At 54.5% G+C, this 49,501-nt stretch carries 40 protein-coding genes, 1 rRNA gene and 2 pseudogenes; 28 read left to right on the top strand and 15 right to left on the bottom strand.

Translation table 11 applies throughout. The annotated features are described in order from the left end of the window. The 9 genes from NF78_RS27800 to NF78_RS27765 form a co-directional block, all read left to right on the top strand. On the top strand, window positions 1–751 hold a 751-nt coding region (locus NF78_RS27800), incomplete at its 5' end, for a WD40 repeat domain-containing protein (protein WP_035995031.1). Window positions 752–1,177: 426 nt separating this feature from the next. After that, window positions 1,178–2,305, top strand: a complete 1,128-nt coding sequence (locus NF78_RS27795; RefSeq protein ID WP_035995028.1) for a hypothetical protein — start codon at window positions 1,178–1,180, stop codon at window positions 2,303–2,305. A 101-nt stretch (window positions 2,306–2,406) separates the two neighbouring features. Next, the gene (locus NF78_RS31705) at window positions 2,407–2,679 is read left to right on the top strand and encodes a hypothetical protein (protein ID WP_156120018.1); all 273 of its coding nucleotides are present in this window, start codon (window positions 2,407–2,409) and stop codon (window positions 2,677–2,679) included. 346 nt (window positions 2,680–3,025) lie between these two features. Continuing rightward, complete coding sequence (locus NF78_RS27790) at window positions 3,026–5,146, top strand: hypothetical protein (protein ID WP_156120017.1); 2,121 nt, start codon at window positions 3,026–3,028, stop codon at window positions 5,144–5,146. Window positions 5,147–5,514: 368 nt separating this feature from the next. After that, window positions 5,515–6,594 carry a MarR family transcriptional regulator gene (locus NF78_RS28715; RefSeq protein WP_052051090.1) on the top strand — a complete coding sequence of 360 codons (1,080 nt, stop codon included), beginning with the start codon at window positions 5,515–5,517 and terminating at the stop codon, window positions 6,592–6,594. Between the two features lie 33 nt (window positions 6,595–6,627). Further along, on the top strand, window positions 6,628–6,831 hold the full coding sequence (locus NF78_RS27780; protein WP_156120016.1) for a hypothetical protein: 204 nt from the start codon (window positions 6,628–6,630) through the stop codon (window positions 6,829–6,831). 244 nt (window positions 6,832–7,075) lie between these two features. After that, window positions 7,076–7,615 (top strand): tyrosine-type recombinase/integrase, encoded by a 540-nt coding sequence (locus NF78_RS27775; protein ID WP_035995019.1) that lies wholly within the window; start codon window positions 7,076–7,078, stop codon window positions 7,613–7,615. 1,014 nt (window positions 7,616–8,629) lie between these two features. Continuing rightward, entirely contained in the window at window positions 8,630–10,573 is a 1,944-nt protein-coding gene (locus tag NF78_RS27770; protein ID WP_035995017.1) for a beta-ketoacyl-ACP synthase III, read from the top strand. Window positions 10,574–10,645: 72 nt separating this feature from the next. Next, on the top strand, window positions 10,646–11,551 hold the full coding sequence (locus NF78_RS27765; protein ID WP_035995014.1) for a DUF6999 family protein: 906 nt from the start codon (window positions 10,646–10,648) through the stop codon (window positions 11,549–11,551). A 125-nt stretch (window positions 11,552–11,676) separates the two neighbouring features. On the opposite strand, the gene rrf is transcribed toward NF78_RS27765, so the two are convergent. Further along, window positions 11,677–11,793, bottom strand: a 5S ribosomal RNA gene (rrf, locus tag NF78_RS27760). A 201-nt stretch (window positions 11,794–11,994) separates the two neighbouring features. Between rrf and NF78_RS31700 the strand changes: the two genes are divergently transcribed. Both NF78_RS31700 and NF78_RS27750 read left to right on the top strand, forming a co-directional pair. Then, a complete protein-coding gene (locus NF78_RS31700) occupies window positions 11,995–12,141 on the top strand; it encodes a hypothetical protein (protein WP_156120015.1) in 147 nt (48 codons plus the stop codon). Next, on the top strand, window positions 12,142–12,762 hold the full coding sequence (locus NF78_RS27750; protein WP_035995006.1) for an exopolysaccharide biosynthesis protein: 621 nt from the start codon (window positions 12,142–12,144) through the stop codon (window positions 12,760–12,762). Here NF78_RS27750 and NF78_RS27745 read toward each other — a convergent pair. Both NF78_RS27745 and NF78_RS27740 read right to left on the bottom strand, forming a co-directional pair. Further along, window positions 12,759–12,974: a hypothetical protein gene (locus NF78_RS27745; RefSeq protein ID WP_035995011.1), complete on the bottom strand. Its 216-nt coding sequence runs from the start codon at window positions 12,972–12,974 to the stop codon at window positions 12,759–12,761. The two genes, NF78_RS27750 and NF78_RS27745, sit on opposite strands and share 4 nt — an antisense overlap. Next, window positions 12,967–13,329: a hypothetical protein gene (locus NF78_RS27740; RefSeq protein ID WP_156120014.1), complete on the bottom strand. Its 363-nt coding sequence runs from the start codon at window positions 13,327–13,329 to the stop codon at window positions 12,967–12,969. The genes NF78_RS27745 and NF78_RS27740 overlap by 8 nt, the downstream gene beginning before the upstream one ends. On the opposite strand from NF78_RS27740, the pseudogene NF78_RS33600 reads away from it, so the two are divergent. Both NF78_RS33600 and NF78_RS27735 read left to right on the top strand, forming a co-directional pair. Further along, window positions 13,273–13,473: pseudogene (locus tag NF78_RS33600) on the top strand (relaxase domain-containing protein); the annotation flags it as partial. The gene NF78_RS27740 and the pseudogene NF78_RS33600 overlap by 57 nt on opposite strands. A gap of 24 nt (window positions 13,474–13,497) precedes the next feature. Next, a complete protein-coding gene (locus tag NF78_RS27735; RefSeq protein WP_197065024.1) occupies window positions 13,498–15,069 on the top strand; it encodes an AAA family ATPase in 1,572 nt (523 codons plus the stop codon). Window positions 15,070–15,100: 31 nt separating this feature from the next. Here the strand turns inward: NF78_RS27735 and NF78_RS27730 are convergent, their stop codons facing one another. Both NF78_RS27730 and NF78_RS27725 read right to left on the bottom strand, forming a co-directional pair. Then, window positions 15,101–15,289, bottom strand: coding sequence for a hypothetical protein (locus NF78_RS27730; protein WP_035984366.1), 189 nt, complete (start codon window positions 15,287–15,289; stop codon window positions 15,101–15,103). A gap of 45 nt (window positions 15,290–15,334) precedes the next feature. Further along, window positions 15,335–15,604, bottom strand: a complete 270-nt coding sequence (locus NF78_RS27725; RefSeq protein WP_035984364.1) for an EAL domain-containing protein — start codon at window positions 15,602–15,604, stop codon at window positions 15,335–15,337. A 68-nt stretch (window positions 15,605–15,672) separates the two neighbouring features. Here NF78_RS27725 and NF78_RS32710 point away from each other — a divergent pair. Next, window positions 15,673–15,954, top strand: a pseudogene (locus NF78_RS32710) (transposase); the annotation flags it as partial. A 1,088-nt stretch (window positions 15,955–17,042) separates the two neighbouring features. Continuing rightward, window positions 17,043–17,549, top strand: a complete 507-nt coding sequence (locus NF78_RS27715) for a 2'-5' RNA ligase family protein (RefSeq protein ID WP_035995009.1) — start codon at window positions 17,043–17,045, stop codon at window positions 17,547–17,549. A 443-nt stretch (window positions 17,550–17,992) separates the two neighbouring features. Here the strand turns inward: NF78_RS27715 and NF78_RS27710 are convergent, their stop codons facing one another. Together NF78_RS27710 and NF78_RS27705 are read right to left on the bottom strand one after the other, a co-directional pair. Next, on the bottom strand, window positions 17,993–18,613 hold the full coding sequence (locus tag NF78_RS27710; protein WP_035995006.1) for an exopolysaccharide biosynthesis protein: 621 nt from the start codon (window positions 18,611–18,613) through the stop codon (window positions 17,993–17,995). Next, window positions 18,614–21,472: a cation-translocating P-type ATPase gene (locus tag NF78_RS27705; protein WP_052051087.1), complete on the bottom strand. Its 2,859-nt coding sequence runs from the start codon at window positions 21,470–21,472 to the stop codon at window positions 18,614–18,616. It lies immediately after the preceding gene. 93 nt (window positions 21,473–21,565) lie between these two features. Here NF78_RS27705 and NF78_RS27700 point away from each other — a divergent pair, with 93 nt between their 5' ends. Then, window positions 21,566–22,657 carry an ATP-binding protein gene (locus NF78_RS27700; protein WP_035995003.1) on the top strand — a complete coding sequence of 364 codons (1,092 nt, stop codon included), beginning with the start codon at window positions 21,566–21,568 and terminating at the stop codon, window positions 22,655–22,657. 306 nt (window positions 22,658–22,963) lie between these two features. Here the strand turns inward: NF78_RS27700 and NF78_RS27695 are convergent, their stop codons facing one another. Together NF78_RS27695 and NF78_RS27690 are read right to left on the bottom strand one after the other, a co-directional pair. After that, window positions 22,964–24,352 carry a restriction endonuclease subunit S gene (locus tag NF78_RS27695; RefSeq protein ID WP_072016300.1) on the bottom strand — a complete coding sequence of 463 codons (1,389 nt, stop codon included), beginning with the start codon at window positions 24,350–24,352 and terminating at the stop codon, window positions 22,964–22,966. A gap of 214 nt (window positions 24,353–24,566) precedes the next feature. Next, window positions 24,567–24,965: a class I SAM-dependent DNA methyltransferase gene (locus NF78_RS27690; protein ID WP_035995000.1), complete on the bottom strand. Its 399-nt coding sequence runs from the start codon at window positions 24,963–24,965 to the stop codon at window positions 24,567–24,569. A gap of 494 nt (window positions 24,966–25,459) precedes the next feature. Here NF78_RS27690 and NF78_RS27685 point away from each other — a divergent pair, with 494 nt between their 5' ends. Continuing rightward, a complete protein-coding gene (locus NF78_RS27685; RefSeq protein ID WP_156120019.1) occupies window positions 25,460–27,094 on the top strand; it encodes an IS481 family transposase in 1,635 nt (544 codons plus the stop codon). After that, complete coding sequence (locus NF78_RS27680) at window positions 27,084–28,052, top strand: ExeA family protein (protein ID WP_035994994.1); 969 nt, start codon at window positions 27,084–27,086, stop codon at window positions 28,050–28,052. Before NF78_RS27685 ends, NF78_RS27680 begins: the two co-directional genes overlap by 11 nt. Window positions 28,053–28,111: 59 nt before the next feature. On the opposite strand, the gene NF78_RS28710 is transcribed toward NF78_RS27680, so the two are convergent. Together NF78_RS28710 and NF78_RS27670 are read right to left on the bottom strand one after the other, a co-directional pair. Then, a complete protein-coding gene (locus NF78_RS28710) occupies window positions 28,112–28,918 on the bottom strand; it encodes a helix-turn-helix domain-containing protein (protein ID WP_156120013.1) in 807 nt (268 codons plus the stop codon). Between the two features lie 753 nt (window positions 28,919–29,671). Next, a complete protein-coding gene (locus NF78_RS27670; RefSeq protein ID WP_263970727.1) occupies window positions 29,672–30,004 on the bottom strand; it encodes a glutathione S-transferase C-terminal domain-containing protein in 333 nt (110 codons plus the stop codon). Window positions 30,005–30,788: 784 nt separating this feature from the next. Here NF78_RS27670 and mobF point away from each other — a divergent pair. Next, complete coding sequence (mobF, locus tag NF78_RS27665) at window positions 30,789–31,694, top strand: MobF family relaxase (protein WP_035984435.1); 906 nt, start codon at window positions 30,789–30,791, stop codon at window positions 31,692–31,694. 32 nt (window positions 31,695–31,726) lie between these two features. On the opposite strand, the gene NF78_RS27660 is transcribed toward mobF, so the two are convergent. Next, window positions 31,727–32,452: an N-6 DNA methylase gene (locus tag NF78_RS27660; protein WP_263970726.1), complete on the bottom strand. Its 726-nt coding sequence runs from the start codon at window positions 32,450–32,452 to the stop codon at window positions 31,727–31,729. Between the two features lie 287 nt (window positions 32,453–32,739). On the opposite strand from NF78_RS27660, the gene NF78_RS27655 reads away from it, so the two are divergent. After that, a complete protein-coding gene (locus NF78_RS27655) occupies window positions 32,740–33,033 on the top strand; it encodes a GIY-YIG nuclease family protein (RefSeq protein ID WP_035994991.1) in 294 nt (97 codons plus the stop codon). A 329-nt stretch (window positions 33,034–33,362) separates the two neighbouring features. Here NF78_RS27655 and hsdR read toward each other — a convergent pair whose 3' ends face one another. After that, on the bottom strand, window positions 33,363–36,722 hold the full coding sequence (gene hsdR / locus NF78_RS27650) for a type I restriction-modification system endonuclease (RefSeq protein WP_035994989.1): 3,360 nt from the start codon (window positions 36,720–36,722) through the stop codon (window positions 33,363–33,365). Between the two features lie 243 nt (window positions 36,723–36,965). Between hsdR and NF78_RS30180 the strand changes: the two genes are divergently transcribed. From NF78_RS30180 to NF78_RS27635, 4 genes are all read left to right on the top strand, one after another. Next, window positions 36,966–37,142, top strand: coding sequence for a DUF4278 domain-containing protein (locus NF78_RS30180; protein WP_081973046.1), 177 nt, complete (start codon window positions 36,966–36,968; stop codon window positions 37,140–37,142). A gap of 550 nt (window positions 37,143–37,692) precedes the next feature. Then, the gene (locus NF78_RS27645) at window positions 37,693–38,289 is read left to right on the top strand and encodes a ParA family protein (RefSeq protein WP_035994986.1); all 597 of its coding nucleotides are present in this window, start codon (window positions 37,693–37,695) and stop codon (window positions 38,287–38,289) included. Further along, window positions 38,282–38,575 carry a hypothetical protein gene (locus tag NF78_RS27640; RefSeq protein ID WP_156120012.1) on the top strand — a complete coding sequence of 98 codons (294 nt, stop codon included), beginning with the start codon at window positions 38,282–38,284 and terminating at the stop codon, window positions 38,573–38,575. Before NF78_RS27645 ends, NF78_RS27640 begins: the two co-directional genes overlap by 8 nt. Before the next feature lie 253 nt (window positions 38,576–38,828). After that, the gene (locus tag NF78_RS27635; protein ID WP_035994984.1) at window positions 38,829–39,887 is read left to right on the top strand and encodes a PDDEXK nuclease domain-containing protein; all 1,059 of its coding nucleotides are present in this window, start codon (window positions 38,829–38,831) and stop codon (window positions 39,885–39,887) included. A 1-nt stretch (window position 39,888) separates the two neighbouring features. On the opposite strand, the gene NF78_RS27630 is transcribed toward NF78_RS27635, so the two are convergent. Next, the gene (locus NF78_RS27630; RefSeq protein WP_052051084.1) at window positions 39,889–41,526 is read right to left on the bottom strand and encodes a hypothetical protein; all 1,638 of its coding nucleotides are present in this window, start codon (window positions 41,524–41,526) and stop codon (window positions 39,889–39,891) included. 768 nt (window positions 41,527–42,294) lie between these two features. Between NF78_RS27630 and NF78_RS27625 the strand changes: the two genes are divergently transcribed. Next, window positions 42,295–43,395, top strand: a complete 1,101-nt coding sequence (locus tag NF78_RS27625; protein WP_035994981.1) for a hypothetical protein — start codon at window positions 42,295–42,297, stop codon at window positions 43,393–43,395. Window positions 43,396–43,465: 70 nt separating this feature from the next. Here NF78_RS27625 and NF78_RS27620 read toward each other — a convergent pair whose 3' ends face one another. After that, a complete protein-coding gene (locus NF78_RS27620; RefSeq protein WP_035994977.1) occupies window positions 43,466–43,939 on the bottom strand; it encodes a hypothetical protein in 474 nt (157 codons plus the stop codon). 809 nt (window positions 43,940–44,748) lie between these two features. Between NF78_RS27620 and NF78_RS27615 the strand changes: the two genes are divergently transcribed. The 3 genes from NF78_RS27615 to NF78_RS28705 form a co-directional block, all read left to right on the top strand. Next, window positions 44,749–46,209, top strand: coding sequence for a SulP family inorganic anion transporter (locus NF78_RS27615; RefSeq protein ID WP_225885448.1), 1,461 nt, complete (start codon window positions 44,749–44,751; stop codon window positions 46,207–46,209). Between the two features lie 7 nt (window positions 46,210–46,216). Further along, the gene (locus NF78_RS27610) at window positions 46,217–47,080 is read left to right on the top strand and encodes a universal stress protein (protein ID WP_035994974.1); all 864 of its coding nucleotides are present in this window, start codon (window positions 46,217–46,219) and stop codon (window positions 47,078–47,080) included. Between the two features lie 144 nt (window positions 47,081–47,224). Further along, a partial coding sequence (locus NF78_RS28705) for a TIR domain-containing protein (protein ID WP_156120011.1) occupies window positions 47,225–49,501 on the top strand: 2,277 nt, incomplete at its 3' end.

Raw genomic sequence — 49,501 nt, 5'->3', positions numbered from 1 at the left:
CGCCAGTGTCGACGGCACGGCCAAGCTCTGGACTCGCGACGGCACCCTGATTGCCTCCCTCGACGGCCACAGCGATCCGGTTGTGGCCGTGCAGTTCAGCCCCGATGGCCATACCCTGGCCACCGCCAGTTGCGACGGCACGGCCAAGCTCTGGACTCGCGACGGCACCCTGATCACCTCCCTCGACGGCCACAGCGATGCGGTTGTAGCCGTGCAGTTCAGCCCCGACGGCCGTACCCTGGCCACCGCCAGTGAAGACGGCACGGCCAAGCTCTGGACTCGCGACGGCACCCTGATTACCTCCCTCGACGGCCACAGCAGGCCGGTTAATGCCGTGCAGTTCAGCCCCGACGGCCGTACTCTGGCCACCGCCAGTTGGGACGGCACGGCCAAGCTCTGGACTCGCGACGGCACCCTGATTACCTCCCTCGACGGCCACAGCGATGCGGTTGTAGCCGTGCAGTTCAGCCCCGACGGCAGTACTCTGGCCACCGCCAGTGTCGACGGCACGGCCAAGCTCTGGACTCGCGACGGCACCCTGATTACCTCCCTCGACGGCCACAGCGGGCCAGTTTGGGCCGTGCAGTTCAGCCCCGATGGCAGTACCCTGGCCACCGCCAGTCACGACGGCACCGCCAAGCTCTGGCCCTGGGATTTAGAAACCTTGGTGGATCATGTTTGCCAGGAGGTGCGGGGTTATTTGAAAAGCAGCCCCTCTGTGGCAGAGGAGGATAGGAAGCTTTGCGATTGAGTGAATAATGATTTTGAGCTTCGAAATCAGTTGACTAGTTGCCCGCGCCGCAACCATGCCGTAGCTGCCTCTCCTGCCGAAGCCCACCCCCCACAAGGCATCCAAGTCAATTGAGAGGTTTAGCTTCGACTTTTAGGTAGAACGGCGAAATCAGGCTTTGCGACAACTGGCACAAGCCAGAACAGGCCAAAATCAGTCCATTTTTCAGTGCTACTGGCACAGAGCATATTTGCTTATGAACATGGGGCATGAGGGCAGCCTCTCCACATCGCCACGGGAGTATGGCGCGTCAGGGAGATTCGATCACACGGGTATGACCGAATCACTCAAGTTCAACATGGTGCCGTTCACCGTCAAATACCCTAGAATAAGTTGAATATTCTGCTTTCTGCCGATTGAAAATCCAACTTCAGGTCATGCCATTTGATGAAGAAGAAAACGTTTTCAATCCCTCCAGAGAAATCTTTAGAAGAACTAGATGTTATCGACGTCCAGTCCCGACTGGACATCATGTTCACCAAGCCCGAGAACCAGACTTACAAGGACAACTCCTTGAGGTCGGCGGAGTACTTCCAGGAGATACCGCTAGTCCTAGTCAGCGAGGCGCTGTTCAAGAGCTCTTGCATACTGGAGGATTACCGCTACGAGCTTCGAAAGCGGCCTGATACCCGACAACAGATTCATCAATGGCTACAGAAATCGAAAGAGGAAGACGAACGGCTCCATATCGAACGAAAGTATATTCCCTTTCGCGAACTCTATTTACCGAAAACAGAGGAAGGAGAGAACTTCTACCGGATAGCCTATGAATACGGCAAGATTCCAAGAGATTGCGAAGTCAACTTGCCTCAAACACCTGAGATGGCTTGTTGGCTAAAAACTTTATCCTGCTTCTACCAAGCCCAATCTATCGCCTTAGCCCATCGTCTCCACGGGGTCATACCAGATCCACTCAACTACCCCGACGGTCACTTTGCAGAGATATTACCTGAACCCACACGAAACAACATTTTTGTCTGTACGAATGTGACGATGGCCTGGTTCCAATTACTAAAAGCGGGTTGGACATGTCTAAAGAACTGCATACCCACTTCTATCACCACTGTGGAGCAGCTATTTTTAGAAGTAAAAAAATGCGATTTCGAGTTGGATTGTAAGCATGGCTCTGTCAGTCGTTATGCTCTCCCAATATCTAAGGACGACCAACGCTATTCTTTATCTAACTATCGGCGTATTTTCTGCAATAAGCCCTGGGATACTACCGGCAGACGTAGCAATCTTCCCTTTAAAGAAGAAACTGAAAAATTTCGAGCTGCATTAGAACGGAGCGGTCTTTCAGGCCATGTTCGCTTAGTTCTGATGGATCATCGCCATCAACTTAAAACTAGTTTTACTCAATACTACAAGAGCTTTAATTCTAAGGCTCAAGATGTTTATATTGATGATTTCTATTGGCACAGAGGAAAGCCTTTCAAACAAGAAAAGACTTGCAAACCTATACAATCAACGGCTGTTCAACACCCTTTTGGCTATTTTGAGTGGATCTGGGCATAACTTAAGTTCACATAATCCAAAAAAATAGACTTCATAAACCCAACTAGTTAAGACTAAGCCAGGCTTCAGATTGAAGCCTGGCTTTTATTTAGGTGACATTGATGCCGAAGCGCAAATCGTTTCAAATTAAGCCGATCCGAAAAGGGCAGCAATCAAGACGTGGTGTACCCGAGCTATACGATGAAATCAAAGAGCCTGTTAGCTATGGAATAACTAAGACAGCCCGGCGAGGTATTAAGTCTCAGGCAGAATCACTAGGTGTTTCCGCTTCTCAATTTATTGAAAATATTGGTCGAGGTGAACTCAAAGTCATATCACCACCCCCTTCAGCTCTTATACAAGAGCCAATTTTGATGGAAACTGGGCGGGAATAGAATAAATAGTATTGGGTGATTGTCAATAATCACCCAATACCAATACATTAGGTTTTATTGAATAGCCCAATTATATTGAATAACACAAATTTATATATTGACGTGCGCACTCTTATTTAAGTCTCAATCGATTGAACAGCAATAGTTTCAAAAATAAAAGGTAAAGCCATGAAGATAAGCACTGCATCGTCAATATAGCGTTCATTGGCTTTGTTTTTTAATATAAAAAGGATTATATTTGTTTTCACATAACTTCAGTAAACACATCATCAAATAACTCATTAGCTCTTAATAAAGAGTCAATCAAACAACATTCTCAATTCCTAATTTATCCAAGGAGTTAATAATGGCATCAAGCAATGGAAATCCAAAGACTTTATTCGAGGCGATTGAATTATATTTTGCTGAGATTGATCTCATTTATTCACCAGAACAAGCTCAACGAATCAAAAATGAGCTGTACACCGCACTAAGGCGATATTCGCTAACAGAAATAGGGTTGCAGCTTTCAGCCTCATCAAAACGAATGACAAAGGCGGAGATTGAAGCTGCTGATATGTTATTGAGGCAACAGCCTTTGCGCATCCTACTCAATCTCAACGCCCTGACCGAACTTGCATTTGACAACCAAAGTGTGTCGACTGCAGTCCGCAATACTTTCGGTGCTCGAATTCGGAAATTTATCAAAAGCTGCCAACAACAGACATGGTTCCCTAGATATAACGGGAATGAACCGTCTCGAATTGCTCATGAATGTGCAGATCCTATTCCATTCAAATATGGACAAACTAAGGAAACAATTCTCATGCCGCAAAAATGCGGCCCTATGCCTAAATATGCACTTAAGGAAAAAGATATTTCGGCACGTCTTCAACATGAATTGGATCAGTTTTCCCTATTCTGTAGCAGCCCCCTCTATATACATCGAATAGGCTCTATTATTGATCAATCCACAACTGACGGCATAATCTACACAGCTCGCCTCATATTAGGATGGTTGTCTACCTATTACAATCCTTTGCTTCCTCTGGATCAGTTAAGTCTAGCTATCTTAGTTCCTAAAATTACAGATGAAGAGTTGGAAGGCTTATCAAGCAAGCAGCAAAAGCATTTGTGGCGTGAGCAAAAGAATAATTTCAAGCGTTGGGTGCTAGCTTATTTTGAGTTTTTATCCGATGAAATGCGCGCTTTTAGCCCTAGGACCCGAGCATCAAGGCTCGCTCACATCAGGAAAATCATTCAGTTCCAATACGCGTCAGAAGTTGAAGATGAAGAGGAATATAACCAAATTCCTCTTATGGCAGCGCTTAGAGATCTACAGCGTGAGGTTCGTATACAGACCGAAGTTTGGAATAATAGCCGGATTTACGTGGCCGACCAAACCAAAAAGTGGCCAGATGTTCCGCATGGAAAATCAGCACTTATGGTGCTTAAGGAAGGATTATTTAAACATCTGCTTCGTCGTTGTCGTCCCCGAAGTTCATCTGGAGTTTTTCACACAGCATTTGCGCAAGCTAAGTTCTATGCCACCTTGCTGATGTGGACGGAGGTACTCTTAGAACCACCGCGACGGCAGGAAGAAATTCGTACGCGTCGCATTGCTCTAGCATGCCCTGCTCAAAGGCCTGAAAGTGTTCCACCAGATGGATTGTGGCATCCATTGCCTCCAGATGAAGCTCGAGAATATCGGCAAGATGGGTTAATTGTTGACAACTATTTGTATCGAACCTATGAATATAAGGGGCAGCATTACCCAGAAGGAATATGGGTTAAGCAAATCGCCAAGTACAAGACAAAAAAGTACTATGGTCCTCAAAACATCATTATCCATAACCGACTATTGGGAGACGGCCTAACTCTCTACGATTATCTAGAGCAATATCTTTACGGCACTTGGTATGTCGGTAATCTCTTTACCGCCAAGCCTTACACAGGCTGGAATCAGAATCTGCAAGGCACGCATGGCCGATGGCTGACTAAAGGCCGAGCTGAGTTCGAAAGCCCAGTCTATTGGGGAAGTGGCCAGGTTGCGGGAGATTGGCCTTGGGGCATCCTTTTTCCTGTCCCAGACACAGGAAAGCAGCATACTAGTACTACTCTAAGCAACTTGTTTGCAACTAGTAGCCACACTTGGATTGGCAAGCGTGTTACTCCCCATATGCTGCGCCATATTTGGGCTACGTGGGCGTTCCAAGTCAACTTGACCGATGCTCAGATTCACTCGCTAGCTTATGCAATGGGGACGTCCTATAAGATGCTGCGCCAGTGGTATGAGCGCTCTACTCCAGAGGATAAGCGCAAAGCTATTGAGGAAGTCATTGATGACATGTTCGTAGATTTCCTCGCACAGCTTGAGGACGAATCTGGGGAGGCTCTTAGCCCAGAGGTGAGGCGAGTTATGGTGTTAGCTCATCAGTTGAATCCTCAAGATAAAAAGCGGCTCACGACCTGGCTACGTTCAGGTTAAAGGAGCACTCTCGACTTACTCTTGAGGTTGCCATTGTCCCAAGGCAACCTCAAGAGTAAGTCCTCTTTTAGTGCCTTGGGAGCATTCATGAATCTATACCGTTGAGCAGTTATCTAGCCTAGCAACGCTTGCGCTTTCTTTGCTTGAGTGTCGCAGTCATAAGAACTGCAACACTCAAGCTACGACCAGGTTAAGGGCAGATCGTTAACAAAACTTTAGTTATTCCAAAAAAATTGCTCTCTATCTATCTATTTGGCTAAATAAGAGCCAATGCCACAGGCAGCAAGGTTTATCTGAAAAAGGCTTTCTAGATCCTCGTTATCAATACAGGAAATAAAGTCCGAAAGTAGCAATTTAGCCTTCAAAACATGCTGACACAAAAAATCGGAAATCAGGGGGTTTCTAAAAAGCCCACGCTGTTACACTACCGTTTGACTTTAGAAGAATGGCTTAGGGCCTGTTGTGAGTTGAAGCCCAGCGAAAAGAACGTACTCTACTACCTGCGAACGCTCGATCCGTTTGGCGAGAGAGATTTAGACATAGGCGTAAGGGAGATGGCAAGGGAGCTGAGGATGAACCCTAGTACCGTCAGCCGCGCCCTGAAGGAGCTTGATCGCAAAGAGTGGATCGATATGGAGATTACCAGCGCCAGGGTGAAGCTCCATTCTCAGCAGGCTAACTGTGGAGAAGTGTTGTCTTCAGGCAACAGTGTTGCGCTTACGCAACAGGCTAACTGTGAAAAAGTGTTGTCTCTAGGCAACAGTGTTGCGCCGGGGCAACAAGTGTTGTCTCCACGCAACGATCTTGATCGCCACGCAACACCTGGGGCCGAAAATGGAGAGCCTGTGGAAATCGCTAATCCCTTGTCAAGTAAGGGGTTCAGCAATTTTGAGTTTTCCACAGAATGTACCAGTTCTGTTTTAAATACTTTAAAAAAAGAACAGATTGGTACTGCATACAGCAATTCTGTGGAAACTAACAGGGAGGGTATTGGTAAATTGCTTGAGAAAATTGAGGCTGCTGGGATCCGGACAAACCCTGCAATTGAAAAGACTCTCGCAAGCATCTACCAGTCAAACCCCGACAAAGCCGCCGAGCGGGTTAGAAACGCAATCTCTGCATTCTTGGAGCAGAGGACATCTATCCACAAACCGCAAGCCTTCCTAAATGCAGCACTCAAGAGAGGCTTTACTTCCAACGAGGCTAAACACAGGACAACGCAAAACAGCCAAAACAGATCTGAAGAGCCAAATGTTCCGCCGCCGGTCCTTGACCTCAGCGATTTGCTGGTGGCCATCGACATCGAGTGCAGCCGCCTGGGCATTACTCCCGACGAGGCCACACAGCGCCTAGGAGACGCCTTCGGCTGGGAGTCGCGCCCTTTTGAGGACCTTACTAGTAAGGAGGACCTGGAACTGCTGCACACTGCGATGGTTGGATGGAGCTAGAACCATACCGATGGATCGCAAGCTTTACCCGCCTTGATGTGGGATGCGATCGCATCCCACATCAAGGCCCAGGTCAACTGGTGCTGTGAGTTCTGTGATCGCACCTACATTCGCCCTATGGAATCGGTCGTGGAGTTTTGCGATCGCATTCGCACGATGGACAACCCCGACGAGTGCCCCGTGGTGGCTGACTTCAGATCCTTCCCCCGGCGCTGGTTAATGACGGTGGCTCCCTGAACCACATTTCCAAAGACTGCGATCACCACAAACTGAAAGCCCTTCACTCTTTAGGATCCAAAATCCAACAGCATTCTATTCTCAACAACAGGGGTTCATTATCAACAAGCCCCGCTGTTTTGATGTCTTTCTGTCCTAAACCGCTGAAACCCTTGTTATTCCCACAAACTATACTTGCTTAAATTACAAAAAGAGCAAGTTTTGTTTTCAAGGGTTAATTTGGATCCAGTTCTGAGGTGACTCCGTGCCAAAGCAAAATCGCCACGACCAGGCGGAGATTTGGTCAGCTGATCAGTTTGAGCAGGTGATGGGGGAGCTGAGCCCAAAAATGCGATCGCTGTTCTCGATCTGTTACTACACCGGCTGCCGGGTCAGTGAGGCGCGGCAGCTGCGGGCCGAGGATATGGTGGGGGAAACGCTGGTGCTTCGCAAGGCGACGACGAAGACGAAGCGGACGCGATCCGTGCCAATTCATCCGAAGTTGAGGGCGGTGCTGGAGGAGGCAGGGTTGCCGAGCCGGGGGTATATGTTTCCGGGTCGCAGTGGGGAGGGGCCGATTACGCGGCAGGCGTGTGATTTGGCGCTGCGGAAGGCATGCGATCGCCTGGGGTTACGCGGCTACAGCACCCACAGCAACCGCCGCACCTGGGCCACTCGGCTCGATAAGGCCGGGGTGCGGCTAAAGGCGATCCAAGACCTGGGCGGGTGGTCGTCGATGGCGGCGCTGCAGCGGTACCTCGATGTGTCGGAGGAGGAGAAGGTGAAGGCGATCGCAAAGCTGTAGACGATAGCTGCTAACAAAGCTCCACCAGCAAAGGTCCTATCTCAAGCACCACTATTGATCGCAGCCTCTAGCGAAATAGCTGAGTTAAAGTCTGTACCCAACCCTTGTAATGAAAAAAGCCTATCACGCATAATCCCCCTGAAATCTGAAGGCAGAAAGCAGGGGGATTAGTTAATAAGATTCAAACGAATTTTTGAGGTGGAATAATTCGCTTACGACACTTAACCACAAACCTGAGGAATTTCCTCAAATAGGTATTGCTATACAGAGTTGCCTTGACACCTTCATTTCAGGATTATTTTCCTAGGCGTCCATTGTAGAGCTCTCTAAGCTTTAGTGGAGGAAATATCAACAGCCAAGCAAAGTGCCGCTGATTTCAACACGATAGATTCAGACGTTAACGAGATAAAAACCTCCTACTTAACGAGTACTGAACTACTTGAAGTCGAGGGAATTTGTTTTCTCCTCTTGTTATTAGATTACTCCTGATACTAGACAAGTCATCCAGTTGATACCAAAGTTTATCTTTCGGTTAAACACTACTCTCAATTGGCCTTTTCACTCTCCTCAACCCCTGGCTGAGGGATCCAGAACTAAAGGCACTAAAGAAGAGTGGGCTACTGCTCACCCTTCTCGAGGCTCTAACCATCCCTGACCTTTAAGGAGTAACTGGGGGCTGCCGTAGACACCTGTGACACACTCCGATTACCCACTTAACTGGAGGGTACAAGGATCACCAATATTGGCCATTCCCCAGCACAGGCTGCCCAGATCAACCCGTAGAGTAGGGGATTTGGGGAAGATCAGGGATGAACAGGGTATTTATCCAACCAGGTAATCGGGAAATCTAGGGCCAGGGCAGACCGGTGCGACGACCACGGAAGTGTCACAGTCAACTGTCATACAAACCTGGGGGCGCTTAATTTCATAACCAGGTGCATTCAAAACGGATGGTCGCCGGTTTGCGACGACTGCCTGTTGTGCGGCTTGCTACTCTCTTCTCCATGTTGTTCCATGTCACAGCCCTACATCACCCACCTGGGCAAGTTTCTGCCGGGGGAGCCGATTGACAACGACCAAATGGAAGCCTTCCTCGGCCTAATCAACGGCAAGCTCTCCAGGGTTAAGCGCCGAATTTTGGCCAGCAACGGCATCCGTCAGCGCCACTATGCCCTCGACCAGCAGCAGCAAACCACCTATTTCAACCACCAAATGGCGGCGGCGGCGGTGCGGAATGCCCTAGACAATAGTCACCTCGATCCGGCAACAGTGGATTTGCTCTGTGCCGCTACCACCTGGCCCGACTTGCTAGTCCCAGGCTTTGCCAGCATGGTACATGGAGAACTCCAGGAGTTTGCGCCCCTAGAAGCTACCAGCCATCAAGGGGTGTGCTGTGCGGGGGTGGCAGCGCTGAAATATGCCGCAACTCAGGTCAGCCAGGGTCAGAAGCGCTGTGCCGTAGCAGTGGCATCAGAGTTGGCTTCGCGCCTGTTTAAGCACACCCAGTTTGAGGCCCAACCTGCTATCCAAGCGGGCAAGGCCGTCCCTTTTGACACGGAGTTTTTGCGCTGGATGCTGTCGGATGGGGCCGGAGCCATGGTGCTGCGGAGCCGTCCCAATGCTGAAGGCATCAGCCTACGACTGGACTGGATTGAGCTGGTATCCCATGCTAATGCCCATCCGGTGTGCATGTACGCCGGGGTAGAGAGCACCCAGGGTCGAAGCTGGATGGACTACCCCAGCGGGGCCGATGCAGCAGCGGCCGGAGCAACCCACCTGCGACAAAATATTCGGCTGCTAGACCAGGTGGTACAGCTGGGAGTCGAAGGCTGGTTGCGGCTGATTGAAGCAGGACGGATTCGCCCGACAGAAATTGACTGGTTGCTGTGCCACTATTCCTCCCATTTTTTCCGCAGTCAAATTGTTGCTCTGCTGGAAAAAGCCAACGCCATGATTCCCGAAGAGCGTTGGTTTACGAACCTCTACACCAGAGGTAATACCGGCTGCGCCTCAATTTATTTAATGCTGGAAGAACTGTTCCACAGCGGCAAGCTCCAGCCAGGACAGACGATCTTTTGTTTTGTGCCCGAGAGTGGCCGCTTCACCACGGCCTATCTCAAGCTCACGGTGGTGGCTGGAACTGCACCGTTGCAACCAGTTCCAGCGGCTCACCCGGCGGTGGCGACGGCGATGCCGCCACCGATTTTTGCGTCTCAAGGAGGTACCTTTGGCTCGCAGTCTGGGACAGGGCCAGGCTCGGAGTCGGGGGTGACTGACGCATCAGCTCCTCCAGCTAGTACAGATGTGCACGCCGAACTGCTTCGACAGCTAACGCTGACTTGGCTGGAGTTTGAGCGACAGCTGCAATCAGTTCCATTAATTCGTCAGCTGAATCGCGGCGAGTTTACCCTCGACAGCTACCGGGCACTGCTGCGGAACTTGCGACCTCAGGTGGTGGAAGGGGCACGCTGGATTGCGAGGGCGGCGTCAAATATGGAAAATTTTCAGGTGCGATCGCACTTTATTAGCCATGCCCAGGCGGAGCACCGGGATTTTCAGATGCTGGAGCAGAACTATGTCGCGGTGGGGGGCACCTTAACAGATATCGTCAACGCCGAGCAAAATCTGGGCAGTGAGGCCCTGTCTGCTTTCATTTTCCACCGGGCGTCGCAGTTAAACCCGGTAGATTTAATCGGCAGCATGTTCATTATTGAGGGGTTGGGCAGCCGCCTGGCACGACGGTGGGCCGAGCAAATTCAGCAGCAGCTGGGGCTAACCAGAGATCAAGTTTCTTTTTTGGCTTACCACAGCGAGAACGATGACAGCCATACGGATAAGCTCAACGCGTTCTTTCAAGCAGAGTGGATTACAGCCGAGATTGCGGCCCGAATTGTTAAAACAGCGCAGGTTACAGCACGGCTCTATCGGCTCCAGCTGGAAGAAATTGTGATTGACTAACCGGCTGATGTTGCTATCAGGATCTACCACTTGATCGCTTGCTATCTTTTCGATTGATAGACCTATTCACCTATGACCTCCTATCAACCTCAACCCTATAACCGCCTCGATCCTGACGGGTGGGATGTCCTGTATCTTGACCAGGCAATTCCGCTTGACCCAACCGCCAAGGGCCACATGGTTAATGACTTGCGCAGTTTTAGCCGGGTATACTTACTCAGCCCGATTCGGCTCGTTGCTAATCTTTTGCTAGGGCTAATTTTGATTTTGAAGCGGCTGATCCCGTTTGAGTTCAAAGCCTACGGCCTCATGCACCGTAGTGCAGCCTGGTTTCTCAAAACATGGGTGCAGCCAGAGGCATGCTATCTGATCGTGCGTCACCTGGGACTGGGCTCTAATGTGGTCAATTTCTTAATCGACAACGGCCCCGATCGCACCATTCCCAAGTCTCAGCTTTATCCTCAAACCGTCACAGATTTGGCCAACAATGCCTTTCTTGAACACGATTTGATTCTCTACAACTTTGTCTACGATTATCACCAGGCCCAGGCCCACAATCCGAACTGGATCGTCCAGGTGCAGCAGCAGGGCCTTTGCTTCGACAGTATTCGCCCGGTGCAACCCCAGATTGACTTTACTCGCCGCTGGCACCAGATTTTAGACCTAGAATCCGCGATTGAGTTATTCAAGGTGTTTTACTCCCTCTGTTTAACAACAAAGGAATTTGAACGGGCAGTGCTGTCTCTGCAGTTTGACGAAAACTTTGGCTGTTATATCAGCGCTGTTACCAACGACTATCGCTGGAATCATGTAATCCTCAACCGGCATCCTTTGGCCCCTAACAGTCCCTTTTCGGCAGCTCGGGCGCTGCTGCTGCATGGCTTGACAACTGAGTATTTGCACCGCTACCTAGAGTTGGCAGCCGCCCAAGCCCAGGAAAGTCACTCTCCAGGAGGGTTGGAGGCACTTGCCCAGTAAGAAGTAGCCATTCTTGAAGGAACCTATCGTAAGGCTGAAGGCCTTCAAGATCTGCCCTATTAATCAACAAACTGAAAAGCAAAACTGCGCCATATCGTGATGATGTGGCGCAGTTTCAAAAGAGGACCTGGCATCGAGCTATTTTGACAAGGGGCAACCCCCTCACTATCTTCGCCGCAGCTGCGTTTCACGTCTGAGTTCGGGATGGGTCAGAGTGGGACCACAGCGCCAAAGACACCAGGAAAGCGTTAATTGCTTCAATATTGTGTTGTTTAAGTTCCTTGAAGAACTGAATGTGAGAGAAATGGGGCTGTGCACACAGCCATGCTTGATTCGTTGAGTGAATCTGTGATGAGGTCCCACTCTGACCCATCCCGAACTCAGACGTGAAACGCAGCTGCGGCGAAGATAGTGAGGGGGTTGCCCCTTGTCAAAATAGCTCGATGCCAGGTCCTCTTTTGAAACTGCGCCACATCATCACGACGTTGCTGTTTGTCTGGCTAGAAGCCGAAAAGCTGGTCATTCAGCTCAGTCTACGGCGCAAAATGCCCAGACCCTCTGCCCTAACCACCGCTAAAGGTCGCCAATAGATGGACAATCCCTCGCCCCGGTTTTCCCAGGAAATCAAGGCCCTGCTAGAGCGACTGGCTCACCAGCCGCTGACTTTGGCCCACGTGCTGAGCGAAACAGCCGAGCGGGGCTTCTGTCTGGTGATTGGCCTGCTGGTGCTACCCTTTCTCTTTCCCATGCCGCCAGGCTTTACCACAATTTTGGGGTCAGCCTGCCTGCTGCTGTCACTCCAGATGGCCCTGGGGCGAAAAGTGCCCTGGTTGCCCCGACGGGTGGCCCAGTTTCAGTTCCCGCCTGTGCTGGCGCGGCAGGTGCTGGGTAACCTGCGGCGGGTGACGCGCTTTAGTGAGCGGTTTGTGCGGCCTCGCTTCACCCGGCTGGCGAACAGTCCCTCGGTGTGGCACGTCAACGGGGCCTGCATCAGCTGGCTGACCCTACTGCTAATGAGTCCGGTGCCAATGACCAACCCCCTGCCCACCATCGGCATCTTGATCTTTGTGGTGGCCACCCTGGAGGCAGACGGGGTGATGATGCTGTTGGGCTATGGGGTAACGGGGCTGATTACAGCAGTGTTTGGGCTACTGGGGTACGGACTGTGGCGATCGCCCGATCTCTTGCTGCACTGGTTCGGCGGCGCTTAATTCAGCAGGTTCATGGTCCTCCTGGGCTCAATTTTCACCAGGTCGCTCAGATATTGGTCGGCCTGGGCCGCCATCGTCTGCGCCGACAGAGACGTCAGGGCTGAGGGTGGACTGGTTGCGGTGGATGGCAGTGGCCCACGGCAAACGAGCCATGCGGTGACCAGAACGAGCAGCAGAAAGCGCGTGAAGGTGCCGGAAAAGACTCTACTCATGGTGCGGCCCCCGATTTGGTCCTCGTCTAGAATGTGTCTGGGTTAGCCCCAGCCGACTCCGGCGGGGGGCATAGGCAACGCTACCGGCAATGACGACTAACAAAGCGGGAGCCGCCAGCCAGAGCCAAAAGCCGGGCAGCAGCTGCACTAGCTGAAGCTGGCTAAAGGGGTTGCTGCCGTTGGGTAGCGGAAACCGATAGGCAGACAGGGTACCCGCAAAGCCGATGAAGACGGCGAAGAGAGCAGATGCGATCGCGCCCCCATAACGCCCTCCCACAAATAGCCCGCAGGCCAGCCAATACAGCGGATTTGCCAACCAGGCGATCGCAATAAAGAAGGGTGGGGTGTTCATCATGGACAGTTTGAGCTGGCTGGGTATTCTCCAGAACTGCTCAAGGCATTCTCGACCCGCAGGCAGCAAATCCTCAAGCTGATCGAGGAATGGGAGGCGACGGGGTCTGAGAACAACCGAGCCATGCGGGAGACAGCCACATTGGTATCGCGGAAACGGAAGCCCAAAGAGGTGGACGAGGGACTTCTACAGCGGGGATGGAATGCCCTGATTCAATTGAAAGGCTTGGAGCTGCCGGAGTTGCCTGAAGGCGTTGCCCTGTTACCTGAGACATTCTCATCGGCTAAATCGGTAATTGACGCGGCGATCCAGCACTGCGGAGAGCGGGAGTCGGTGTTTCGGCGGACGATGCTGGAGCGGTTTATCTTTGAACACGAGCTGGGGGTGCAGGGGTTTGAGGCGATTGAGGGAGCGATCGCCCACAGCCCCGAACTTATCCGAGTCGCCGACGGCAAGTTCACCACCCAGACAGCACTCAATCTGGAACTCAACACCATTCGTCTGATGCAGCAGGGCCGGGGGCAGGTGGGTGCAATTGTCCCCAGCGGTACCCAGTTGGACAGCCTGGCTAGCCATTCCCTGAACCCGGAGCAGCAAAACGCGGTGGAGATGGCGGCGACTACACCAGATAGCGTGATGGCGTGGCAAGGCGTAGCGGGGGCAGGCAAAACCTATGCCTTGAGTGTGTTGAAAGAGTTGACTCAGGGGCAGGGGTACGACATCCAAGGGCTAGCCCCTAGTGCTGAAGCCGCCCATGTGCTGGGGGAATCGCTAGGAATTGAAACCACTACGGTCGCTGGGCTTTTGGTGTCCCAACCGTTGGATGCCCCCCCAAATCCAACGCTCTGGATTGTGGATGAGGCGGGATTGTTGAGCATGAAGGATGCTCATGCTCTCTTGCGACGAGCGACGTTGGAGCAAGCACGAGTCCTTCTGGTCGGGGACACCCGGCAACTCTCAGCGGTGGAGGCAGGCAATCCCTTCAAGAGTTTGCAGGCGAGGGGGATGGCGACGGCGTATCTGGAGACCCATCGGCGGCAGCAGAATGGGGTGCTGCGATCGGCTGTGGAGCTGGTGGCTCAGGGGCAGGTCAGTGAAGGCATTGAGCTATTGGCCCAAGCGGGCTACGTCAAAGAAGAGGCTCAAGCTCAGTCGAGGATTCAGCAGGTGGCCACCGATTACCTTGCACTGACGGTAGAGGAGCGGGAGGCCTCGCTGGTGCTGGCGGGGACGAATGTGGAACGGTTGGCTCTGACTCAGGCGATGCGATCGGGATTGCAGGAGCAGGGTGCTTTGGGCGCAGATGGCTTTGTGATGCAGAGCTTACGGCGGAAGGATCTGACTACGGCTCAGGCCAGCTATCTCAAGGCTTATGTACCGGGTGATGTGCTGGTGCCAATTCAGGACTATCGGAAGCAGGGGTTGATTCGAGGGGAGCAGTACCGAGTGATTGCAGTGAATCCCGAGGCTCAGCAGGTGGTGCTGGAGACGCCGAGTGGATCAGTACTGTCGGTTGATCCAGCAGCTTGCCCGCGCAAGACAATGTACACGACGCAAGCGATTCCGATCGCAGTGGGCGACAAGCTCAAGTGGACGCGCAATAACTCCAAAGCCGGAATTCGCAATGGGCAGGGGTTCATGGTGACGGGGCTAGATGCCGATGGGACGGCGACGATTCGAGATGCGGCGGGCCAAACCTCCACTGTCAACCTGAGTGGGAACCAGCACATCGACTTGGCTTAGCAATGGGGCCGTCTCAGCGTTGCCGAGGGTTTTACCCCCGCAACAGCCGTAATCCGCTCAGGGTGACCATCACCGTTGAGCCTTCATGGCCCAATACCCCAAAGGGCAGCGTGATATTTCCGGCAAAATTGAGCCCGAGCAAACCCACCACAAAACCGAGGGCAAAGACAATGTTTTGCTTCACCACCCGCTGGGCGCGACGCCCCAAAATGTGGGACATGCTTAAACCCTTGACGTCTAGGCTATTGAGATAGTGGAAATAGCGTCACCGTGGGGTGCCAGTGCAGATTAGCGGTTGGGGGTGGCCCAGGCCGTAGCCCTGGGCAAAGTCTACGCCGAGGGCGGTGATGCAATCGAAAATGGCGGTGTTTTCGACATACTCAGCGATGGTTTTGAGGCCCATGACGCCACCGATGGTGCTGATGGCTTTGACCATAGCGTGGTCAACCTGGTCTTCGAGGATGTCTTTGACAAAGCCGCCGTCGATTTTGAGGTAGTCCACGGGCAGGGTTTTGAGGTAGGCAAAGGAGGACATTGAAGTGACCCCCGATTTTCGGACACAAGGCTAAGAGCAGTATCCTTGTTCCACAGGAGGGGGCAACTATGAGCGCAAACCGACGACAGTACACAGCTGAATTTAAGGCCAAAGTGGTGTTGCAAATGCTAATGGGAGAGAAAACGTCAGCCGAGATTTGCCGAAGCCACAAACTCCATTCCAGCGTGCTTAATCGCTGGCGAAAGGAATTTTTAGATCACGCGACCACGATATTTGAGGCCGATTCAGGCCATGAGGCTGACCAACAACGGATTGCCGAGCTGGAGCGATTGGTGGGCCAATTGACGATGAAATTAGAGATTGCAAAAAAAGCCTCGCAGTGGCTCACCTTCGACCCCGATAGCCAGGCCCTGGAGCTGTTTTTGAGCTATGTGCAGGGCCATGTAAAAGACGCCCTGACCCTGGCCCAGCGTCTGTGGCTGAGCTGTCGCGCGATCGCCCCTGACCCGCCAGGGCTCATCCAAGCCCACCAGGTGCACAGCACCATGCTCGCCCTGGTTCAAGACCTCAGCGTTACCTTTGAGGCGCTGCTGCTGCTGCTGCCACCCACCCAGGCCCGCGTGCTCGAAAGCCTGGCCCTCGACCCCACCGAAAGTCCCCAGGCCAGTGCCTACATCAAAAAGCACCAGCTCTCGCGGGGAGGCGGCCTGCAGGGTGCCCTAACCAGCCTGGAAGAAAAGGGACTGATCTATGGCCCTCAGTTTGGCTACCGCATCGCCCTGCCACTGCTCGATTTTTGGCTCCGGCAGCGGCTTCGCTAAGAAGCTATCGTCATTTTCAGCTCTATAAAATAGAGCCAGCTCGAAGTTGGTCATTGGGCTTGGTTGCAACCAGAATTTTCAGCTTGCACAGGTCATTGGCTAAGAGTTGCCGCACCAGGGGTATCTGCCAGGATCAAACTCTCCATGTTAGTTATCAACTCCCTAAAGAGCTAACAACAATCGACTCCATGAGATTAGAGTCAGATGTTCGAATCCCGGATACCTCAGTATCCGTTCTGTCTTGCTTGACCTAATTCAGCATTCCTGCTACCATTAGACCAATTTAATCCTTGACAGGAACCTTGGCTTTGTTTCTAGACTATGTAGTTGTCGAGGTTCTCCGCTAACTCGGTGGAAGGCATCGCGTTAACGTGCTTTCCTGAGCGCTTTGCTAATATAAGCCAGGCCTTCTGCTGGTGTCAAGAGGTTTGGCGAAATAAATTTTGACTCTGCTTCGGCAGTACTGCTGTAAATACTTTTTCAAGCGATAAAACCTAGGCACTGCAAGCGATGCAGGCTTGTAGCGTTTTTCTTGGATAAGGTGGAGGCGATCGCGCAGCTGTAAGGATTGTCACCAATCAAGCGTTTAGACACCAGAGGCTTGCGGCGGAGATGATGCTGTCTACTATCGTCTATCGTCGTCGAGTTCCTTTCGGATGAGTACTTCTCTGCTTTTGTCGCTGAAGTTAGACCAAGCTACGTTCGAACACGCCAACCGGTTGCGCCAGCAGCACTTCCCGCCGGAGCGGAATGTTGTGCCTGCCCACGTGATTCTGTTTCACCAGTTACCGGGCGACCAGGAAGCAGCTATTGCCCACAGTCTGAACACCCTATGTACCCAGACCCAGCCCTTTCCTCTTTCCCTGCCCTCGCTTCAGTTCCTGGGCAACGGCGTCGCCATCGGCGTTAGTTCCCCGGAGCTGATGCAAGTACACAAAACCCTGGCCTCCTCCTGGGACAAATGGCTCATTCCCCAAGATCGCCAGGGCTACCGCCCGCACATCACCATTCAAAACAAGGTGAAGCCCGAAACGGCCCGCCAGTTGTACGAAGACCTGGACGCGCAGTGGCAACCTATAACAGGACGGGGCGAAGGTCTGTTGCTGTGGTACTACCACAGAGGACCGTGGGAGTTAGCCAGGGAATTTCGCTTCGCTCAATAGGTCTCGCCCTAGGGTCTAAAAGGGGCGTTGCTGAATTGAAGTATGAACCTTGCAGCTACAGAACCTATGCGCGGCCCCCAAAATCCCCCAATGCTGGGGGACTTTGAAGACTCTGGCACCCCCCAAATTGGGGGGTGGGGGTGGAGGGCAAATCATCCCCGAATTAAGCAACGCCTTAAACCTTATACCCTTTCAAGGTAGGCCCCAGGGAAGGAGTGGTCGGGGAAAGAGAACCGTCCATGGAAGGGGGAAGTCACGTACCTGATTCATTCCTGCTTTTTCGTGACCTGCGTCAAAATTTGTCCGAGGCAACGTGGCCATCTTTTGTTATGGCCTACAGGCAGGCTAGGGATTATATATCACTTGAATAATTGGTCCCGATCAGCCCGAGGGGTGACTGGCGGGCTGAAAATTGAGCCCAGGAGGACCATGAACCTGCTGAATTAAGCGCCGCCGAACCAGTGCAGCAAGAGATCGGGCGATCGCCACAGTCCGTACCCCAGTAGCCCAAACACTGCTGTAATCAGCCCCGTTACCCCATAGCCCAACAGCATCATCACCCCGTCTGCCTCCAGGGTGGCCACCACAAAGATCAAGATGCCGATGGTGGGCAGGGGGTTGGTCATTGGCACCGGACTCATTAGCAGTAGGGTCAGCCAGCTGATGCAGGCCCCGTTGACGTGCCACACCGAGGGACTGTTCGCCAGCCGGGTGAAGCGAGGCCGCACAAACCGCTCACTAAAGCGCGTCACCCGCCGCAGGTTACCCAGCACCTGCCGCGCCAGCACAGGCGGGAACTGAAACTGGGCCACCCGTCGGGGCAACCAGGGCACTTTTCGCCCCAGGGCCATCTGGAGTGACAGCAGCAGGCAGGCTGACCCCAAAATTGTGGTAAAGCCTGGCGGCATGGGAAAGAGAAAGGGTAGCACCAGCAGGCCAATCACCAGACAGAAGCCCCGCTCGGCTGTTTCGCTCAGCACGTGGGCCAAAGTCAGCGGCTGGTGAGCCAGTCGCTCTAGCAGGGCCTTGATTTCCTGGGAAAACCGGGGCGAGGGATTGTCCATCTATTGGCGACCTTTAGCGGTGGTTAGGGCAGAGGGTCTGGGCATTTTGCGCCGTAGACTGAGCTGAATGACCAGCTTTTCGGCTTCTAGCCAGACAAACAGCAACGCGCTGACCCCAAAGCAAACGGCCAGTTCTATCCCGGACAGCGGGTACAGCCCAAAAAACCGTTGTAACACCGGCACGTACATCAGCCCCACCTGTAGGCCTGTAGTCAGCAGTACCGCGCCCCAGACAAAAGGGTTCGACAGCGGATTGAGCTGCACCGTCAACCGCGTGTCGGAGCGGGCCGCCAGGGCGTGACCCATCTGGGCCAGGCAGAGGGTGGTAAACACCATGGTCTTCCAGGCATTGGGGTCGCCAGGGTAGCCAGGGGCGTGGGTGTAACGGTAGGCCCAGCCCATCAGGCCGATGGTGAGGACCGCCAGCAGAATGCCTACCCGAACCATATAGCTACCCAGCCCCCGCGCAAAAATGCTCTCGCGAGGGTTGTAGGGCGGGCGCTGCATGACGTTGGGTTCCCCTGGCTCCATCGCCAGGGCCAGGGCGGGCACACCATCGGTCACCAGGTTCATCCACAGAATTTGCAGGGGCGAGAGGGGCACACCGCCCAGGCCGATCAGGGGCGCAGCGGCGATCGTGAGGACCTCACCGATATTGCTGCCCAGGATGTATTTAATGAAGCGGCGAATATTGTCGTAGACGACTCGCCCCTCCTCGGTAGCCGCAACGATGGTGGCAAAGTTGTCGTCCAGCAGCACCATATCGCTGGCTTCTTTGCTAACGTCGGTGCCGGTGATGCCCATGGCAATGCCGATGTCGGCCTGCTTCAGGGCGGGGGCATCGTTGACGCCGTCGCCCGTCATGGCGACAAATTCCCCCTGGCTTTGCAGCGCCTGCACGATGCGAAGCTTGTGCTCAGGGGCGACCCGGGCATAGACATTCACCTGAGGTACGGTGCGCTCTAGGGCTTCTGTAGAGAGATGGGCCAGTTCGCGCCCAGTCAGGACGGTGTCGCCGGATTGCGCAATGTCGAGGGTTTCGGCGATCGCCTTGGCCGTCAGGGGATGGTCGCCCGTGATCATCACCGGACGAATGCCCGCCCGCCGACAGGCCACTACAGCGGCGCGCACCTCAGGCCGGGGGGCATCGAGCATGCCCACCAGTCCCAGCCAGGTCAGGTTCTGCTCTTCTGCCTCCAGGTCCCCCTTGGGCGGGGTAGACAGGGGCTTCAAGGCCAAGCCGAGCACCCGCAGCCCCTGGGCCGCCAGGGCATCATTTTGGGCCAGAATCGCCTGGCGATCGCCTGCAGTCAGCGGTTCGGGACCGTCATCCCCCTGGTGCTGGCGGCATTGCTCCAGCACCAGTTCAGGCGAGCCCTTGGTAAACATCACCACCGGCACCATCGGCCAGTCCACCCCGGCCTGGGCCTGCACGACCACACTCATGCGCTTGCGCTCGGAGGTAAAGGGGATTTCGCCAATGCGGCTGCACAGGGGTTTGAGCTGCGGTTGACCCCAGCCGCCTTTGCCGGCCAAAGCCAACAGTGCGCCTTCGGTGGGGTCACCCAGCAGAGTCCATACGGTACCTGACGAACTCAGGCTGGCATCATTACACAGGGCGCTGGCCATGAGCAGCCCCTGCAGCGCCGGAGCCGCCGCTACCGAAACCGCATTCCCCCGGTGCAGGAGCTTACCGACCGGCGCGTAGCCATCGCCCATGACCTCGTAGGCTCGCCCCAGGGTGTGCACCGCCTGAACGACCATTTTGTTTTGGGTCAGGGTGCCGGTTTTGTCGGAGCAGATGGTCGTGACCGAGCCCAGGGTTTCGACGGCGGGCAGCTTGCGGATCAGGGCATGGCGGCGCACCATGCGCTGGGTCCCCAGCGCCAGGGTGACGGTGATGACGGCGGGTAGCCCCTCGGGGACAACGGCCACCGCCATGCTGAGGGAAACCTCTAGCAGGTCATCGAACAGGCTGAGGTCGCCCGTGCGCACCAGGCCCGCCACCACCACCAGAGCAACCAGGACTAAGGATCCTGAAACCAGGACGTTACCCAGCTGCCCCATCCGCTGTTGCAGCGGGGTGGGTTCCGATTCCACCCCCTGAATTAGCGTCGCGATGCGGCCCAGCTCCGTCTGCATGCCCGTTTGGGTGACCAGCACCGTGCCCCGGCCCTGGAGCACCTCGGTGCCCTGAAAAACCAGGTTGAGGCGATCGCCCAGGGCTGCCTCAGCCTCCAAAACTAGCTCGGGCCGCTTGGTTACCGCTTCGGCTTCACCGGTCAAGGCCGCCTCCCGCACCTGCAAGTTTGGAGCATCGAGCAAGCGCCCGTCGGCGGGCACCTGCACCCCGGCTTCCAGCAGCACCACATCCCCCGGCACCAGGGCCTTGGCATCCACCTCCTGCTCCTGGCCACAGCGCAGCACCCGCACCCGGGGGGAGGTCAGGGTTTTGAGCGCCGCCAGAGCTTTTTCGGCCTTGCTCTCCTGCAAATAGCCCAGCAGTCCATTGAGCAGCACGATCGCAAAAATTGCGATCGCATCCTTGGGAAAGCCCCCCTGGCGCAGATCCAGCACCAGGGACACCAGAGCTACGGCGATCAGCATCAACAGCATGATGTTTTTGAACTGGTCCCACAAAATTACCCAGGGGCTGCGGCTGACCCCCTCTTTCAACTCGTTGGGGCCATAGCTCAACTGCCGTTGCTCTACTTCACCAGGGTCCAAGCCCTCCAGGCGGGTTTCGAGCAAAGCGAGGGTCTGGGCCACGCTCAGCGTATGCCAGTGGGTTGAAACCGACCCAGACGGTGCCGCTGGCGCGGCATCGGTTGAGGCATCAGAACGGGTACTGGGAACCACAGCGGTTATTGACCTCAAAGAAAGGATGTTACGATTCCATCGTGCTCAGAAACCAAGTTATAGCACTAAAAAATAGTGCCAACAAGAAGCGCAATGCTGAATCCCTTTCTGCCGGAGACACTCATTTGTCGCGAGAGCGAGCTACAGCTGGTCTGCGACTTGGTCACCCAGGACCGCGACTTTGTGGTGACCGGGGTGCCTGGAATTGGGCGGCGCACCCTGTTGCGCAGTGCGGCTAAACGGCTGGGCGCACGCTGGCTCGAGATTGACCTGCTGCGCTGCCGCAATGCCGGGCAGTTTCTGCGATCGCTGGCTGATGCCGTGGTTAGCGCCTTTAACGAGCCCGAAGAACTGGCCCAGATTCAGCAGTGGAGCCTCAACCAACCGCTGACGTTGGACCAGTCGCTAGCTGCCCAGCCCCGTCTGACCTGGCCTCCCACCGTCGGCAAGGAGTGGTCCCTGTTTGAAGGGCTGCTCTCCCTGCCTCAGTTCCTGGCGGAGGTATTGAACTGCCAGGTGATTATTGGGTTTCACAACTTTCCCCACATTCGCTCCTGGGATCGCCAGGGCAAGTGGGAAAGTCATCTGCGCCAGGAGATTCAGCGCCAGAGCCGGGTCAGCTATGCCCTGGTGGCCACCGTGGCCGAGCCCTGGATGACCGTCAGCCACCTGCCGGTGATCGCCCTCTCCCCCCTCAGTGATGCCGATTTGCGGCCCTGGATTATGAATACCCTGGCGACGACCGGGCTCACCTTCGACCCCGATAGCCAGGCCCTGGAGCTGTTTTTGAGCTATGTGCAGGGCCATGTAAAAGACGCCCTGACCCTGGCCCAGCGTCTGTGGCTGAGCTGTCGCGCGATCGCCCCTGACCCGCCAGGGCTCATCCAAGCCCACCAGGTGCACAGCACCATGCTCGCCCTGGTTCAAGACCTCAGCGTTACCTTTGAGGCGCTGCTGCTGCTGCTGCCACCCACCCAGGCCCGCGTGCTCGAAAGCCTGGCCCTCGACCCCACCGAAAGTCCCCAGGCCAGTGCCTACATCAAAAAGCACCAGCTCTCGCGGGGAGGCGGCCTGCAGGGTGCCCTAACCAGCCTGGAAGAAAAGGGACTGATCTATGGCCCTCAGTTTGGCTACCGCATCGCCCTGCCACTGCTCGATTTTTGGCTCCGGCAGCGGCTTCGCTAAGAAGCTATCGTCATTTTCAGCTCTATAAAATAGAGCCAGCTCGAAGTTGGTCATTGGGCTTGGTTGCAACCAGAATTTTCAGCTTGCACAGGTCATTGGCTAAGAGTTGCCGCACCAGGGGTATCTGATTCTGAGGCGATCGCGCGGTTGTAATGCCCAGCTAAAAGCATTCGGAGGCGATCGCCTAGGGGAATGCGCTGCTAGATGCCTCATCGCTGGAGGTGCAGGGGTGGTGGCAGCAGTGGTTTGCCGCTGAGCCAGTATTGGCGAATGAGGCCATTGCAGAGAACTAGGGCCGCGATGGGGCTACTGTTTGCCCTTTGCTGTGGTTTTCTTAGCCCCTGCCAGTTTCTCGCGCTCAGCTCGAATGCGATCGAGCAAGACGGCAGCGGGTTCGTCGTTGGGGTCTTGGGGCACCAGTTCGCCGCGAAAGGCTTTGGCGAGAATGGATTGGTCGAGTTTTGCCAAATCTTGCTGACTTGAAAGATACTGCTTTTCAATTTCTATCAGGAAATTCAGCAAAGATTCTAGACGCCGAACAATTTCAAGTTGTTCTTGTAACGGTGGTATCAGGTGAAAAAGAGTGTATTGATTAGTAATTGGTATAAAGTCTCTAGTGGTTTGTGACTTAATTGCTTCAGTTTGCAAGATGAATTTTGGACTTACTAGAAACCACATCAAGTACTTATTATAAATAAAACTTGAATTGACTCGGTAGTAAGTTGTTTGCGGAGTTAGAACACATTCACGGTCTGCTATTGCGACCCTACCAACGCTTCCTTTATGAGTAAAGATAACGTCTGCTTTCTTTGCAAACCCCACCCTCAATTTTTCCAAGGGTTTTCCGGAAACTTTGTATGCGCCTTCATAATCAATTTTGAAATCTTTTACTTGGGCAGCGGTAATGAACGGTAATCCCTCCTCAGTAAAGTCGCTAACCTTTGGATGACTACCTCCATGATTGCCATCCTTTAAGTCGATAATTCCCCCTGCTCTTATGAGTTCCGCTGCAGAGGCTATTATCCAGGTTTCTGGATATATCCAGTTTTCAGAAATTTCTGGTTTAGCAACTTTTTCTGGTACTCCTCGCCTAACTTTTCGATGCTTATTTTGCTCAATTAACATTTCTAAAGCATTAAGAGCAGGCTCAACATCGGGGTTTTGTTCGCGCCATTCGGCGGTGAGGTCGCCGCGAAACGCTGCCGCCAAAACCGACTGCCGAAACTGATCCAGCAGCTCGGGTATTGCCTCAAGAGCCTCCCGCGCCTTCCGGCTCCGCGCCGTCAATTCCTCAATCTTCTCCACAATCCGCCGCTGCTCATTAAGCGGCGGCAAAGGTAGCTGCATGGAACGAATTTGCTTCATTGACAGTGAACTTTGTGTCACTGCCTTTGATGTTGTCTGAATAGCACTTTTCCCTAAAGGAGATCTTATGAAATGCAGTAAGTATTTAGCATCTTCAATGCGATTTGAAATAACTATCTTTCCCACATTTGGACCCAGATGATATCTCGCTCCATCACTTGGCAATAAGGCTACTTTCCCAGGTGTCCCAACATACGTTATTAATAGATCGCCTGGTTTTAGTTGCGAGCGAGGTAAACCCAATGAGGTTTCAAGGTCTATAAATTTAAAGTTTTCTGCTTTAAAAAAACCATCGCCAACATTTAGACCCCTAACTGTAGCGGCTTGCAAACGAGATCGCCCATGCTCGCAAACGGTGCGATTTTGAGCTCACATTAAATGACAATGGTTGGGCCGTCATGCTTACATTAAATGAGAGCAGCAAGAGCCGCTCATCCTCGGTTAGCTCAGCCCAGCGCTTGCTCTCAAAGCGGTCAGCGATGAATTGGCAAATCAATGATATAAAAGAGTAGATCTCTTAATTCCCTTGATCTACTGTCCGAATCTAAGGGTTCACTTCACTCACCTCGCTCTCGATACCGTGGAGCATCAGGTTCATCAGCAATAGGCGGTGGGCATCCTGCACCAGCTCCATGCCGTAGAGCGCCTGATGAATTTGAAACGATTGGTCGGCCTCCGATAGCTCAAACAGGTCATCGGTGCGCTGCTTGATGTAGCGATCGGCGGCAATCAAAAAGCCACCGGTGCCCGCCGCCGGGTCTTGAATCAACTCCCCCGGCTGGGGCCGCATCAGCGCCACCATGCAGTCGATCAGCGCTCTGGGCGTAAAGTACTGCCCCGCCCCCGATTTTTTCTCTTCCGCGTTCTTTTGCAGCAGCCCCTCATACAGGTCGCCCAGGCCCTCTTCCCCTAACTGTAGCGGCTTGCAAACGAGATCGCCCATGCTCGCAAACGGTGCGATTTTGAGCTCACATTAAATGACAATGGTTGGGCCGTCATGCTTACATTAAATGACAATGGGCTCAGATTAAATGACAACGGCTCGCAAACCGTGAGTTCGGCTCACATTAACTGACAATGGCTCGAAAGCCTTCTATAGAGGGCAATTTGGCTACTAAATCTCTGGCTGGCTAGCTGCTCGGTTGGCAACTACTCCAATTTTTCAGCATCCTCTCAAAGTCTTGCTAGGACTGCATCGAAGGTGGCTAACATGCTCAAAAGTGCAGACGATGAGACTCACGAGTTTACGGCCTTTAAGGTACCTGGCTAATGGCCAATTCAATCCAGATTTAGGCCAGTGTTCTCAGCCGCTACGAGACTCACTCTGAGACCCTGAAGCAGCCTATACTGCTAATTATCTTTGGTATCGCTTTTCCCAAGTCTTCTGCTAGCAACGTTCGCGATCCTCGGTGAGTGGCTGCCATGGGTCACCGTCAGATCCCCACTGAAGCGATTCTAGACCTTCGGCAACGGCTAGAGCAGTTGCCGCCCCAGAGTGCTGAGCGCCGTCACCTGGTTCAAGATACCGCTCAGCTCTACGACGTTTCAGAAAGCACCCTCTATCGGGCTTTGCGCCGCGTCTCTCGCCCCCATACCTTGCGACGGTCTGACCATGGCCAACCCCGGGTTATGCCCAAGCCTACCCTGGAGCGGTACTGCGAGGTGATTGCGGCCATTAAGCTCCGCACCTCGAATAGCAAAGGACGGCATCTCTCCACGGGCGAGGCCATCCGACTGCTTGAGGACGTCGGGCTTGATACCCCAACGGGGTTTCTCCAAGCCCCCAAGAATCTTCTGAAACGACCAACCGTCAATCGCTATCTCAAACAGTGGGGGTACGATTATCAAACCCTAAAGCGGCAGCCTCCTGCCGTGCGATTCCAAGCTCGTTACAGCAATGAATGCTGGCACTTTGACCTGAGTCCATCAGATCTTAAACATGTCAAAGCCCCTGCCTGGATTGAGCCGGGTCGTGGACATCCTCTGCTCATGCTCTATAGCGTCGTAGATGACCGCAGCGGTGTGGCCTATCAGGAATACCACGGGGTCTATGGCGAAGACGTGGTGGCGGCCTTACGGTTTTTGTTCGCGGCGATGAGTCCCAAGCCCACTGAAAACGTCCCCTTTCAAGGCATTCCCCGGATGCTCTATATGGATAACGGCCCCATTGCTCGCAGCCTGGTGTTTCAGAAAGTGATGGGCTATCTCGGGATTGAAGTGCGTACCCATATGCCCAAAGGCAAGGACGGCAATCGGGTTACGGCTCGGGCAAAAGGGAAAGTAGAGCGGCCTTTCCGCACTGTCAAAGAAATGCACGAAACGCTCTACCATTTTCGGGAACCCGAAACCGAAGTCGAAGCTAACGCTTGGCTCATGCGGTTTCTCTTGCACTACAACAGCAAACCTCATCGCAGTGAATCCCATTCACGGATGGAGGACTGGCTCGCCAATATTCCCCCTACCGGTATTCGCGAGATGTGTTCCTGGGAGCGGTTTTGTACGTTTGCGCGGGAACCCGAACGGCGGAAAGTCGGCATTGATGCACAGGTCACCATCGAGGGCGTGGCCTATGAGGTAGAGCCGGATTTGGCAGGAGAAACCGTAGTGCTCTGGTGGGGCTTGTTCGACAGTGAGCTTTATGTTGAGCACCAAGACAAACGATATGGTCCGTATACGCCCATTGGTGGCCCAATCCCCCTCAACAAATACCGAAGTTTTAAGAAGACGAAAACGCAACAGCGGACGGAGCGGATTGAGCAATTGGCCAAGCAGCTGGCATTACCTGCAACCGCCGATACCCCAGTTACGTTGCCCGCTTTATCCTCGGCTGAAACTCAGCCCTCGACCCAACCATTCATTGACCCTGATCCGTTCCACGAGATTACCTTCCCTAATGTGCTGGTGGCCAAACGAGCGATTGCCGATGAACTGGGACGTCCCCTTGCTAAATTGACCCCTGAGCAGCTGGCTGAAATTGATGATATCTTGGCGCAAAGCTTAGACAAGCAAACGGTTCTGCCCCAGATTCGAGCCTTATTCAAACCCACCCCCGGGAGGTTCCATGCTAAGTGATGTCATGGAGTATTTTGGCCTCAAGACGCCCCTGAACCAGGTGGGCTTTTTCGAGACGCCCCAACACACGCAGCTAATGCGAGAGCTTAAATTGGCCATTCGCCAGGGAGGGTTGATAACGGTGACAGGGGTTGTGGGGTCTGGCAAAACGACCCTGCTCCGACAGCTTCAGATTGAACTTAAACGCGAGAAAGAAGTGATCCTCTCCAGTTCACTGGCTGTAGACAAAAACCGGGTCAACTTAGGCACCTTAATCACGGCGCTATTCTTCGATCTCGCCACAGAACGAAACTTTAAGTCTCCCAGTCAACCAGAGCGGCGAGAACGCAAACTGCTGGAGCTGATTGAGAAGTCCCACAAGCCGGTTGTGCTAATTGTGGATGATGCTCATGACATCCACAGCCAGACGCTGGTGGGACTGAAGCGATTGATTGAACTGGTGCAAGACCGGAATCGGGTTTTGGCTATCTTGTTAGCAGGGCATCCCAAACTAAAGAACGATTTACGTCGTCCAACTCTGGAGGAAATTGGAGCACGGGCTTCAACTTTCACGCTAGAGGGCATTCGAGGCCAACAGCTGCCCTATATTCAATGGCTCTTAAAAGAATGTTCTGAACAATCCCCAGATAGCTTGGTCCATGAAGACGCCGTAGCCCTATTGGCTGAAAAGCTAATGACACCCCTACAAATCAAGCATTACCTCAGACTTGCTTTTGAAGAGGCTCACCAGGTCGGTCTCAAACCTGTCTCTGTAGATGTCATTGAAGCAGTTTTATCGCAAGGCCTTAACGACCTAGAATCCAAGCTAGTGCGACATGGATATAGTGCCAAGGTCCTGGCTAACCTTCTCAATGTCAGACCTACAGAGGTTCGCTCCTTATTTCACGGACGTCTGCCACCCGGAAGAACTCAGGAACTCCGAGACCAGATGTTGAGCATTGGCATTCTAGTGTCATAGTAAAGGGCAAATCGAAGCATTAAAGGGGTGTTTAATACTAAGGTATCTATTGCCTATCACTACTGAGGTTGCAATTGTCCTATCTTAGAAAGCTCATTCGCGAAGTATTCCCGAAAAGACTCTAACCCACCTTCCTCATCCCATTTTTCATGAAAAGATTGAAATGCCGTGAATTCATGGGGGATACCATCGAAGATATGGATATTAAAACCTAAAACAGTTTCTCTGGAAGGTAGCCCCTCCCAATCCTTCATTTCAGGTTGCCACCAAACAATTTTGACGTATCGATTAAACCAGCCTCCTTTCTCATAAGGCTTGTCATCCAAAACCTCAACGATATGGGTGATCTTGCCGTGTTGAGTCAAAGCCATTAAATCACCTGATTCCAACTTCTCTGAGCCCTTCTGCTTAAATCCCAGAGGAACAATGGTGAGTCCATTCTGTTGAATTATTTTTTCGTTTGGGCCAGCAAGTAGTTCCGGATCTTTCAGTTCATCAGGAGATAAAGCCCATTTATGCTTCCACTCCTTAGGAAAAGGAGGAGTTACAACTTTGATCCACTTTAGACGAGAGAGATTCATGTCATTTTCCTTGTATTGTGAACTAATATTTAGATCCGATGGAAACTCAATCCCAAGGTCTAGCACCAAAAGATCTTCAATCTTCTCCAAAAGGTCATAATTGATAGTCTCAGCGCCCCCTTTTTCCAACTTGTACCAGTAGGTAGACGTGATATCCAGTTGCCTGCATATCTCCAGCAGACTCATATCAGATGCTTTACGAGCAGATAACAGCTGCTTCGAAAGTCCTGGCACTTCAACTTCTTGAACTTTTCTGACCCTCATCATCACAAATTCCTTTGTCACCCTGAGTCTCATCGGCTCTGAATAAACCATAAACTATAAACTTATAGTTGTCAATAACTACAAGTTTATAGTTTATGGTCGCTGCTAGATCTAGCTCTACCCGCTCATGTGCTTGGGTGGAAAGATTACGGAGTGCGGGAACCCTCGTGAAAAGCTTTGGGGATATTCGCAGTTTATGTGAGCCGAACGTACCGTTTGCGAGCGGTTGTCATTTGATCTGAGCCCATTGTCAAATAATGTGAGCCCGGTACCCTCACCATTGTCAGTTAATGTGAGCCCCAAATCGCACCGTTTGCGAGCATGGGCGATCCCGTTTGCGAGCCGCTACACCTAACAACTCTCACTTCGCCTATCTCTTGATAATTGAAATAATTTGTGAATTCAAACCCTGCAAGTTTAGTGACGTCTGCTATGTCACTAATAGTTGTTAGTATCATCGCGGCAATATCTGCCTCTGCTCAGTTACGAGAGATTGGCAGTAGTGGGCAACCAGCAACCCCCAAAGATCGTCGGCATCGCGATCGGAAGGAAAGGGTAGTTGCACAAGTCGAACCGCTGTAACCGCTGGTGAGCTAACGACTGTTTTATTTTAACCAGCCTGGCGGAGACCGTTTGAGCCACACAGCTTTGCGCAGCTTTTTGGCCCCTTGCCCTAGCCGGGGACCAGTGGGCAACAGCAGCCCCTGCTAAAAACCCAGCCCATTGTCTCAATCGATAGCGTTGTCGTCCATCACACCCAACGTTGCGTGCCGTTCAACTCAAAAGCTCATATTTGCCGCCCCGCTCCAGGGCTTTTTGGTAGGCCGGGCGGGTGTGGATACGATCTAAGAATGCCATGAGTTTGGGGCGGCTGGCGTCTAGCCCCGCCCGAGTTGCCGCCGCCTCTAGGGGAAAGCTGAGCTGAATGTCGGCGGCGGTAAAGTCTTCCCCAGCAAACCAGGGGCTCTTGCCCAGTTCCGCCTCCATAAAGTCGAGGTGCTGAGTAATTTGAGGATTGATAAACGAGTCTTTAACTTTGCTGACGATTCCTCGGGCGACGGGTTTGGCAAAGAAGGGAGATAGAGGCCAAAGCCTTCGGGATAGCACTTGAAGGTCAGATCCACCTGCTGGAATTTCCCGCGACAGGTAAAGCCCTTTTGACACAGATCTCTGAATCGAGTCACGATCACTGACTGAGTCGAGAATTCACCCAACGGTAGGGCCAGCCAGACCACGGCCTGATAGCGACTGGGCAACTGTTCAAGTTCGGCGATTACCCCCAACGCTGCCGCCAGTTTATAAACCGCCTGCTCATACTTTTTAGCGGACAGGCTATTCATCTCCAAGAACGCTTTAGCCGCTTCACCCACCATTACTACATCATTATCCAACTCTAACCAAGCCATGTCTTGAGGACGACCAGCGGTACTCACCCCGGATAGAACGACTGAAGATAACCCATCTGCCACTTCCGCTCCCATCCAAATCGGAGCGCATTGATCTAATTGGACCTGGTAGAACAGCTTGGAGGCCGACGAGCCTAGATCAGCGGCTAACTGAACCATAGGGGGGATAACTGCAGAAAGTTTCATTGTGAAACCTAGAACGCTACTCCTTCACCATAGGGCTATCTAACCTCAAAGGATTCAAAAGGTTAATTAAATTTACTTTTAAGCCAGAAATGCTCGAAAAATGGTTATACAATGTTAGCTAGATCAGGTCATGTTCTCAGTGCTACGCCCCCTCTGAGGGGCTTCGCGGAAAGGCTACACAGTACGCCAGGGTTTTGGCAAAAACCGGGCAACGGCCCTCCCCCCAGGGTTTCTACCGTTTTTGAAGACGCTGCCGCTCTCGCCTCAGGGTGGCGTCATATTTTTAACCCAGCTTCTCCATGCTTTCCACGAGCAACCTCTCCGCCGCTCAAGCGGAGACCTACTACACCCACGAGGACTATTACTCGGCAGAAGAAGCGGCTCATCCGACAAAGTGGGTGGGGAAAGGGGCTGCGTCGTTGGGGTTGGCTGGGATTGTCAATCAGCAGGAATTCAGCCAGATGCTTTCTGGGCAGGCTCCGGACGGGCGATCGCTGATGGGGAAGGTGGTCGATCCAGAAAAGCGGCGGGCGGCAACAGACTTTACCTTTAGTGCCCCCAAGAGCGTCAGCATCGCAGCCCTGGTGCAGCAGGATGAGCGGGTGTTGGCGGTCCATCATCAGGCGGTCGCGAAGGCGCTGTCGGTGTTGGAAGAGCGCTATGCCCAAACTCGAATTTCGACAGAAGCAGGGAGAACCAAGGTGACGACAGGGAATATCGCCGCAGCGGTGTTCACTCATTCCACCAGCCGGGAGGCGGAGCCGCAGTTGCATAGCCATTGTGTGGTGATGAATGCGACGCAGCTGGAGGATGGGCGGTGGTTTAGTTTGAGCAATGAGGGGGCGATCGCCAACCAAAAGCTCCTCGGCCAGATCTACCAGAATGAACTGGCCGTCGCGCTGAGGCAGCAGGGCTACCAGATTGAGCCGAAGGCTCAAGAGAAGGGAGTCCAAATTAGCATGGCAGAAGTCGGACAAGCTTGGCAGAACGGCTATGCCGAACGATTAATGAGAACCATAAAAGAGGAGGAAGTTGATCTATCGGAATATCGAAACTTTACAGAGGCGTATCAACAGATCGAACACTTCTTGGAGGATGTGTATATGAAGAAAAGAATCCATTCCTCTCTAAGTTATCTAACACCTGAAGAATACGAACAAAAATGGAATGAACAACAAAAGAAAAAGCATGATATAAAAGAGTAGATCTCTTAATTCCCTTGATCTACTGTCCGAATCTAAGGGTTCACTTCACTCACCTCGCTCTCGATACCGTGGAGCATCAGGTTCATCAGCAATAGGCGGTGGGCATCCTGCACCAGCTCCATGCCGTAGAGCGCCTGATGAATTTGAAACGATTGGTCGGCCTCCGATAGCTCAAACAGGTCATCGGTGCGCTGCTTGATGTAGCGATCGGCGGCAATCAAAAAGCCACCGGTGCCCGCCGCCGGGTCTTGAATCAACTCCCCCGGCTGGGGCCGCATCAGCGCCACCATGCAGTCGATCAGCGCTCTGGGCGTAAAGTACTGCCCCGCCCCCGATTTTTTCTCTTCCGCGTTCTTTTGCAGCAGCCCCTCATACAGGTCGCCCAGGCCCTCTTCCTTGGCCGAGTACCAGTCCAGCCCGTCGATGCTGGTCACCAGCTTATTGAGGATGCGGGGCTGCTTGATGGCGGTCTGAGCATTGGCAAAAATCGCCTGAATCCGGCTGCTGGCGGCATCTTGCCCCAGCGACAGCAGCAGGGCGCGGTAAAAGTTGAGCTGCTCTAGCCCGTCTTTGCTCGCCAGGTCGCCCCAGCGCTCCCCCTCCGGCAGCTGGGTCTCCTCGGCCCCCGTCTCCTGCATCATCTTCAGAAACAGCAGGTAGGTCAGCTCGGTGACGTATTGCAGGTAGCTAATGCCGTCGTCCCGCAGCACATGGCACAGGCCCCACAGCTTTTGGACAATGTCGGAGGTAGCGTTCATGCGGGTAATATCGACGACTCCCTATGATAGGTCTACCTCACGGCCTGGGGACGCATCCCGCACATTGAAGAGTTCGTCAATCTCCTCAGCGCTAAACCAGGGTTCCCCTTCGATAGATTTACGAAAGTCGGCTACTGCTTCTCCAAAGTTGTTGCATGGCTTTGCTGTTGCCGAGTTGTCATCGTCAGAAGGCTGGGGAGACTGATCTGAGCCTGCAAGGTTTTGCCCCATAGCACCTCCCGCCAGTGTGGATTATAGATATGGCTAGTTTAGGCCAGGTACCTCCAATGCCAAAGTCTTACTATGTCTACATCATGACGAATCGCTCCAAGACTCTCTACACCGGGGTGACGAATGATCTGATGCGGCGGACAGCTGAGCATAAGCAGAAGGCCACTCCAGAGTTTGCGCAGCGGTACAACATTGATCGACTGGCATTTTTTGAGGAGGCGGGGAATGTGAGGGATGCGATCGCCCGTGAGAAGCAGATCAAGGGCTGGACGAGGGCTAAGAAGATTGCCCTAATTGAGTCGATCAATCCAGAATGGAAAGACCTCAGTGACGATTGGTTTGAGCAATGACAAGCAGCTTGTCATGTTGAGCGGAGCGCAGCGGAGTCGAAACATCTCAGTCTACGGCAAAGACCGAGATTCCTCCCGTTGGTCGGAATGACAGCCAGCTTGTCATGTCGTTCGCGAAGCGACTCCGGAGGAGTAACGGAGCGCAGCGGAGTCGAGACATCTCGCTCTACCGCAGAGACCGAGATTCCTCCCGTTGGTCGGAATGACAGCCAGCTTGTCATGTCGTTCGCGAAGCGACTCCGGAGGAGTAACGGAGCGCAGCGGAGTCGAGACATCTCGCTCTACCGCAGAGACCGAGATTCCTCCCGTTGGTCGGAATGACAGGCTAGCTACCCCACCTCTGGCCAGATCGCACTGTTGATCTCGGCTAGCAGGGTTTCGAGCTGGTGGTTAAACACCTTGTCGATGCGCTGAAAGCCGCCCTGGGCCTTGAACTGTCCCTGGTCGAGGGCGGCCTTATCCACTACCGTTTCTTTCTTTAGCTGCTGCCCGATCCGCTCCAGCCACTGGCGCTGGGGGGCCGTCCAGGGCTGGCTAGCCAGGATGGTCTTCATAGCGCGATCGACCCGCTCTCCGTAGGACACCAGCGCATCGCCCAGGGCCGCCTGACGAATATAGCCCACAATCGACGCCGCAATATCCTCATTGGTGGCATCGCGCCAGGCCGATCGCAGCATAGTTTCTGAGTAGCCCGCCCCATCCAGCGCCGCCCGCAGCTCCTTGAGCTGGGCGCGGGTCAGCTCTCGGGGGCGCTGAGTCACCACCAGCAGCGCCGGCACCAGGTTCAGGTTCGACTCAATGAACTGCTTGAAGCTAGCCAGATAGTCCTCTGGCTTGCCGTAGGCTACCCCTGCTTCCGAGACTCCATAGCCCCGCTCTACCCGCCGCAGCTCGTCGGCATGGTACGACACCAGCACCGGCTGGCTGCCGCCCTCGCGACGGTCGAGCACCTCTGCGATCGCCCGCCGCTGCTTCAACCAGGCCACCGCCTCACCAGGGCTGCTTTGCTTCAAATGCTGCACCACCTCATCCAGGGGCAGTCCAGCGATGCTTTCCACGGTTTCTTGGCTGTTGTCGCTCAGGTGTCGTCGCTTCCGCTGGAGCTTAGCCAAAATTTGGTCAACCACCGTCTGCACCTGGTCGGGGGCGCTGACCGTCTCTAACTCGCCCATCAGCTGAGCAAACGATATCTGCGGATTCACCACCACCGGCTTCATGTCTGACACCGCAGACATGGTTTCGTACAGATTCACCGCATCAAAAATATGGAAGACCTCTTTGCCGATACCGTCACAGCGGCGGGTAGCTCGCCCCAGCATCTGAGAATACAAAATCCGCGACTTCACCCGCCGAATAAAGACCAGATTGCAAATAGCAGGCACATCAATGCCGGTAGTCATCAGGTCTACGGTCACTGCCACCTTGGGGCTGACCTCATTTTTGTAGCGGCGAATCAGCTCCAAGGGCTTATCGGCAGCCCCGGTGATCTTGACCACTTCGTCATCATCAACACTGCCGTAGAGATCAGCAAAAGCCTCCTTCAGTTTTTGAGTCACCAGGTCGGCATGGTTGTCATTGACGCAAAAAATTAGGGTTTTCCCCGGCAGACTGGGGTCGATGTGGCGAGCCAGTTCTTCACAGACCACCCGGTTAAACTCTGGGGTGATCACCTGGCGATTGAACTGCTCGACATCGATGCGAATTTCATCAGGGGCATGCACCAGGTCAATCTGCCCGGTCTTGGGGTCATAGTAGGCGACATCATCCCCTGGGTGCCAGACGATGCCGTCTTCAGACAATGCGGTAATGATGCGGGTAGGCGGCTCGTGGTCAATCAGCCAGCCGTCAATTACGGCTTCTGGATAGCTGTAGGTAAAAACTGGGTCACCAAAAATCTCGGTGGTGTGAAGGGCGGGGGTGGCCGTCAGGCCAATCTTCACCGCGTCAAAGTAGTCCAGCACCTGTCGGTACTTCGACACGTAGTCACCAAAGTCTCGAAAGGTGAGTTCGCTATCACTCAGCTCCCGGTCGAGCAGGTAGCCCCGATGGCACTCATCCACCACAATGCAGTCGTACTGGTCAGTGGTGAAGGTCTCGCCGTCGTCGCTGGGGTACAGCAGTCGTTTCACAAAGCTCTGCACCGTACCAATATGGACTTTGGTATCGCGGTCTGGGGCGGTGTCCTTCAGCTCTTTGATGTCAAAGATATCGGCAAAGGTCTGAAGGCTCTCCATGCGAGTGTCTTTGAAGGCATTGGCGGCTTGCTCGCCCAGGGCGCTGCGGTCTACCAAAAACAGAATGCGCCGAAACCGCTTGGTCTTCAGCAGGCGATACACCAGGGCAATGCAGGTTTTGGTCTTGCCCGTGCCGGTGGCCATGGCCAGTAGCAGCTCTCGTTGATCCTGGGCCAGGGCGGTTTCCACTGCCTGAATGGCGCGAATCTGGTGATCCCAGAGCCCAAAGTCGTAGGTGAAGGGCTCTGCTTCGAGGCGATCGCTGGCTTCCTCCAAGTCATTCGCGAGAGAATCTACCAGCCCCGCTGGGCTATACCAGCTGCCGATCGCCCGCCGCAGATTTTCGGGTCGGCGCAGGTCACAAAACCAGATGCCGCTTTTAGTCTCTAGCTGCTTAAGATAGGCGCGGCCATTGGTGGCAAAGACAAAGGGCACCTGGTACTCGCCCCAGGGGCCGCCGGGCAAGGTTTCATCGCCCTTAATCACGTAGCCGCGGCTGTAGCGTTTGGCCTGGTCGATCGCCCCGTAGACATCCTTGCGCCCTCGCTTGGCTTCGACCACGGCCACCACTTGCAGCCCCACAAACAGAGCGTAGTCAGCCCGGCCATCGCGGGTGGGCCACTCTGCGATCGCCAGGTTCCGGTTCTTCTGAGGTCTAGCGCCCTTGGTATAGGTCAACTCTTCCGAGTCCGCCTCCCACCCGGCAGCCCGCAGCTGCTCGTCAATCAGGCGTCGGGTGCCAGGTTCATCGAGGTCAAGGGTCTGCTCGGCCTGCTGGGCCTGGGCAATTGTGGCCTGGATCACCGGGGCGGGCTGCGCCTGGGCCTCTGCCTGGATCACTTCGAGCCGTTGCCGAGTCGATTCCACTTCGACTTCGGCCTGCTCTAGCAGGGTCTCGGCAATCTGACGCAGTTCGGCTTCTTCAGCGGCAGTAGCCTGGGCGGTTTCGTACTGGCTGCGGTATTGCTCGGCTTCTTGGCGCAGGGCTTCGAGCCGCTGGCGCAGGGTTTCGGTTTCCTGGTCTGGGTCGGCGGGGGGAATGAAGGGGCCAGCCTTGAAGGTGCGATCGCCTGTAAAAGCCCGATAAAACCACAGCCCCAGGGCTCGGGCATACTTCAGGTTCTCCAACGCCGTCCGGTGGTCACCCACCATATCGTGGGTGGCGCGATTGCCATGCACCCGCAGCTCCTGGAATAGCTGGTATACCTCCCCCTGCACAACGCGGCGATCGCGCAGGCGGCGCAGCAGGTCAACCTGGTTTTCTTGAGTGTCTTCGTACAGCCCTGCCTTGGCAGCGGTCAGCTGCGCCAGCAGCTCTCCATACTGCCGGAGCTTGATCAAGCAGGTGCACGGGTCGTCCTTAAAGTAGCGCTCCGCCAGGGTGCCCAGTCGCACGAGCTGAGGGTCGAATCGCTTGAGAAAGACAAAATTGGTCGAAATGGCAGAGCCGCTCATCTAAACACGTCTAGAGCGTCAGTTAGTTATCCCAAGGATGCCCTTCCTCTCCGGAAAGCGCCATAAATTTACCGTTTCCTCAAGCGAGAGGGTGATCTTTAGCACGCGCATTGAAACACGGCATCACACTCGCAGGGCGCAACTATCACCTGATCACTTACAGCCGCGTCACCGCGCCAATCGGGGATTCACGGGACTATAGGTTCATCGGCACAATGCCCCCACTACTGAGGAACCCCCACCATGCAACTCACCTACCGCGGCCAATCCTACGAAGCCACCACCGCCTCCGTTGATGCGCTGGCTACCGGCGAAACCGCCACCTTCCTAGGTCGCCCCTACGCCCGCAAGCAGTTCACCGTTACCCAGCGCCAGCAGCCCGCAGAACTGACCTATCGCGGCGTTCGCTACACTCGCTAGCCCACCAGCGTCCCCTCAGACAACTTCGACCAACCTCCTGTCTCCCCGCTGTTACCAGCGGGGTTTTTCGTTAATCGGTTAATCACTTAATCGACTAGCTGACAAATCGGCCAGTCTGCCAGCGGCCAGCGAACAATATCTTTGCTTAATCAACTAACCGCTTAGGCAATTAATTGATTAAGTGGGCGATCGAGAACCGTTGCTGACACTATTGCCAACGAATCCGCTCTTGACCGTTGGCACTGGGCAGGAAGAACAGGGATCGACGGAGGGCGATCGCCTAGCCCAGATTCACTTAACCGCTTAATCAGCTAATTGGTCAATCAATTAACTGAATGGGCAGGGAGCGCCCCTAGCAAGGGATACTGCCACCTCGTAGACGACCCATTAATAGCCTGGCAGAGCAACTATCACCCAATCCTGAGATTACCTTCTTGAAAACGCTTAATCGCTTAATCGTTTATTCAACCAGCCGATTAAGCGATAAGATTTGGTTAATCAGTCAATCGCTTAAACAATCAACTGATTAACCGATTAAGCGGGCAAGCAAATGATTATTACCGTTGCCGGATTCAAAGGCGGGGTCGGCAAAACCACCACCGCCGTGCACCTGGCCTGCTACTTTGCCAGAAAGTCTGACAAGACTCTGCTAGTCGATGGCGACCCCAACCGCTCATCCCTGTCATGGTCCAAACGGGGGACGCTGCCGTTTCAGGTCTGTGACCTGATGTCGGCGGCGAAGGCCTCCAGGGGCAAAGAGTACGTCATTGTCGATACCGAGGCCCACCCCGACGAAGACGAGCTAGAGGCTCTGGCGGAGGGCTGCGATCTGCTGGTACTGCCCTCCACCCCAGACGCCCTGGCCCTGGAGGCGCTGCTGGCCACCGTCGACAACCTCCAGAACCTGACCTCCTACGGGGTGGTGCTGACGATGGTAGACAGCCGCAAAAAGGCCACCTCCCTCCAGGCCAAAGAAACGCTTAGCCGCTTAAGCATCCCAGTGTTTAAGCAGATGATTAGGCGCTTAACCGCTTACGAGAAAGCGGCCCTAGTCGGGGTGCCGGTGTACGACACCGGCGATCGCTTTGGGCGCATTGCCTGGGGCGAGTATGAGTCATTAGCAAAGGAGATCGAGAGCCATGCCTGATGCAGCCAGCATGTTTGACAAGCTAGCCCAGAGCCGCCAGAAGGCCAAGGCCCCTCCAGCACCAGAGCCAGCGCCGGAGCCAGCACCAGCACCTGAGACGCCCCCCAAGAAACGGCAGCGAAAGGCCACCGGCAAGCGCTCTGACCCAAACTACATCCAGGTGGGGGCTTATGTACCCATCGAGCTCAATAAGGCCGTCAAGCGTCTGCTGGTGGACCAGGATCAGGACTTTTCTGAACTGGTCTCTGAACTGCTAGAACGATGGGTTCAAGAAAATAACGCTTAACCGGTTGACTGTCTAACCGATTAAGCGGTTAAACGGCTACACAGTCAACCGGCTAATCAACCTTCTGATTATCCGGATTCCGGAAAGTCAAGCTTGCGCCGTCCGCTGCACAGTTCAATTTTGTTGATTTGGATCGCCCTTCGCTCATTACAGCTCAGAGGTTGCGGGGCGCGATCGCCCAAATTTGGATCACCCCCTTACCACCAATCAGTTAACCGACTAACCGATTAATCACTTAACCAGTTCACCGTCCATGTCAAAAGCCCCTGCCCCACTCCCTGATGAAGACAACTACGTTGCCCTGCTCAGTGAACTGAAGAAGCGGATCCGCTCAGCCCAGGTTAAGGCAGCCCTGGCCGTCAACAGGGAACTCATTCTGCTCTACTGGCAAATTGGCCGGGAAATTCTCGCGCAGCAGCAGGTAGAAGGATGGGGCGGTAAGGTCATCGAACGCCTGGCTCAAGACCTGAAGCGGGAGTTCCCCGATATGCAGGGCTTCTCCCAACGCAACCTCAAATACATGCGGGCTTTCGCCGAAGCCTGGCCCGATGAGCAATTTGTGCACCAGGCTGGGGCACAAATCCCCTGGAAGCATAACTGCATCCTTCTGGAGAAGGTGAAAGACCCAACTGAACGCCTGTGGTACATCCAGCAAACCGTTGAATACGGCTGGAGCCGGAACATCCTTACCCTGCAAATAGAAAGCGGACTATACCAGCGCCAGGGCGGAGCGATCACCAATTTTGAGCGCACTCTGACGCCGGAACAGTCCGATCTCGCCCAGCAGTTGATCAAAGACCCCTACAACTTTGACTTTCTCAATCTGACCTCTGCCACCCAGGAGCGCGATCTGGAGAAAGCTCTAGTGGAGCGAATCAGGGATTTTCTATTGGAGCTAGGTGTGGGATTCGCCTTCGTCGGCAGTCAGTATCGCCTGGAGGTCTCGGGCAACGAGTACTTCATGGACATGCTGTTCTACCACCTCAAGCTGCGGTGCTATGTGGTCATTGACCTGAAGGTGACCGAGTTTCGTCCTGAGTACACCGGCAAGATGAACTTCTACGTCGCCGCGGTAGATGACCTGCTGCGCCACCCCGATGACCAACCCACCATCGGTATCGTGCTGTGCAAGTCAAAGGACAAAACAATCGCGGAATACGCCCTGCGCAACGTCAACACCCCGATCGCCGTCACCACCCACAGCCTGCCAGACCAACTCAAGGCCAATCTACCCACCATCGAGCAGCTAGAAATGGAGATCGATGCAGCAGTGAGCGAACTCTCAGAGGAGAGCGAGGCACCTGAGGAGTAAGTTAGCGACGCAGATGATAGAGCAGCAAGAGCCGCTCATCCTCGGTTAGCTCAGCCCAGCGCTTGCTCTCAAAGCGGTCAGCGATGAATTGGCAAATCACATCCCCAGACCAACCCAGGCTACGGATCTGGTGTTGAATCTGGTCGTGCAGGTCTGGGTCATAGGCCGCAGGCCCGGCATCCTGGGGAAAATCGGACTCATCCCCCCGCACCCCCCTTTCCGGAGAAAAAGAGGACAGATCCGAACCCGCCCCACCGGCGCGGAGCGCCTCACCCTTCATATTTCGGTCTATAGGGTGTAATTCCTTGTTTTCCAAGGGGTCTGGCAATTGGGATATCGCTTCAGGAATTGTCTCCGTGAGGTCTAGAAGGCTTGCTGCGGCGGCTATTACACCCTCTTGGTGCTGGGGGTGCCAAAGGCTTAGGTGCTTGTAGAGGGTCTGCTGGCTGACCTTGGCGGATTGGGCGATCGCCTTGGCCCTAGCCGTAATCTGCTCAGGCAACTCTCCGGCCTGCTCTAGCTCGGCGTAGGCGATGCGGATGCGGTGCTGGGCATCTTCGGCCTGCTGCTGGTTGAAGGGCACCAGGTTGTTCTTAGGGTGGCTGGGGTCACGGGTAGGGGTGGTGCCCAGGGGCCAGTAGTAGCCCTCGACGGCTCTGGCCCAGGCGGTGACTTTGCGCTCGATCTCGTGCTGGTGGCGGCAGTATTGTTCGTAGCCGGGGCAGTGGAGGGCGATGCGCAAGGTGTAGTCGATCAGGGACTGGCCCTGGAGGCCCTCGAAGACGTGGCCGTAGCAGGCGATGGTTTTGAGCAGGTGGTTGGTCTGGCCGGGGGCAGTCCAGCCTTCGGTGATTTCGGTATCGAGGTCGTGTCGCCAGCTGTCAACCGGGTGGCTGCGCCGCTTGGGTCGCTTGCGGTGGTTGTCGCGGCCAATTTTCATCGCATGGCGCAGGGTGTCCATGTCCTGGTGGCCCGCAGCCCCATCCCAGAGCCAGAAGAAGCGAGCTAGGCTGCTGCCAATGGGGTTGAGGGCGTCGTCCAGCAGGCAGGAGCCGCTGCCGGGCTGGAGGGGCAGCCGGTGGCCCAGGTATTCGATGAAGGTTTGAACGCCGTAGGCTTTGACGTTGGGGAAGATTTCGAGCTGCCCGGCCTGGAGCCGGAACCCCTGGGCTTTGAAGCATTCTTTGAGGGCGACAGCCAGGTTGAAGGTATTGACAAGTTCCGAAAAAGGAATATATAGATGCAGGCCACCGCTCCAGCTGGAGCGCACCAGCAGGGTGCGGGTGATGCCGATGGTCTCTAGGGCAGCGCGGATTTGGGCGACGCCTTCGGCGGTGCAGTAGTCGCCGCCGGCATCGAGGTCGAGCAGGGCGTAGCGAGTGTCGTGGGTGAAGCGGACGCCGATCAGCTGGTTGGCGTCTTGCCAGTGGTTCCAGAGAACGCGGGGCCGCAGGGGATAGTCTTTGACAGTTGTCCAGGCGGCTTTGGCGGTGGCGTCATCCGGCAGGTCGGCGCGGATGAAGTTCCAGCGGTAGTGGCCAAAGATTTCACACAGCCGCTGACCTGTGGGGTCAGCGGGGAGGGGTTCGGAGCGGGGAGGCTTACACGACTCCTCGCCCCATCCTTTAGATGCGGTCATCGGATCTCTCTCCTAAAAAAGAGCAATGGGTATTGCCCCGAGAGAGATCCGGTGTTACCATAGCCGCACAAGCAATTCACGCGCGACTCGGGACTGGTCCTCTCGGGTTTTCGCTTTTTAAAGAGCCGGTGGCATCTGCTGCCGGTTCTTTTTGCGTATTAAGGGCCTGGTCAGGACGCTTAATACAGATCGAGGCTTAGTCTGAGTGGTCAGTTCAGCTGGGCACTGGTCATTACTGAGTGAGTCGTACCACCTCCTTCACCTCTCCTGGGAGTTAGTGCAAACGTTCTGAAGCTGGAATATTGACAAAGAGTAGCACTGAAAATCTTGATTCTCAATAGCCCTCTATGGGTCTGTACGCCAGAGTTACAGGTCACCCATACGCCAAAGTTACAGGCAAAACTATACGCCAAAGTTACAGGTCAGAAAATGACCATACGCCAAAGTTACAGGCAAAACCATACGCCAAAGTTACAGGTCGCCGCCGAGAAGGCTGACCCGTCAAAGCCTTGCCAGAGAGCCGACAAAAAACCATACGCCAAAGTTACAGGCAAAACCATACGCCAAAGTTACAGGTCAGAAAATGACCATACGCCAAAGTTACAGGCGAAACCATACGCCAAAGTTACAGGTAGCGGCGGAAAAATCATACGCCAAAGTTACAGGTAGCTAAAAAAGCCTGGCCCGTTGAACGTTACGGAGTGTTTTCGCCAGCGTTCTTCCCTAAAATGTGGCTCAATGCTGTGTCAGACAGGATGAGAACTCGCCGTGAGTGTCCCCGAGACGCCAACAACAGGATCAGACACCTTCCCGGTCGATGGGCAACTGCTCATGGTGCTGCCACGGGCTGGAGCATCGGTAAAAAACCCGGATGTGCAGGTGCCTATTCTGCGGTCGGATGGCGATGGCTATTACCTTGAAATGCGTGTTGAGGCTGATTCTAAAGACGATGCAGAAGTCGCTGTTACCCGCCGCGTACCCCTTGAAAACCTAACCGCCGAAGAGTGGGAAGAGATCCAAGCCCAATATTCCAGCTTAGATATCGAATCCTGTGTTGACATGGGAATCAGCAAGGGGCTGGAGAACATTCAAGATCGCCGCATCGAACGCCTGCTGGTCGCCCTGCTCACCTTCCTCAACCCGCGTCAGGTTTCCATCGTGCTGCATTTATATCGCCTGGCAGCCCAACAGGATCAGGGGCCATTGGTTTCGTTTCGCTCTAATGATTTGCTGGAGGCCCTGGGCTATACCAAAACCAAAGATGGGGGATTTGCATCAAAACTCAGATCTCAGCTCCATAGAGACCTGGTGGCTCTGCACCGCACTGAACTAGTGTTTGCCCAGTCTCTTCGCAAAGGCGACAATCTGGGGGCCAAGGTCACCATCAAAAGTGTTTTGAGAATCAGAGATTATGAGATCGACAACGTGCCCCGAGACTTTGACTTGGCTAAGGCCGCCGACTATACCTATGAGTTAGCCGATGCCTATACTGTCTCCCTAGAGTTCTTTGATGGGCCAGCTCGGAACGGAGACTATGTGCTTTTTGCCGATAGCCTCGACATTCGCCAACGTCTAGGAGGCAGCACCAAGCACGACTACAAGACTAAGCTGCTCATTTACCTGGCTAGCCGAATGAAGTGGGATCGGCCTGAGGATGGCCAATACCTCAATGTTTCAAAGCAGTACCTCTTTAAGAATTTGGATCTACTGGGCAGCAACGCCTCTCGCAATAACCAAATTTTCTGGCGCACGGTGGAAGAGTTGAGTAATGAGGGATATATCCTGGGAGCACAGGAGCTGCCAGGAAGAAAGAAGTTAGCGACGATTCAATTTCAGATCAATCCTGAAAAACTGAGGGCTGAGGGGTAGAAAAGTCCATCGGCGCGGAGGGGCAAGCTACCAGCTTGCTCAGGCAAACAGGCATAATGATTTGGCAACGTCAGGTATTTTGTTTGTGTTCTGCCCTAGCTGCCTTGAGTTCGCTGCTCTTTAATTGGGCTGCTTGATAAGCATTCACGTAGTCTTTTCCCCCTAGCATTACGTCACCGTAATACTCGTAGGGCGGAGCACCGTAAATCGGCAGCGGCGGATCCTCTGGGTAATCTTCCTGGGCCTCTTCAATAAAGGCTTTTAATGCCTTGATGCTGAGGCTTTGGGCGGAAAAGTAGTAGATTTCTTGCTGGGCTTTGTTAATATGCGGTAGCGTCGGGTCGATGATATCGTCACCCAGTACAATCCAGGCGTGTTCGAGGGGCTCATACTGCCCGTTATTCAAAACTACAAACCCCTGAACGTAGGTCGCTCCTGTCAGGGTCAGCACAGCTCGATGGGTGTTGCCAAAGGGAGCGCCTGCTTTGCTTTTGATTTGTTCAGAAATTTCGAGGGAAAGGGATTCATTCAGGGTTGGGGGCATTGGGTGTGAACATTAGAGTCGCTACTGGCGATCGTAAGCATCTGCGCTGGGTATGTCTATTGCCGCCAGGTTGATGTCCAGGTCGTTTGGTGAGTGCTAGCGCCAACAGTAGACTGCCTAGAGAATTTCACCGCTGCCCCTGTCTTTGCTGGGGGCTTTTTGCTGCTTGGTCCAGCCCTTGACTAGTTGTGCCGAGAGGCCACTGCTCACACCAGTGACGGTAGCTACAACCTTCGGAAGCGGTTGACCGTCAAATCTTGACCCCATCTTCTCCGTCTCTTTTTCATTGCCCTCTAGACACAGCTGCTCATTTGCCGTTAGATAAGCTTAAGCAAAGAAGTATTAAGCACATCTACTCACGAGCTATGGCGATCTTCTTCGGTCAGACTCAAGGCACTCAGCTGGTAGGCGGTCCTCCCTAAGCTGGGGAGCCTATCGTTTTAAAACACCTCAACAGCCTTCATGACCAAAGGTGATCATCGGCCTTTGCCAGCCCAAATGTAGATTTATTCAACGATTGAGATGGCCGGTTGCAATGGTCCCCAAGGATCGGTCTTTGACCATGGCGCAACTGGCTTTCCGTCACGGATTTGCAACCAACTCTAGGCTTACAGAGCCGATGGCTCAGGCCATTGCGATCGGCATCAAGGCTATTGTCATGGCTGAGCAGGCATAGCTCTCAACCTGCTGGTGGCCAAGGCCACAGGAGTTTGATCAGTCCGTTCTATCACTAGCCCGACCAGGCTTTATTTTTCCAGGCTACAGGAGACCCCTTGAACAATTCCAATTTCAATCTTCGATCTCTAAATTTGCGCGCTCTGAAGCGAGAGTGGTGGTCTAACCCAAGAGCCGACCTGCTGGCTGGGGCGGTGGTAGGGCTGGCGCTGATTCCCGAAGCGATCGCGTTCTCGATCATCGCCGGAGTGGACCCCAAGGTGGGCCTTTATGCCTCTTTCATCATTGCGGTGGTCACCGCTTTTTTGGGCGGGAGGCCCGCGTCGATCTCCGCCGCCACTGGAGCCATGGCGCTGCTGATGATCGACCTGGTGCGCGACTACGGGCTCGAGTATCTGCTGGTGGCCACCCTGCTGTGCGGTGTGTTTCAAGTGATCTTTGGCGTGCTGCGGCTGGGTCGCCAGATGCGCTATGTGCCCCGCGCCGTGATGGTGGGCTATATCAACGCCCTGGCGGTGCTGATTTTCTTAGCGCAGCTGCCCCAGCTGACCAACGTGCCCTTGGCCGTGTACGTGATGACGGCGCTGTCGCTGGCGATCATCTACATCCTGCCGCGGTTTACCAAAGCGGTGCCCTCACCCCTGGTGGCGCTGTTTGTGATGACGGTGGCGGCGATCGCCCTCGGTATTGACGTACCCACGGTTGGCGACATGGGCGAGCTGCCCACCGCCCTGCCCATCTTCGCCCTGCCCCAGGTGCCCTGGACTCTGGAAACCCTGCGGATTGTGCTGCCGACGTCGCTGACCATGGCCGTGGTGGGGCTGTTAGCCTCATTCCTGACCGCGTCGCTGGTGGACGAACTCACCGACACCCCCAGCGACAAAAACCGCGAGGCCAAGGGTCAGGGCATCGCCAACATCATTACCAGCTTTTTTGGCGGTATGGCAGGCTGCGGCATGATTGGCCAGTCGGTGATCAATGTGCAGTCGGGCGGGCGGGGGCGACTCTCCACTCTGTGCGCTGGGGTGTTTCTGTTGTTTGCCATTCTGGTGCTGAGCGGCTGGGTGCAGCAGATGCCTATGGCGGCCCTGGTGGCGGTAATGATCATGGTTTCCATCGGCACCTTTCGCTGGGCTTCGTTTCGCGATATGGCCAAAATTCCCCGCACCGAGACGGCGGTGATGCTGTCCACCATGCTGGTGACGATCTTCACCCGCAACTTTGCCCTCGGGGTGGCCACCGGGATTGTGATGAGTACGGTGTTTTTCTCTCGCAAGATTGCCCAGCTAGTCTTTGTGGACAAGGTGATGCGCGCAGAGGGCCACCGGGTTTACAGCGTGTCGGGCCAGATTTTCTTTGTCTCAAGGGATGAGTTCTTTGAAGCCTTTGACTTTGAAGAGTTTGTCGATCGCGTCACCATCGACCTCACCCACGCCCACCTATGGGATCAGGGGGCCGTTGCCGCCCTGGACAAGATTGTCAACAAATTTCGCCGCGCCGGAGCCGAGGTAGAGGTGGTGGGCCTGAACGAGGCCAGCACCACCCTGGTGAACAAATTGGCCGTCCACAGTCAGCCCACCGCCCTCCAGGAGTAGTCCCGCCATGAAACGAATCTTACTATGCACTGACGGCTCCACCTTTGCCCAGAGCAGCTACCCCTACGCCGCCTGGTTTGCCCAGGGCATGGGAGCCAGTGTTGACGTGCTCTATGTCACCGACTCGCGGGGACAGGCTACAGCCGAAGCCAGCAACCTCAGCGGCAGCATTGGTCTGGGGGCCGCCGAAAGCCTGCTGAAAAAGCTGGTGGAGGTGGAGCACGAGCGGGCCAAGCTCAACCACCAGAAGGCCAAGCTGATTTTGGCTGACGCTGCAGCGGCGATCGCCGCCCAGGGCGCTACCACCGTCAAGCTGATCCACAAAACCGGCTTTTTGGTGGACTGCTTGGAGAATCTAGAGGCCGACGTAGACCTGATTGTGCTGGGCAAGCGGGGGGAGGCCGCCGACTTTGCCTCTGGCCACCTGGGGGCCAATGTCGATCGCATCGTGCGCAGCGGCCACAAGCCCTGCCTGATTACCCCCAGAACCGTGGTGCCGATGGAGCGTCTGCTGGTGGCCTACGACGGCAGCCCCACTGGCCAGCAAATGCTGCGGTTTCTAATCGAGTCTCCCGGCCTCCGGGAGCTAGAGATTCACCTGCTGACGGTAGCGGGGGCGGAGTCCGACGCTGAGAAAACCCGGTGTTTGGCCGAAGCTGAGGCGGTGCTGCAAGGGGCGGGGCTGATGCCAACAGCAAGTTTGCAGGTCGGGGAGCCGGAAAAGGCGATCGCCCGCCACCTCAACGACCACAACATCAGTCTGCTGCTGATGGGGGCCTACGGCCACCGCCGCATTCGCCATCTGGTGATCGGCAGCACCACGGTACAACTGCTGCAGAGTAGCCAAATTCCCGTATTACTCTACCGTTAAGCATTCCTGAATAGGTCTAACGCACTGGACATAAGCCAGATCGGCTAGTTGCGCGCGCAGGCAACTACTCCAAAGTTCAGTGGGCTGAACCAAGCCTGAGCAGGAACTGCCGTAAGATAGCGCTAATTCCAGGGGAATGAGGCCATGCCGAGCCAGCACTCGATCTTTCTCTCCTATCGTCGCAGTGACAGCCTAGCGGTGACTCAAACCGTCTATAACGCCTTAGCTGAACATTTTGGCCCCGAGGTGGTGTTTCGCGACCTGGACTCTATCCCCGCTGGCCAAAGCTTCAAAAACCATCTGGAAACCGAGCTAGACCACTGCGAAGTTCTGATCGTCGTGATGGGGCCTACATGGCTCGAAGTCCAGAGTGGCTCCACCGGCAAGCGACGGCTCGATAACCCGAACGACTGGGTCCGACTAGAGATTGAATACGCCCTCAAGCGCAACATCTTGGTCATTCCGCTGCTGATTGATGGGACGCCGCTGCCTGCCGAAGATCAGCTGCCGGGGTTGCTCAAACTGCTGCGGGAACGACAAACGGCAAAACTGGGCCATGACGCCAACCACCAGACAGACTCCCGTGACCTCAACCGGCTGATCCGGGATATTCAGCGGCATCTAGAAACACCGCTCCAGGCCAGGCTGACCGGCGTTTGCCCGTACAAAGGGTTATCCTACTTCGACTACAACACCGAAGACAGCCAATACTTTTATGGCCGTAAGGCATTAACCCAGACGCTGCTAACCAAAGTCCAGACCTCGAACTTCCTGGCCATTGTGGGGGCTTCGGGGAGTGGTAAGTCATCGGTGCTGCGGGCCGGGTTGCTCCAGCAGCTCAAGGAAAAAGGGAACTGTGACATTCGGATCCTCCTACCCGGCGAACATCCCCTCCAAAGCCTGGCCCTAGCCTTTGGGGAGGATTTGGCAGACCCGCTGGAGCAGGCGGCACAACAGCACCAGGCGCAAGAACTGATTCAGTCTGGGGTGGACGGTCTTTGCGCCTTAATCAAACGGGCCGAGGTGCCGAGGGTATTTTTGGTCATCGACCAGTTTGAAGAGGCGTTCACCCTGTGTCACGACGAAGCAGAACGAGCGGCCTTTTTCAATACGTTGCTGGGAGCACTAGAGGTGCTGCCTACCCAGCTTTGCTTAATTGTCGCCATGCGCTCTGACTTTGTCGGCAAGTGCTTTGAACAGCACTATGGGGGGCTGGCCCAAAAGGTAGAAACCCATCTAACGGCTATTCTGCCCATGACCCGAGATGAGTTGGCTCTGGCGATCATCGAGCCCGCCCACAAAACCGGGCTCACCCTCGATCCAGGCTTAGTGGAGGATATGCTGAAGGATTTGGAACAGTCCTCTAGCGAGCTTCCCCTCCTCCAGTACACCCTGACAGAACTTTGGAAGGGAATGCAAAATGGCCAACTGATGTCATCCACCTATAGCAAACTTGGCAGGGTGACCGGCACGCTGCAAAAGCGGGCCGATGAGGTCTATGCCTCCCTATCCCCAGAGCAGCAGGAGGTGGCTAAACATATCTTTTTGAACCTGACCCAACTGGGGGAAGGGAGCGAAGATACGCGCCGCCGGGTGACTCAAGCCAGCTTAGTCTCTGTGCATTACCCAGAAGCCCAGGTGAGCGAGGTGGTGCAGCGGCTGGCCGACGCTAATCTGGTGGTGACTGACGATCAGGGTGAAAGTGCTCAAGGGGAATACAGGGCAACGGTTGAGGTGGTTCATGAAGCCTTAATTCGGAGCTGGCCCAAACTGAGACAGTGGCTAGATAGTAGCCAAGACGATATTCGCTTCAAGCGTCGATTGGAAGCCACGGCCCACTATTGGCACGAGAAAGACAGACCCGACGGCCTGCTATGGCAGCCACCTGATCTAGATTTGTTGCGAGATTTTCAGCAACGGGCAGAGCAGACGATGACAGCGCTGGAAAATGCCTTTTGGCAGACCTCCGCTCAGGCCGAACGACGACGCAGGCGCAATAAACGCCTCGTCACCCTCGGATTAGCGGCAGGCCTCGTGTTGACAACGGGATCTACCTTGGTACCAGGGTGGCAGATGCGGGCCGCAAACGGGAGTAACATCTTAACTCTGGCACAAACGGCAGCCACCTTAAATGCTTCGGGAGATAGCTTTGAAGCAGGGTTGTCGGCCCTGCGGGCTGCAAAACAGTTTCAGCAAAATCCCTTACTAGATGCCGAAATCCGCAGCAAAATACAAAGCGAGCTTCTCAAAGCACAACTTCCAAGACATCGCGAAATCACTCGTTCAACAGGCCACAGCAATGCGGTTGTAGCCGTGCAGTTCAGCCCCGACGGCAGCACCCTGGCCACCGCCAGTGAAGACGGCACGGCCAAGCTCTGGACTCGCGACGGCACCCTGATTACCTCCCTCGACGGCCACAGC

Source organism: Leptolyngbya sp. KIOST-1 (genome assembly GCF_000763385.1).
GTDB lineage: Bacteria > Cyanobacteriota > Cyanobacteriia > Phormidesmidales > Phormidesmidaceae > Nodosilinea.
The sequence above is the reverse complement of the archived record's forward strand: the minus strand, read 5'-3'. Positions and strand labels throughout refer to the sequence as shown.

Bases quoted from the DNA above. Each gene is read 5' to 3' on its own strand.
- NF78_RS27770 (WP_035995017.1), top strand. From the start codon at position 8,630: ATGTCACAGCCCTACATCACCCACCTGGGCAAGTTTCTGCCGGGGGAG.
- NF78_RS27660 (WP_263970726.1), bottom strand. From the start codon at position 32,452: ATGAACGCTACCTCCGACATTGTCCAAAAGCTGTGGGGCCTGTGCCAT.
- mobF (WP_035984435.1), top strand. From the start codon at position 30,789: ATGCTTTCCACGAGCAACCTCTCCGCCGCTCAAGCGGAGACCTACTAC.
- NF78_RS27715 (WP_035995009.1), top strand. From the start codon at position 17,043: ATGAGTACTTCTCTGCTTTTGTCGCTGAAGTTAGACCAAGCTACGTTC.
- NF78_RS27635 (WP_035994984.1), top strand. From the start codon at position 38,829: ATGTCAAAAGCCCCTGCCCCACTCCCTGATGAAGACAACTACGTTGCC.
- NF78_RS27790 (WP_156120017.1), top strand. From the start codon at position 3,026: ATGGCATCAAGCAATGGAAATCCAAAGACTTTATTCGAGGCGATTGAA.
- NF78_RS27655 (WP_035994991.1), top strand. From the start codon at position 32,740: ATGCCAAAGTCTTACTATGTCTACATCATGACGAATCGCTCCAAGACT.
- NF78_RS27795 (WP_035995028.1), top strand. From the start codon at position 1,178: ATGAAGAAGAAAACGTTTTCAATCCCTCCAGAGAAATCTTTAGAAGAA.
- NF78_RS27620 (WP_035994977.1), bottom strand. From the start codon at position 43,939: ATGCCCCCAACCCTGAATGAATCCCTTTCCCTCGAAATTTCTGAACAA.
- NF78_RS27745 (WP_035995011.1), bottom strand. From the start codon at position 12,974: ATGAGTAGAGTCTTTTCCGGCACCTTCACGCGCTTTCTGCTGCTCGTT.
- NF78_RS28715 (WP_052051090.1), top strand. From the start codon at position 5,515: ATGCTGACACAAAAAATCGGAAATCAGGGGGTTTCTAAAAAGCCCACG.
- NF78_RS27690 (WP_035995000.1), bottom strand. From the start codon at position 24,965: ATGGGCGATCTCGTTTGCAAGCCGCTACAGTTAGGGGAAGAGGGCCTG.
- NF78_RS27680 (WP_035994994.1), top strand. From the start codon at position 27,084: ATGCTAAGTGATGTCATGGAGTATTTTGGCCTCAAGACGCCCCTGAAC.
- hsdR (WP_035994989.1), bottom strand. From the start codon at position 36,722: ATGAGCGGCTCTGCCATTTCGACCAATTTTGTCTTTCTCAAGCGATTC.
- NF78_RS27730 (WP_035984366.1), bottom strand. From the start codon at position 15,289: ATGTCCCACATTTTGGGGCGTCGCGCCCAGCGGGTGGTGAAGCAAAAC.
- NF78_RS27610 (WP_035994974.1), top strand. From the start codon at position 46,217: ATGAAACGAATCTTACTATGCACTGACGGCTCCACCTTTGCCCAGAGC.
- NF78_RS27700 (WP_035995003.1), top strand. From the start codon at position 21,566: ATGCTGAATCCCTTTCTGCCGGAGACACTCATTTGTCGCGAGAGCGAG.
- NF78_RS31705 (WP_156120018.1), top strand. From the start codon at position 2,407: ATGCCGAAGCGCAAATCGTTTCAAATTAAGCCGATCCGAAAAGGGCAG.
- NF78_RS27645 (WP_035994986.1), top strand. From the start codon at position 37,693: ATGATTATTACCGTTGCCGGATTCAAAGGCGGGGTCGGCAAAACCACC.
- NF78_RS31700 (WP_156120015.1), top strand. From the start codon at position 11,995: ATGCCAGGTCCTCTTTTGAAACTGCGCCACATCATCACGACGTTGCTG.
- NF78_RS27740 (WP_156120014.1), bottom strand. From the start codon at position 13,329: ATGATGAACACCCCACCCTTCTTTATTGCGATCGCCTGGTTGGCAAAT.
- NF78_RS30180 (WP_081973046.1), top strand. From the start codon at position 36,966: ATGCAACTCACCTACCGCGGCCAATCCTACGAAGCCACCACCGCCTCC.
- NF78_RS27750 (WP_035995006.1), top strand. From the start codon at position 12,142: ATGGACAATCCCTCGCCCCGGTTTTCCCAGGAAATCAAGGCCCTGCTA.
- NF78_RS27630 (WP_052051084.1), bottom strand. From the start codon at position 41,526: ATGACCGCATCTAAAGGATGGGGCGAGGAGTCGTGTAAGCCTCCCCGC.
- NF78_RS27640 (WP_156120012.1), top strand. From the start codon at position 38,282: ATGCCTGATGCAGCCAGCATGTTTGACAAGCTAGCCCAGAGCCGCCAG.
- NF78_RS27725 (WP_035984364.1), bottom strand. From the start codon at position 15,604: ATGTCCTCCTTTGCCTACCTCAAAACCCTGCCCGTGGACTACCTCAAA.
- NF78_RS27765 (WP_035995014.1), top strand. From the start codon at position 10,646: ATGACCTCCTATCAACCTCAACCCTATAACCGCCTCGATCCTGACGGG.
- NF78_RS27710 (WP_035995006.1), bottom strand. From the start codon at position 18,613: ATGGACAATCCCTCGCCCCGGTTTTCCCAGGAAATCAAGGCCCTGCTA.